Below are 57,126 nucleotides of genomic sequence, written 5' to 3'. Positions count from 1 at the left end.
AGGAAACACAGCAGGTGGCGAAACTTGATGCGGTTGTCGAGATTCATGGCGCTCTACAGGGTGGGCCTGAAAGCAGAGACTACCACCCAGCGGTAGCGGAAAACCCTTGCAGTCAGTCGGGGCTTCCTTTGCTACAGTGCCGCCTTGCCTCCTGGAATCTTCCCATGTCGATTCGTGCCCAGCAGAAGCTGCAAACCCGCCAGGCGCTGCTGGAATCGGCGCGTCTGCTGATGAACAGCGGTCGCGGCTTCGGCAGTCTCAGTCTGCGCGAGGTGAGCCGTCAGGCCGGGATCGTCCCGGCGGGCTTCTATCGCCACTTTCCCGACATGGAAACCTTCGGCCTGGCGCTGGTGGCGGAGGTAGGCGACACCTTCCGCGACGCCTTGCGCCAGGTAAGGCACCACGAGTTGCAGCAACGCGGCATGATCGAGGCCTCGGTGGAGATCTTCCTCAGTGCCGTGCACGACAACCGCGACCAATTCCTCTTTCTCGCCCGCGAGCAATACGGCGGCTCCCTGGCCGTGCGCCAGGCCATCGCCGAGCTGCGGCAGCGCATCACCCAGGATCTGGCGCGGGACCTGCTCGCCCTGGGCCGGCTACCGCATCTGGTGCCCGCGCAGATCGATGTCCTGGCCGACCTGGTAGTGAAGACGGTGTTCGCCACCCTGCCCGAGCTGATCGATTCGCCGCCGGAGCTGACGCCACCGCACCTGTGGCCCGCGGCGAAGATGGTGCAGCAGCTCAAGCTCATTCTCATCGGCAGCAAGCATTGGCGGCGCGCCGAGAACAAGATCGCACCAAAAGAGAGCATAGATCGCCTTGCGAATGCGATGCTGCACCAAATAAAGGCAACCTGATCGTCCGGTCATCTTTCCTTGCCCTTACACCAGGCGAATACGGATATTTGGCAGGCCCCTTGCTGTACTGCCCGACTATAACTGCCAAGAGTTTCGCCATGCTGGTCATCCATAACCGTTGCGCGGCCCGGGATACCTGGGACGCCGAACTCCATCTCACCTTCGATGCCCGCAGCAAGAGTCGCCTCAGAGCGACGAGCAGTGCGGGTGAAGATGTCGGCCTGTTCCTCGAACGCGGTCAGCCTCCGCTGGCCGATGGTGACTTTCTCGAAGCCCGCGATGGCCGCACCGTGCGCGTCGTCGCCCGGCCGGAAAAGCTGCTGCACGTGACCTGCACCAGCGCCTTCGAGTTGACTCGCGCCGCCTACCACCTGGGCAATCGTCACGTCGCCCTGCAGATCGGCGACGGCTGGTTGCGACTGCTGGACGACTATGTGCTCAAGGCCATGCTGGAGCAGTTGGGCGCCCAGGTCAGCGAGATCGAGGCCGGCTTCCAGCCCGAGCACGGCGCCTACGGTGGCGGCCATCACCACTCGCACCACGGCGAGGAAGGCTTCAACTATGCGCCTAAGCTTCATCACTTCGGCGTGCGCACGTGACACCGCCCTTTGCCCTGCTACGCTTGGCCAGCCCCCAGTTGCCCATTGGCGGCTACAGCTATTCCCAGGGCCTGGAGCTGGCCATCGACGGCGGCCTGATCCGCACCGCGGCGGACGCCGAGTCCTGGTTGCGCGACAGCCTCGAACTCAACCTGGCGCGCTTCGAGGCGCCGCTGCTGCTGGCTCATTGCGAAGCCGCGGTGGCAGGCGACTGGCAACGCCTGAGCGAACTGGCCAACCGGCACCGGGCCAGCCGCGAGACGGCGGAATTCCAGCTGGAAAGTCGCCAGACTGGTTATTCCCTGGCGCAACTGCTGCTCGGCCTGCCGGAACTGGATGACCAGAGTCGCGCCCTGCTGGCCGAGCTGGCTCCGACCTTCGCCCTGGGCTGGGCGCTGGCCGCCCGCGCCTGGGGCATAGCGCCGCGCGCGGCGCTGGATGCCTGGCTGTGGACCTGGCTGGAAAACCAATTGGCGGTGCTGATGAAAACCCTGCCGCTGGGCCAGCAAGCCGCCCAGCGCCTCACCTCCACCCTGCTGCCGACCCTGGCCGCCGCTGCCGAGCAGGCCGCCGAGCTGCCCGAAGCGGCCTGGGGTGGCGCGCCCTTCGGCCTCGCCCTCACCAGCATGGCCCACGAGCGGCAGTACAGCCGCCTGTTCCGTTCCTAGGAGATCTCCAGATGACTACCCAACCCCTGCGCGTCGGTATCGGCGGTCCGGTCGGCTCCGGCAAGACCGCCCTCACCCTGGCCCTCTGCCGTGCCCTGCGCGAGCGCTACAACCTGGCGGTGGTGACCAACGACATCTATACCCGCGAAGACGCCGACTTCCTGGTGCGCAACGAGGCCCTGGCGCCCGAGCGCATCCTCGGCGTGGAGACCGGTGGCTGCCCGCACACCGCCATCCGCGAAGACGCCTCCATCAATCTGGAGGCAGTGGACCAGCTCAATCGCCGCTTCCCCGGCCTGGACCTGATCCTGGTGGAATCCGGGGGCGACAACCTCTCCGCCACCTTCAGCCCGGAGCTGTCCGACCTGACCCTCTATGTCATCGACGTCTCGGCCGGCGACAAGCTGCCGCGCAAGGGTGGCCCCGGCATCTGCAAGTCGGATCTGCTGGTGATCAACAAGGTCGACCTGGCCGAGATGGTCGGCGCCTCCCTGGAGGTGATGGATCGCGACACCCGCAAGATGCGCGGCGACAAGCCCTTCGTCTTCAGTAACCAGAAGACTGGCAAGGGCCTGGATGAGATCATCGCCTTCATCGAGCAGCAGGGTCTGCTGACCGCCGCTTGACCCAGGATTTCATCCCTCAAGGAGCCACCATGAAACACGCCAAGATCCTCGCCACCGCCGCCCTGCTGCTCGCCCCGGCCCTGGCCTTCGCCCACCCCGGTCATGCCGAGAACGGCCTGGCCGCCGGGGTGCTGCATCCGCTGACCGGTCTCGACCACCTGCTGGCCATGCTCGCCGTGGGCCTCTGGGCCGCCCAGCAGCAGGGCAAGGCGCGGCTGGCACTGCCCTGCGCCTTCGTCGGTACCATGCTGATCGGCGGCCTGATGGGCTTCGCCGGAATGGAGTTGCCCTTCATGGAGACCGGCATCGCCGCCTCGGTGCTGGCCTTGGGTCTGCTGGTGGCCCTGGCGGCCCGTCCACCGGTGGCCGCCGCCGTTGGCCTGACCGCCGCCTTCGCCCTGTTCCATGGCGTGGCCCATGGCCTGGAGCTGCCGGAGATGAGCAATCCCTGGGCCTATGCCGCCGGTTTCGTCGCCGCCACCGCCGCCCTGCATGGCCTGGGCTATGCCGTGGTGCGCTACCTGCCCCAGGCTGCAGCGCCGCTGGTGCGACTCGCTGGCGTCGCCACGGCCGTGGCCGGGGGCTGGCTGTTAGCCGCCTAAGCCTTTTAAACAGGCTATCAGGTGATCCCCAGCTGCTGGCGCAACCGCGCCAGCACGCCCTCGTCCGCCACCGCCGGCAACTGCGCGGTATAGCCGCCAAAGCCGGCGAAGCGCGTGGCGAAGTCCATTTCCAAGACGAATCGGTTATCGAACTGCGGCGACGCCAGGGGCGCCAGCACCTCGGCGGAATAGGTGTCGCGCGGGTCGCTGCCCAGGCGTACCGGTAGATCACCACTCTGCTGGCGATAGGCGACCCACGGCGAATAGGTGAGGGCTTCCAGCCGCCCCCGCGCCAGGTCCAGCTCCAGCAGGCGCAGCAGGCCGTTACCGCCGGCGTACTCGGTCTGGTAGTTGATCAGCAGGAGATCCACCGGATGGCCGAAGTCGTTGGCCAATCGCAGGTGACCGCTGCCGTGGTTGTGTCCATTGAGCGTGAGGAATATCTGGTCATTGCGGCGGATCAGGCGATTCCACAGACGCACGCCCGTGTCGTTGCGCCGGTTCGAGAGCACTGCCTGGCCATTCACCAGGTCGACGATGTTGTGCGAGGCCAGGATCGTGGGCAGGTGCGGATAGCGATCCAGCACCGACTGGGCCCAGGCCAGTGACTGCTCCGACGGGAACCAGTCCAGGGTCAGCAGCAGGAAGCCCTGGCCGAGGGCCACGAAGCGATGGGCTTCGTTGAGGCCGGTGGCGTCGCGCTCGAGGAAGGTGCTCTGCCGCGCCGCCCGCTCCGGACTGAAGTATTGGGTGAACAGCTCGCTGCCGTCACGCAGGCGATCCTCGGTGTAGAGCGCGATGACATCGTGATCGCCGGTCATGACACTGTAGGGCAGACCGGCTCGCTCCAGACGTGCCATGGCCTGGCTGGCCAGGCGCCATTCACCGTGTTGCTCGGCATCCTCGACCAGGTCACCCAGGTGCACCACGAAGGGCATGTTCAGCGCCCCGGCGTTCTTCGCCAACCAGTGGGTCTGGGCGTGAAAGGCCAGCGCGGGTGGATAGCCGAGTCCTGGATAACGCTCCACTCGCTTGCCGGTGCGCGTCATCTCGAAGTTGTTCTCGCTGTAGTACTGGGTATCGGGCAGCACCCCGAGGACGAAGCTGCTGGCCGACGCCATGGGCGTCACCGGAGTGAACCTATGGTCCTCGAACCAGAGGGACCGGCGCTCCGCCAGGCCGTAACCCTGGGTCGGCTTGCAGGCGACCAGCAGCGGCAGACCGGCCAGGGCCAGGCACAGCCGGCGACGATGGAAATCGGGCGAGTCGGTCATGGCGCGGGCCTCAGGGCAGGTAGTAGGCCTGCCAGCGATTGTCGTTGAAGCGGCCATCCAGCACCGGTTGGCGACCGGCCAGCGGGGTACCGGCCAGGGCCGCCTGGCTGTCGGCGTCGAGCAGCACGTAGGCGGGCCGGGCGACATGCGCCAGTTGCCCGGGCTGGCCAACGTCGATGAACACCGGCATGGGCACGTCGTAGTCGAGATTCATCAGGTAGCGGAAGGCCTTGGTGTCCTGGCCCAGGCCGAAGAACACCAGTTGGCCCGGCTCGCCTTGACGCAGGCTCTCCAGGCGAGTGACGAAGGCGCGGGTGTCGTAGCGCAGCGCCTGCATCGGGTCCAGCGCCAGCACCACCAGCAGCCATTGCGCCAGGGCAGCGGCGGCCAGCGGCATGCCCACCTGGAAGGCGCCGCGCTCGCGCCAAGCCGCCAGCAGGGCGAACAGCGCGAGGATGCCGAAGCCTGCCAGCAACAGCCGCAGGTCCAGCGGCGGCCACCAGCCGGCGGCCTGGAGCTTCGGTTGCTGCAACTTGACCAGCACTCCGAGCACCACCGGGAAGAGCACCAGCAGGGGCAGGAACAGTCGCCGTACCCAGGCCAGCACCCCTTGGCCCTGCAACAACACCCAGGCGCCGAGGGCAGCACAGGCCGGGATCGCCGGCAGGATGTAATAGGGTTTCTTGAAGGTGGGGATCGACAACGCCACCACGATGAGCACGGCGAAACCGGCCAGTTGCACCAGCAGGCGACTCTCCACCTGCTGCTGGCGCAAGAGCCAATGGCGCCTCAGGGTCGGCAAGGCGAGCAGCGCCAGGGGAAAGGCCGGGGCGTAGCGATAGAGGCCCAGTTGCAGGAAGTACCACCAGGGATATCCCGCGCCGTCGGTGTCGTCCAGCCGACCGGACACCTGCATGCGGATCACGTCCTCGACGAAGGGCACCCCGCCCGTGTGCCAGGCCAGGCCGAACAGCACGGCGCAGCACAGCGCCAGCAACAGCGCGCCGACCAGCCCGTAGCCTAAGCTGCGCCGCCAGTCGCCCTGCAGCAGCCAGTAGACGCAGACCACGCCACAGGGCTCGATCAGCCCCAGTGGCCCGCGCACGGCGAAGCCCGCCGCCAGGCACAGGAAGACCAGCGCCCGCCGCCGGGGCAGGCCGCGCTGGTCGGCGCTCCACAGCAGGTAGAAACAGCCCAATGCCGCCAAGGTGACGAACTGGTCGAGGCAGATGGAGCGGGCCTTGGCGAGAAAGCCGTTGGTGAGCAACAGTACCAGCACCGCCAGCAGCGCCCACCGCCGCGAATGGCTGGCCAGCAGCCGATAGAGCAGGCCGACGATAGCGGCCGAGGCCAGAGCGGTGGGGATCACCGTGGCCAGCCGATTGACCTCGCCGAACAGGTGGGCAATGACGTTGATGAATAGTGTCGAGGTGGCGGGATAGTCCGGATAGGGCTGCCCGTAGCTGGTCGGGAAGGCACTGACCCCATGGCGGAACATCTCCTGGGCGAACAGCGCGAAGCGGCCGTCGAAACCGATGAAGGGTTGCTCCCAGAGGCCAAGGGTGAAGAGGGGCACCGCCAGCAGGCACAGCGCCAGGCTTTCGAGGCGCAGGCGCGCCGGGCTCGGGATGGACGACACGCGGCAGGACTCCGGCTGGCTGGGGAAGATGGACACAAGACCCGGCGCCACTATCACCGAACAACCTTAGGGATCGCTGAAACCCGGCTGACGGCAAGCTGACAGGAGCCGCATGGCAGAGCGGTTCAACAGTGAGGCGGTCGCGACTATGCCGATGAATTGAAAATTTTTGATGACAGTTGCATCCAAAGCGCCGGCTGCCGGGTATAGCCGCTACAGTCCTGCCGACTGTGCCCCTTTCAATCCGGAGCAAGCCGCATGAACAACACCTATAGCCGTTGCAGCATCCTGGCCCTGACCGCCCTGCTGAGCACCCCGCTGCTGGCGCAAGGCGAGTTGCCCGAGGCCGTCCGAGTCCCCGCCGGCAACAGCCAGATGCTGGAAACCGTAGGCAAGGGCACCATCGTCTACGAGTGCCGCGACAAGAAGGACATGCCTGGCCAGACCGAATGGTTCTTCGTCGGCCCCAAGGCCGACCTGCATGACCGCCAGGGCAACCTGGTCGGCCGCTACTACGGACCGCCCGCCACCTGGGAGTCCACCGATGGTTCCAAGGTGGTCGGCAAGCAACTGGCCATCGCCCCCGCTGGCGCAGGCAACCTCCCCTATCAACTGGTGGAAGCCGCACCCGCCGACGGCAAGGGCGCCTTCCAGGGCACGACCTACATCCAGCGCACCGCGCTCAAGGGGGGCGTCGCGCCGGCCAAGGCCTGCACCGCGGCCAACAAGGGCGAGCGCGAGACCGTGAATTACCAGGCCGATTATCTGTTCTGGAAGAAGGGCTGAGGCACAGGGGACAGCCAGGAGCGGATCGGCTAGGCTCGGCTGATCCGGTCGCCACCCTGGCGTCCCAAGCCTGGCGCGCCCTAGTGACCGACCGCTCCCCTGATCCAGCCGCCCTGCTCGCCGCCTGTGCCCGGGGCGAGCGCGCCGCCCTGCAGCGGCTCTACCAGACCGAGGCGCCGCTGTTGCTGGGTATCGTCCTACGCCTGGTGCGGGATCGTGGCCTGGCCGAGGACATCCTCCACGATGCCTTTCTGCGCATCTGGCGCGGTGCGGCCGGCTTCGAAGCGGAGCGCGGTTCGGCTCGGGGCTGGATGTGCAGCGTGGCGCGCAACCTGGCGCTCAATGCCCTGCGTGATCGCCAGCGCCTGGTGCCGCTGGCGGAGGAATGGGAACCCCTGGCCGAGCACGCCGATCCGGTGCGACAGGCCGAGGGCAGTCGCCTGGAGGGCTGCCTGCAGAATCTGGAGGCGCCGCGTCGAGAGGCCATCCTGGCCGCCTACCTGGACGGCTGCTCCCATGGTGAGATCGCCCAGCGCCTGCAGGCGCCGCTGGGTACGGTGAAGAGCTGGATCACTCGCGGCCTCAAGGCGCTGAGGGAGTGCATGACATGAACAGCGATGCCACCCTGCCCCCTGACGAGGACCGCGAGCGCCTGGCTGGTGAATACGTGCTCGGTACCCTGGACGCCGAAGAGCGTCGCCGGGTGGAACGCGCGCTGGCAACGGACGCCGCGCTAGCCGCCGCAGTGGCGCGCTGGGAGGTCCGCCTGCAGCCCCTGGCCGAGCGGGTGCCGCCCGTCGAACCCGGAGCGAACCTGTGGCCGCGCATCGAGCGCAGCCTGGGGGAAGCTGACGCCAAGGCCACACCCCGGCGTACGTCGCCGTGGCAACGCCTGGCGCTCTGGCAGGGCCTGAGTGCGGCAGGACTGGCCGCCAGCCTGGTGCTCGCGGTGCTGTTGCTGATGCGCCCGGTACCCACGCCAAGCTACCTGGTGGTCTTGGCCGCGCCGGGTGACCGGACGCCCGGCTGGGTGATCCAGACCGCCAGCGCCCATGACCTGCAGCTGATTCCCCTCGGGCGCGACGCCGTGCCGAGCGGCAAGACCCTGCAATTCTGGACCAAGGCCGATGCCTGGCAGGGCCCGGTATCGCTGGGTCTGGTCCAGCCGGGGCGCACCCTGCAGGTGCCGCTGGACCGGCTCCCACCGCTGGAAGCCAACCAGCTGTTCGAACTCACCCTGGAAAACCAAGGCGGCTCGCCTACCGGCCGACCCACCGGGCCGATCCAGTTCATCGGCCGGGCGGTCAAGGTGCTCTAGTGTGGTGTTTCAGAAGTTCGCGCAAGAATTGGCGATTGATTTTTGTCTCCGGGCCAGGCGCCGCGACGAGTCATAGCAGGGCTATGGCGAGGAGTAGCAACGCCGCCCAGGCCGAAAAAGCGCCGCCAAAATTGTGCAGATAACTTCTGAAACACCACACTAGGTCCTATACGAAAAGTACCTGCGCTCGGCGACTTTTCGGCCAGCGCCGAGCGAGCGCCCTTAGCTCTGGCGGTGGATATTGAAGTTGCTGAACGCCTGGCAGGTCGCCATCAGCTGGATGCGGTTGATATTGACGTGCTTGGGCTGGTTCAGCGTCCAGTGGATGGATTCGGCGATGTCGTCCGGGGTCAGGGGTTCGGTGCCGGCATAGACGGCATCGGCCTTGGCCTTGTCACCCCCGAAGCGCACCACCGAGAACTCGCTTTCCGACAGGCCCGGCTCGATGTTGGTCACCCGCACCCCGGTACCCAGCAGGTCGGATCTCAGGCTCAGGCTGAACTGCTTGAGAAAGGCCTTGGTGGCGCCATAGACATGGCTGCCCGGATAGGGATAGTCGCCCGCTACCGACCCCAGGTTGACGATGCCAGCCCCGGCACCATGGGCGATCAGTCGCGGCAGCAGCAGGCGGGTGCAGTAGAGCATGCCCTTGATGTTGGTATCGACCATGGTGTCCCAGTCGTCCAGGTCGCAACTCTGCGCCGGCGTGTTGCCCAGCGCCAGGCCGGCGTTGTTGACCAGGGCGCGCAGCTGGTTGAATTCCTCCGGCAGACCGGCGACCGCGGCTTCCACGGCAGCGCGATCCTGGACGTCCAGCACCAGCGGTAGCACCTTGGCCTGGCCGGACAGCTCCTCGGCCAGGGCGTGCAGGCGATCCTCGCGGCGCCCGGTGATGACGATCGACCAACCGTCCTTGGCGAAGCGGCGAGCGGTGGCGGCGCCGAAACCGGAAGTGGCGCCGGTGATGAAGATCGAAGACATGAAAGATTCCTTCTGCGAGAGTGGTGGCCAATGCCCACGATAGCCCAGCGTCATTCGCCAGGCGAATACCCAGATCGCTGGGAATCCAAGCGGTTGGCTATAAGGCATTGGAAAGAAAAGGGTTTTCGCATCGCTGGCGATTTTTTGAGCAGTTCTCGCCAGGCCAGGTGGCCTGGGCCTCACGGCCGGCTATGCCGAGCTTATCCACAGGACGATCCACGGATATCCTGTACAGAACTCGGACCTGTCAGCGGGTGGATAAGTCCGCTGGTGCGAGCCAGGCGGGTGGTCCGGCCGGTGCCAGTCCGGTGCAGGCCGCTTCGACACAGGCGGTCAGGCCGGCGAAGCGCAGGTCGCGCCCCGTAAGACCCGGACCGTAGTGGGCGAACTTGCCGGAATTGGTCAGCAGGGTACGCGCCAGGGGCGGCACCAGAGGTTCGCCGAGCATGCACCAGCAGGTGTCTCCCACCAGTTGGACGCCAAAGGCCTCCAGCTCCGCCAAGGCGCCGTTGCGTTCGGCCTTGGCGCGCACTTCACGGCCGAGGGTAATCACCACGGCTACCCCGGGATGCCTGTGCCGTCCCCGGCAGAGCTCGGCTAGTCGCAGGCATTCCTCGGCGGAGAAATGCGGATTGCCCAGAGCCACCAGTTGCACCTCCCGCGCCGCGCCGCTGTCCAGCTCGGCCCAGGCCTGACACAGTTCGGCCAGGCCGATGTCTTCGATTTCAAGCTCAGGCGCCGCGACCGCAGCCAGCGTCGGCGCCTCGGGCGTCACCCCGACCAGATGGAACAACGGCGCCGCCGAAGTGGTGGCGAAGGCGGCACCAAAGGCCTTGAGATCATCGCGACTCGGCCGGGCATGTTCCAGACCTAGCACCGCGGGAATCCGGGTGGGCGAGCGCAAGCCGATCCAGTAGCCAAGCAGCGGGTAGAAGGCATCGTCATGCCCCTTTGGCACCTGCACCCGCAGTACCTTGCTGGCGCGCCGACCACTGTCCAGGTGGCAGCCGGCCAGCGGCGCCCGACCGGTCAGGGCGGTGCAGATATCGAGGAAGTCGGCGTATTTCTGGGTACGCGCGCCCAGCACGCTGTTGGCGAAGACCACGGCATTGGATTCGGCCCAGACCACCTGCTCACCCAGGGCCGGGGCGCTGTCCAGCAGGTAGGGCGCGCAGGTGAAGGTGGGTCGACAGCCCAGCGCCACATAGGCCTCGGCCAGGGCACTGGCCGGCTCACCGAGCGCCGGTGCCACGCCCTGCTCGCGCCAGCGGCGCTGATCCACGGACACCGCATTGAGACTGGTGGGTACCTGCACCCGACCGCCCCACTCCACCAGCCGCCGGGCGAACGCCAGGCTGGCCGGACCGGTGTAGATGCAGCCGTCAATGTGAGCCTGGGTGATATCGAGCAATTCGCTCGCACCCTGCAAACGCGCCATGCGCACCAGGATACCCATGGCCGCCTGTGCCGCCCTGCCGTGGGCACCGTCGAGCAGAGCCTGGTCGGTCACGCTCAGCTGGAGGTCGGCGGCGTCATCCGGTTCCGCCACAGGAAAGACACTTCCCGGTGCCCCGACCCAGCAGTCGTTCACCGCGATCTCATCGTGCTTGGCCAGAGCCGCGAAGGCCTGCGCTCCCAGGCTGACTACCGGCAAGGAGCGATCGAAGAGTTCTTCCGCGACGATGGCACCCAGGCTGAGGATCTCGTCGGGCTCGGCCAGGACCAGTGCGGCTGGCCCACGTCCCGCCAACAGCAGCTCCAGCAGTACGGCGCTGCCGGTGCAGGAGCCGCGACCGCTCGGAATGGCCAGGATGCGCCTGGCCAATTCCAGGCCGTGCAGCGGATGGTGGCGATCGATCACCCGGCCGCTGGCCGGATCGACGCCACCCCAGAAACTCAAGCCCATGGGCGCCCAGGCCAGGCGGCCCTGGGCCCGGCCCGCGACCAGGGAGCGACCGCGGACCACGTCCATAGTCAGTGGCCGCCCAGGTAGGCTTCGCGCACCTGGGGATTGGCCAGCAACTCCTGACCACTGCCGGTCATGCGGATCTCGCCGGTGACCATCACGTAGGCGCGGTCGGACAGGCGCAGCGCATGGTTGGCGTTCTGCTCCACCAGGAAGATAGTCATGCCGCTCTGGGCCAGCTCGCGCAGGATCTGGAAGATCTGCTTCACCACGATGGGCGCCAGGCCAAGGCTCGGCTCGTCGAGCAGGAGCAGCTTGGGCCGGCTCATCAGTGCCCGGGCGATGGCCAGCATCTGCTGCTCGCCGCCGGACATGGTCATGGCGCGCTGGTTGCGGCGCTCCTTGAGGCGCGGGAAGAGCTCGAACATGCGCTGCATGTCTTCATCCACCCAGCGGGTGCCGATGGGGATGGTGCCCATCAGCAGGTTTTCCTCGACCGTCATGTCGGGGAACACGTGGCGCCCCTCCGGCGACTGGGCGATGCCGTTGGAGGCGACGTAGTGGGCGTTCTTGCGGGAGATGTCTTCGCCGCGGTAGAGGATCTGCCCGTTGCGCACCTGGGGCTGGCTGAAGATGGACATCAGCAGGGTGGACTTGCCGGCGCCGTTGGAGCCGATCAGGCTCACCGTCTCGCCTTCGTTGATGGTCAGGGAGACGCTCTTCAGGGCCTGGATGGGGCCGTAGAAGACGTCGACGTTGCGGAATTCCAGGATCGGCGTGGTCATGCCACCTCCTCCTCTTCGGCGCCGAGGTAGGCGGCGATGACCTTGGGATCGTTGCGGATGTCGGCAGGCAGGCCGCGGGCGATGACCTGGCCGTGGTCCAGCACCACGATGTGGTCGGAGATGTTCATCACCATGCCCATGTCGTGCTCGATCAGCACCACGGTGATGCGGTGCTGGTCGCGCAGCAGGCGGATCATCCCGGCCAGGGCCTCGGTCTCGGCCGGGTTGAGGCCGGCGGCGGGTTCGTCCAGGCAGACGATCTCCGGACGGGTGCACATGGCCCGGGCGATCTCCAGGCGGCGTTGTTGACCATAGGAGAGCTCGCCGGCCAGGCGGTTGGCGTGATCGACCAGGTCCACCACTTCGAGCCAATAGAAGGCCGTGTCCAACGCCTTTTCCTCGGCGCGGCGATAGCCGGGCGTATTGAGGATGCCGGTGATCAGGTTGCGGTTGCACTGCATGTGCTGCGCCACCAGCAGGTTCTCCACCACCGACATCTCCTTGAACAGGCGGATGTTCTGGAAGGTGCGGGCGAGCCCGGCGCGGTTCACCAGGTGGGTGCCGCCGAACATCTTGTACCAGAGCCGACTGCCGAATTGCGCCGGATTGACGAAGTCGGTCGCCTGGAAGCGCTCGCCCATGATCTTGCCGACCCGGGTCGAGCGGCCATCGGCGGTATCCAGGCGAATCTCGCCATCGGTGGCCTTGTAGAAGCCGGTCAGGCAGTTGAACACCGTGGTCTTGCCGGCGCCGTTGGGGCCGATCAGGGCGGTGATGGAGTGCCGCTTGATATCGAAGGACACGTCCGACAGCGCCTTGATGCCACCGAATCTCATGCCCAGACCGCTCACGGTCAGAATGTTGTCGCTCACGGCGCCACTCCCTTGCGAATCGCGAAGCCACTACGGGCGATACGGATCAGGCCGCGCGGCCGCCACATCATCATCACCACCATCAGCACGCCGAACACCAGCATGCGGATGTCGCCAAATTCCCGCAGCAGCTCGAACAGCAGGGTCATGACGAAGGCCGAGACCACCACCCCGACGGTGGAGCCCAGGCCGCCCAGCACCACGATGGCCAGCACCAGCACCGATTCGAAGAAGTTGAACGAGGCCGGGTTGATGAAGCCCTGGTAGGTGGCGAAGAACACCCCGGCCAGGCCCGCGGTGGAAGCGCCGATCATGAAGGCGGAGAGTTTCACCAGCACGTGGTTCAGGCCCATGGCGCGGCAGGCGATCTCGTCCTCACGCAGGGCTTCCCAGGCACGGCCGACCGGCATGCGGGTCAGGCGGTGCTTGACGTAGAGCACCAGCAGCACCACCAGGAACAGCACGGTGTAGATGAAGATCATGGTCGCGTTGGGGTTGTAGCTGATGCCCAGCAACTCATGGATGGGCACCCCGCCCTCCTTCGCCCGGCGCCCGAATTCGATACCGAAGAAGGTCGGCGACGGCGCGGCGATGCCGTTGGGGCCCTTGGTCACTTCCAGCCAGTTGTTGAGCACCAGGCGGATGATCTCGCCGAAGCCGAGGGTGACGATGGCCAGGTAGTCCCCGTGCATGCGCAACACCGGGAAGCCCAGTATCGCCCCCGCCACCGCGGCCAGTACCGCGGCGAGCGGCAGCATGGTCCAGAAGCCCAGCCCCAGATACTGGTAACCCAGCGCCAGGCCGTAGGCGCCGATGGCATAGAAGCCGACGTAGCCGAGGTCGAGCAGACCGGCCAGGCCCACCACGATGTTCAGGCCCAGGCCCAGCAGCACGTAGATCAGGCAGAGGATGATCACCGTCAGCCAGTACTTGGTCGCCAGGAAGGGAAAGGCGATGGCCACCAGGATGACGATGGGCAGGATGAATCTGAGATTGGACTTGTGCCCGGGCGGCAGTACGTGAACGCCACCGTCGTTGCGCTTGAAGGACTCGATCCAGTCGCGCCCCTTGGCGGTCTGGCCGAACAGGCTGAGCAGGAAGCGGCCGGCCATGACCACGGCGACCATGATGCCGACCCGGCCGGGCTCGAGGGTGTAGCCGTAGCCATCGAGCACGATGCCGACGATGGGGCCGAACAGGATCAGCGAGACCAGGCCCACCATGAGGGTGTCACGCAGCACGACCTTGAGGTCGAAGGAGGAAGACGTCTGACTCATGGATTACACCTTCGTGACCTGGGGTTTGCCGAGCAGCCCCTGGGGCCGGAAGATCAGGATCGCTACCAACAGCGAGAAGCTGAAGACGTCCTTGTAGTCCGAGTTCACCAGGCTGGCGAACTGGGCTTCGGAGATGCCGAGAATGATGCCGCCGAGCATGGCGCCGGGCAGCGAGCCGATGCCGCCGAGCACCGCCGCGGTGAAGGCCTTGATGCCGATGATGAAGCCGGCATAGAAGTCGAAGGTGCCGTAGTTGAGGGTGATGAGCACCCCGGCCAGCGCCGCCATGGCCGCGCCGATGATGAAGACGTAGGAAATCACCCGGTCGGTGTTGATGCCGAGGATCTGCGCCATCTTGCGATCCTGCTGGGTGGCCCGGCACATGCGGCCGAGGGTGGTCTTCTGGATCACGTAGGTGAGCAGGCCCATGCCAAGGATGGACGCCACGATGATGAAGATCTTGGTGTAGGTGATGATCACGAAGCCATCACCGATGTGCAGGCGCAGCGCACCGTCGAGCAGCGTCGGCACCCCCTGCTGGCGCGCGCCTTGGGCGAGCTGCACGTAGTTCTGCAGGATCAGCGACATGCCGATGGCCGAGATCAGCGGGGCCAGGCGCGTCGAGTTGCGCAGCGGCTTGTAGGCGATCCGCTCGATGGCCCAGCCGTACACGGAGGTGACCACCACGGTAAAGATCAGGGTGCCGAAGATCAGCACCGGGAAGGAATGCAGGCCGAATACGCTCAGCACGGCGATGCCGATGGCGGCGAGATAGGCCGACACCATGTATACGTCGCCATGGGCGAAGTTGATCATGCCGATGATGCCATAGACCATGGTGTAGCCGATGGCGATGAGTCCGTAGACCGAGCCCAGGGTCAGGCCGTTGACCAGTTGTTGCAGGAAGATACCGTCCACGTTTGCAGTCTCGCGCTGGATGGATGACGAGGGCCGCCACCCGCCGCCTCGTCCTGGGGCGGAGACGAGACGGCGGCTGGCGGATTCACGCGAGGATCAGGGCAGCTGGTGGTACTTGCCCTTGTCGTCCCATTCGTACATCACGTAGTCGGAGACCTTGAGGTCGCCCTTGCTGTCCCAGCTCTTCTCACCCAGGACGGTGTTGACGCTGTGGGACTTCAGCCACTCGGCGGCCTTGGCGCCGTCGGTGCCCTTGATGCCGTTGAAGGCAGCGGCCACGGCCTGCAGCGAGGCGTAGGAGTAGAGGGTGTAGCCCTCGGGCTCGTAGCCGGCCTTGCGCAGGGTTTCCACCACGGTCTTGCCCGCCGGGTTCTGCAGCGGGTCGGCACCGAAGGTCATCAGCACGCCCTTGGTGTACTGGGCGCCACCGGCGGTGGTGACCAGGTCGGCGGAAACGATGCCGTCGCCGGAGACGAACTTGGCGGTCACGCCCTGCTCGCGCATCTGGCGGACCAGCGGGCCGGCCTCGGGGTGCAGGCCACCGAAGTAGACCACGTCGGCACCGGAGGCACGGATCTTGGTGACCAGGGAGTTGAAGTCCTTCTCGCCGCGGGTCAGGCCCTCGTAGAGCACCTCTTTCACACCGCGCTTGTTGAGCTGCGCCTTGGTGGCATCGGCCAGGCCCTGACCGTAGGTGTCCTTGTCGTGGATGATGGCGACCTTCTTGGCCTTGAGCACGTCGACGATGTAGTCGCCAGCGACGATGCCCTGCTGGTCGTCACGACCGCACATGCGGAACACGCCCGCCAGGCCACGCTCGGTGATCTTGGGGTTGGTGGACGCCGGGGTGATAGAGATGATGCCGGCTTCGTCGTAGATCTCCGAGGCGGGCATGGTGTTGGAGGAGCAGAAGTGACCGATCACGGCCTTGACCTTCTCGGAGTCCACCAGGCGGTTGGCCACGGCCACGGCCTGCTTGGGCTCGCAGGCGTCGTCGCCCTGCACCAGCTTGATCTTCTCGCCGTTGATGCCACCGGCGGCGTTGATGTCCTCCGCGGCCTGGGTGGCCCCCTTCCAGAACTGCTCGCCGTAGGCGGCGCTGGCCCCGGTGTAGGGACCGGCGACACCGATCACGATATCGGCATGCGCCAGGGACGAGAGAGTGAACGCAGAACCGATAGCGAGAGCCAGAATGCCTTTTCTGTAAATCTTCGACATGGGAGGTTTGCTCCAGAGGGTGGTTGGCTTCTCGGCAGGAGCAAAGCCTGTGCCATCCCCCACCTGTGTGCACCGTGCACAGGCGATTTGCCATCGCTGCAGCGAGCGAAGGGCCCTGCCGGCTGCGGCTGAGGCCGCAGCCAGTGCACCCTGGGCGCCCTTGAGACTTTGGTCGTAGGCCACTGATAAGTCACAGTAAAGCGCCCTGCCGATGACAACCCCCACCGAAAGGCAGCAACGTTTGTTACCTGATCGCAACCCGGTTGCACCTGTTTCGCACCAAAACGTAACACCCTGCGCTCGTCGTGCCACCAAAGTAACCATCGAACACAAGGTACCGCCGACGTCCTTGCGCTGCCCGGTCCGCAAGAAAGGCGCGCCAAGCAAAACGGCCGATTTGCGCAAGGCCGAATGCGCAAATCGGCCGCTCCGGCAATCGTCGCCCGCAAGCACCGCGCGGGATGGCCAGCCTGGCTAGAGCACCACCCGCAGGCACTGCCCGGCGTGATAGAGGGTGAAGCCCGCCTCATACATCAGGCTGCGCCATTGCCCGACCGGATTGGCATCCAGCCCCACCAGCGGCATGGGCAAGTCTTGGCGATCGCCGCTGCACAGATAACGGGCGAAAGCCTGCCCCACGACCGTGCCAGTGGTCACCCCGCGGCCGTTGTAACCCGTCACCGCGAGCAATCCCGGCGCTGGTTCGAACAGGCGCATCAGATGATCCGGCGTGAAGGCGATACGACCGGTCCAGGTGCACTCCCAGTCCACCCGCCCGAGCGCGGGAAAATAGTGCCGCTGGATGCGATCCGCCCAGGCCCGGATGAAGCTCGCGGGGCGCCCGGCCATGTTGCCGAGGCTGCCCAGCAGCAGGCGACCGTCGGCATCGCGGCGGATGCTGCTCAGTACCGTACGGGTATCCCAGGAACCTCGCCCCTGCGGCAGGATGAAATCCGCCTCGGGTCCCAGTGGCTGCGAAGCCACCTGATAGTAGTAGCCGGCGAAGAACTGCTTGCGCAGGGTGGTCCACTCGCCTTCCGTGTAGGCATTGGAGGCGATCACCACCTGGTCGGCGCTGACCCGGCCCCGATCGGTCTCCACCTGCCAGCGCTCGCCGACCCGCTGCAACTGCCGCACCGCGGTCTGCTCGAACAGCTCCCCGCCTTCCTGGCGCAGCGCCTTGGCCAGCCCCTGGGCGTAACCCATGGGTACCAGGGTGCCAGCCCGATGATCGAGCAGGGCGCCGCTGATGTCGCGGGTGCCGCACGCCGTATAGCAGGCCTCGCCTTCCAGCAGCTCGACCCGGGCGCCGCGCCGCTGCCATTGCTCGGCACGGCGCCCCAGATCGGCCAGGCCCTTGGCGCTGTGTGCCATGTGCAGGGTGCCAGCCCGGCGCGGCTGGCAGTCGATGCCATAGCGCTCGACGAGGGCGAACACCTGGCTCGGCGCATCGCCCATCACCGACAACAGGCGCTCACCCACCTCCTGCCCCAGGGTGGTCACCGCCTCGTCGGGCGGAATCCACATACCGGCATTGACCAGCCCGACATTGCGGCCGGAGCCGCCATGACCGACCCCATGGGCCTCCAGCACCGCCACCCGACGCCCGGCCTGGGCCAGGTGTAGGCCGGTGGAGAGACCGGTGAAGCCAGCACCGATGACGCACACCTCGACGTCGATATCACCCCGCAACGGCGCCCCCGGCATTGCCGGATACAGCCGCTCCCACAGGCATTCCTCACGCAACTGCATTCCCGTGCGCTCCTGGCTGGGCGACTCAGTCGAACACGATGCCCTGGGCCAGCGGCAGCTCGCGCGAATAGTTGACGGTGTTGGTCTGCCGGCGCATGTAGGCCTTCCAGGCATCCGAGCCGGACTCGCGACCACCGCCGGTCTCCTTCTCGCCGCCGAAGGCACCACCGATCTCGGCGCCGCTCGGGCCGATATTGACGTTGGCGATGCCGCAGTCACTGCCGGTCGCCGAGATGAAGGCTTCGGCTTCGCGCACGTCGGTGGTGAAGATGCAGGACGACAGCCCCTGGGGCACGGCATTGTTCAGCGCCACCGCTTCGTCGAAGTCATCATAGGTCAGCACATAGAGAATGGGCGCGAAGGTCTCGTGGCGCACCGCCTCGCTCTGCTCCGGCATCTCGACGATGGCTGGTGCCACGTAATAGGCGTTGGGGTACTGCTCAGCCAGCTGGCGTTCGCCGCCGAAGACCACTCCACCCTCGCCACGGGCCTGCTCCAGCGCCCCCTGCATGGCCTGGAAGCTGGCGGCATCGATCAAGGGACCGATCAGATTGCCCTGCAGCGGATGGCCGATGCGGACTTTGGCATAGGCGGTCTTGAGTCGCTCGACGATCTCGGCCTTCACCGAACGGTGGGCGATCAACCGACGCAGGGTGGTACAACGCTGCCCGGCGGTACCGACGGCGCTGAACAGGATGGCACGCACGGCCATGTCCAGATCGGCGCTAGGCGCGAGCACCATGGCGTTGTTGCCGCCCAGCTCCAGAATGCTGCGCCCGAAGCGCGCCGCAACCCGAGGTCCAACCTCACGTCCCATGTGGGTGCTACCCGTGGCACTCACCAGTGCTACCCGCGGATCGTCCACCAGGGCTTCGCCCGCGGCGCGATCACCGATGACCACCTGGCTCAGGTCCGCCGGCGCCTCGCCGAAGCGGGCCAGGGCCTTCTCGAACAGCGCCTGGCAGGCCAGCGCGGTCAGCGGAGTCTTCTCCGACGGCTTCCAGATCACCGGATTGCCGCAGACCAGCGCCAGGGCGGCGTTCCAGGACCAGACCGCCACCGGGAAATTGAAGGCACTGATGATGCCCACTACCCCCAGCGGTTGCCAGGTCTCACGCATATGGTGGCCGGGGCGCTCGGAGGCAATAGTCAGACCATAAAGCTGACGTGACAGGCCCACGGCGAAATCACAGATATCGATCATCTCCTGGACTTCGCCCAGACCTTCCTGGGTGATCTTGCCGGCCTCCCAGGACACCAGCTCGCCGAGGTCGGCCTTGTGTGCCCGCAATTCCTCGCCCAGCAGACGCACCAGCTCGCCGCGTCGCGGCGCCGGTACCGCCCGCCAGGCCTGGAAGGCACGCTCGGCGCGGGAGATCTTCTGCTCCACCTCGGCGGCGCTTTCCAGGGCGACGCTGCCCAACTGGCTGCCGTCGATGGGGGAATGCACCAGATGGTCGCCTTGGGTGTAGTGCTGGGCGGAAACGCCGAGGCGCTCCAACAGGGCCTTGCTCATGCTGAGGTCTCCGAAAAGATCGAAAGAATCGGCCTTGAGTATGGTCAGGGCGACGGTCCCGGACAACCGACCTTTGCTCGGCATATCATTCCCTTTTTTCATGTCACGGATCAGGCCATGCAACGTCGCCATCTGCCCTCCATCACCGCCATGCAGTGCTTCGAAGCCGTCGCCCGCCACCTCAGCTTCACCCGCGCGGCCGACGAGCTGGCCCTGACCCAGAGCGCCGTCAGCAAGCAGGTCGCCCAGCTCGAGGAGCTGCTGCAGCACAGCCTGCTCCGCCGCGTCCGTCGCCGTCTGCAGCTGACGCCCGCCGGTGCGCTGTACCTGGCCGAAGTGGACAAGATCCTCAACCAGCTGGAGATGTCGGCGCGCTACCTCAGATCCTACGGCGGTGAAACCGAGGTGCTGCGCGTGGCCACGCCCCCGACCTTCGGCGAGCGCTGGCTGGTGCCTCGACTGAAGGGCTGGCGCCTGCGCCATCCCAGCATCCACCTGGACGTCTCCAGCGCCCTGGAGCCGGTGGACTTCCGCGATCCGCGCCATGACGTGGCCCTGTTCTACGGCCACGGCAGCTGGCCCGGCGCCGAGTGCGAACTGCTGCTGCACGAGCACATGGTCGCGGTCTGTGCGCCGGATCTGCTCCCTGCCCCAGGCATCGCCGGTCCGGAAGCGCTGGTTGACTTCGTCCTGCTGCAGAACACCACCCGCCCGGAGTCCTGGCACGATTGGTACGCCAGCCTGGGTCGCGAAGAGGTACACAGCCACCACGGCCCGCGCTTCGACACCTTCACCCTCTGCGCCCGCGCTGCCCGGGAAGGTTGCGGCGTGGCCCTGCTGCCGGAATTCCTGGTCGCCGAAGAGCTGGCGTCCGGCCACCTGGTACTCGCCTGGCCGCATCGCCTGGCCAGCCCCCATGCCTATTGGCTGGCCTACCCGGAACAGATGGCGGAGGTGCCCAAGGTGCGCAGCTTCATCGAGTGGATACGCGAGAAGGCGTGATGTAGGCCAATCGCGGCCGCTCCGTCGTGCTTCATCCTATACCTCGCTGATCGCGGCCATGGGCCGCTCCTACGGTTAACTCGAAGTCTGTAGGAGCGGCCCACGGCCGCGATGAAAACTATCCGGCGAACACCGCGTCATCCGCCTAGAAACGAAAAAACCCGGCCAAGGCCGGGTTTTCTCTTACGCGAGGTCGTCTTAGACGCCGGAGGCTTCCGCCGCCGCCACGTCCTTGATCGACAGCTTGATACGGCCGCGGTTGTCCACGTCCAGCACCAGTACCTTCACTTCCTGGCCTTCCTTCAGTACGTCGGTGACCTTCTCGATGCGCTGATCGCTCAGCTGCGAGATGTGCACCAGGCCGTCCTTGCCGGGCAGGATGTTGACGAAGGCACCGAAGTCGACGATGCGCTCCACCTTGCCGACGTAGATCTTGCCGATCTCGGCCTCGGCAGTGATGCCCAGGACGCGCTGCTTGGCAGCTTCAGCGGCTTCGCGGGTCTCGCCGTAGATCTTGATGGTGCCGTCGTCTTCGATGTCGATCGACGCCTTGGTCTCTTCGCAGATACCGCGGATGGTGGCGCCACCCTTGCCGATCACGTCGCGGATCTTGTCCTGGTCGATCTTCATCGCCAGCATGGTCGGGGCGTTTTCCGACAGCTCGGCACGCGACTCGGAGATCACCTGGTTCATCTGGCCGAGGATGTTCAGACGCGCTTCCAGCGCCTGCTCCAGGGCGATCTCCATGATCTCTTCGGTGATGCCGTTGATCTTGATGTCCATCTGCAGGGCGGTCACGCCCTTGGCGGTACCGGCCACCTTGAAGTCCATGTCGCCCAGGTGATCTTCGTCACCCAGGATATCGGTCAGGACGGCGAACTTCTCGCCTTCCTTGACCAGACCCATGGCGATACCGGCAACCGGCGCCTTGACCGGCACACCGGCGTCCATCAGTGCTAGGGAGGCACCGCACACCGACGCCATGGAGCTGGAGCCGTTGGATTCGGTGATCTCGGAGACCACGCGGATGCTGTAGGGGAAGGCTTCCTGGGTCGGCAGCATGGCCTGGATGCCACGACGGGCCAGACGACCATGACCGATCTCGCGACGGCCAGGGCTGCCCATGCGGCCGCACTCGCCGACCGAGAAGGGCGGGAAGTTGTAGTGCAGCATGAAGCTGTCACGACGCTCGCCTTCCAGGGTGTCCAGCAGCTGGGCATCACGAGCGGTCCCCAGGGTCGCGGTGACCAGGGCCTGGGTTTCGCCACGGGTGAACAGCGCCGAACCGTGGGTCTTCTTCAGCGGACCGACTTCGATCTGCAGCGGGCGAACGGTGCGGGTGTCACGACCGTCGATACGCGGCTTGCCGTCGACGATGTTCTGGCGCACGGTGCGGTATTCCAGCAGACCGAAGGTCTCCTTGACCTCGGCTTCGCTGTACTGACCGTGCTCACCGGCCAGCTTGGCGATGGCCTGGTCACGCAGGGCGCCCAGGGCCGCATAGCGATCCTGCTTGACGGTGATGGTGTAGGCGCGGGACACGGCCTCGCCGACCTCGGCCTTGACGGCTTCGATCAGGGCGGTGTTCTCGGCAGGAGCCTGCCAGTTCCAGGTCGGCTTGCCGGCTTCGGCGGCAAACTGGCTGATGGCCTCGATGGCCACCTGGAATTCTTCGTGGGCGAACAGTACGCCACCCAGCATCTGGTCTTCGGTCAGCTCGTCGGCTTCGGATTCCACCATCAGCACGGCGTCACGGGTACCGGCCACGACCATGTCCAGGCTGGAGCTCTGCAGCTGCTCGTAGCTGGGGTTCAGCAGGTAGCCCAGCTCGCTGTGGTAACCCACGCGCGCGGCACCGATGGGACCGGCGAAGGGGATGCCGGAAATGGCCAGGGCGGCGGAAGTGCCGATCATGGCAGCGATGTCCGGATCGGACTTCTTGTTGGTGCTGACCACGGTGCAGACCACCTGGACTTCGTTCAGGAAGCCCTCGGGGAACAGCGGGCGGATCGGGCGATCGATCAGGCGCGAGGTCAGGGTTTCCTTCTCGGAAGGACGGCCTTCACGCTTGAAATAACCACCGGGGATGCGGCCAGCGGCGTAGGTCTTCTCCTGGTAGTGCACGGACAGCGGGAAGAAGTCCTTGCCGACGGCAGGCTGCTTGGCACCGACCACGGTGACCAGCACGCTGACGTCATCGGTGGAGACCAGCACCGCACCGGAAGCCTGGCGCGCGATGCGACCGGTTTCCAGGGTGAAGGTCTGCTCACCGAACTTGAATTGCTTGATTACTGGATTCACAGTCTTTCCTTCTCTTTATTGCCTTGGGGGAAACAGTGGCGACCAGAGGGATTCGGACCCTCGTTGATCTCCGGGGTGACGCAGGCCGATTCTGTCGGCCACTCAAGCAAAAAAGCTGGAGGCCGGCGCGAGCCGACCTCCAGCTTCAGACTGCTTGCAGCAGGTCTGCATCGTATTAACGACGCAGGCCCAGGCGAGCGATCAGTGCGCTGTAACGAGAGGTGTCTTTGGACTTCAGGTAGTCCAGCAGCTTACGACGCTGGTTGACCATGCGGATCAGACCACGACGGCTGTGGTGATCTTTGCCGTTGGCCTTGAAGTGACCTTGCAGCTTGTCGATGTTGGCGGACAGCAGGGCAACCTGCACTTCCGGGGAACCGGTGTCGCCTTCGCTCTGCTTGAACTCGTTTACGATCTGGGCTTTATCTTCGACGCTCAGTGCCATGATTAGGGCTCCTCTGAGGTAACAGGCCGGGAAAATTCCCGTGCTTAGGAAAAGAGGAATGACCGTGCCTGCTGACAGCCATCCTCGGTATCGGTCTAGGACCGAATCAGTCTACGCGGGGCAACCTGCCCCTCGTCGTCAATCTCGCCGATGCCGATGAAACGACCCTGGTCGTCCTGCACCCGCATCAAGCCGAATTTCGGCGCATTGGCCGCCCGAACGGGCTGACCGTGCAACCAGTAGTAGGCGCTGTGCTGCGTCAATTGCACCAGCGGCCAGTGCTCCAGGCCGCTGTCGACCGGCAACAGGAAGCGATCCAGCGCCTCGGAACCGCCTTCGGCGTGAGCGGCCTCCAGCTCGTCCAGGCTGATCGCTTGCGTCAGGCCAAAGGGACCGGCCTGGGTACGCCGCAGCTCCGCGACATGGGCACCACAGCCGAGACGGGCGCCGAGGTCTTCGACCAGGGTGCGCACATAGGTCCCCTTGCTGCAGGCCACTTCCAATGTCGCACGATCTTCCTGCAACGCCAGAAGTTCCAGCCGGGCAATAGTAACAGAACGCGGCTCGCGCTCCACTACTTCGCCGGCACGGGCCAGCTTGTAAAGCGGCTGGCCGTCGCGCTTCAGGGCCGAATACATCGGCGGAATCTGCTCTATCTCGCCGCGAAAAGCCGGCAAGGCTGCCAGGATGGCCGCCTCGTCGACAGCGACCGCCCGTCGCTCCAGCACTTCACCCTCGGCATCGCCGGTGGTGGTGGTGATGCCGAGCTGCGCCACGGTGCGGTAGCCCTTGTCGGCATCCAGCAGGTACTGGGAAAACTTGGTCGCCTCGCCGAAGCACAGCGGCAGCACGCCGGTGGCCAGCGGATCGAGGCTACCGGTATGCCCGGCCTTCTCGGCATTGAGCAGCCAGCGGACCTTCTGCAGCGCGGCATTGGAGGAAAAGCCGCGGGGCTTGTCCAGCACCAGCACGCCATGCACCTGCCGGCGAATACGCTTGACCTGGGCCACCCTCACTCCTCCCCGTCGTGGCGACGGTCTTCGGCGACAGCCCGCTCGATCAGGGCCGACAACTGGGCGCCGCGACGGATGCTCTCGTCGTACTGGAAGCTCAGCTGGGGGATGGTCCGCAGCTTCATCACCCGGCCCAGTTGCTGGCGCAGGAAACCGGCGGCATCCTTGAGGATGCCGATATTCTGCTTGATCGCCTCGGCATCATCGTCCTTGCCCAGGACCGTGATGTGCACCTTGGCATGGGACAGGTCGCGGGCGACGTCCACACCGGTGATGGTCACCATGCCCAGTCGCGGATCCTTGATCTCGCGCTGGATCAGCAGTGCCAGTTCACGCTGCATCTGATCGCCGATGCGCTGGGTACGGCTGAATTCTTTGGCCATGTCGAAACTCTCGTACGAAAGGCCGCAGACGCTCGGCCTGCCAGCCATGAATCTTGGAAACGCGAACGGCAAGTCCGGACCTGGCAATCCTCTGCCAGGTCCGCGACCTGCCGTCCTGAGGCGGAGTCGCCGTTACAGCGAACGGGCGACCTGGACCTTCTCGAATACCTCGATCTTGTCCCCGACGCGCACGTCGTTGTAGCTCTTCACGCCAATACCGCACTCCATGCCGGCACGCACTTCAGCGACGTCATCCTTGAAGCGACGCAGGGATTCCAGCTCGCCTTCGAAGATGACCACGTCCTCGCGCAGTACGCGGATCGGCCGGTTGCGGTGCACCATGCCCTCGGTGACCATGCAGCCGGCGACGGCGCCGAACTTGGGCGAACGGAAGACGTCGCGTACTTCGGCGATACCCAGGATGTTCTCCCGGACGTCACTGCCCAGCATACCGGTCAGCGCCTTCTTCACATCTTCGATGATGTCGTAGATGACGTTGTAGTAGCGCATGTCGAGGCCTTCCTGCTCGACGATCTTCCGCGCCCCGGCATCGGCCCGGACGTTGAAGCCGAACAGCACGGCATTGGAGGCCAGTGCCAGGTTGGCATCGCTCTCGGTGATACCACCGACGCCACCGCCGACCACCCGCACCTGGACTTCGTCGTTGCCCAGGCCCGACAGCGAGCCCTGCAGCGCCTCGAGCGAACCGCGCACATCGGCCTTGAGCACGATGTTGAGGGTCTTCTTCTCGTCCTGGCCCATGTTCTCGAAGATGTTCTCGAGCTTGCCGGCATGGGCACGCGCTAGCTTGACCTCGCGGAACTTGCCCTGACGGAAAAGAGCCACTTCGCGGGCCTTCTTCTCGTCGGTCAGCACGGTGAGTTCGTCACCGGCATCCGGGGTGCCGTCCAGGCCGAGGATCTCGACCGGGATGGACGGACCGGCTTCCTTGATCGGCTTGCCGTTCTCGTCGAGCATGGCGCGGACGCGGCCATAGTTGACGCCGACCAGGGCCATGTCGCCCTGACGCAGGGTACCGTTCTGTACCAGTACGGTAGCGACCGGGCCACGGCCCTTGTCCAGGCGGGACTCGATGACCACACCGCGACCGGGCGCTTCCGGCGTAGCGGTCAATTCGAGCACCTCGGCCTGCAGCAGGATGGCTTCGAGCAGTTCGTCGACGCCGGTACCGGCCTTGGCCGAGACGTGCACGAACTGGGTATCGCCGCCCCACTCTTCCGGGATGACCTGACGGCCAGCCAGATCGTGCTTGACGCGATCCGGATCGGCGTCGGGCTTGTCGACCTTGTTGACCGCCACGACGATGGGCACACCCGCCGCCTTGGCGTGCTGGATGGCTTCTTCGGTCTGGGGCATCACGCCATCGTCGGCCGCCACCACCAGGATGACGATGTCGGTGGCCTGGGCACCACGGGCACGCATGGCGGTGAACGCCGCGTGACCGGGGGTATCCAGGAAGGTGACCATGCCACGCTCGGTTTCCACATGGTAGGCACCGATGTGCTGGGTGATGCCGCCGGCTTCGCCCGAGGCGACCTTGGCGCGACGGATGTAGTCCAGCAGCGAGGTCTTGCCGTGGTCGACGTGACCCATGACGGTCACCACCGGCGCGCGGTGGGTCGCCTTGCCACCCTCGAACTTGAGGGATTCGGCCAGTTGGTCTTCCAGGGCGTTCTCGTTGACCAGCTTGACCTTGTGGCCCAGCTCTTCGGCCACCAGCTGCGCCGTTTCACGGTCGAGCACCTGATTGATGGTGGCGGGAGACCCCATCTTGAACATGAACTTGATGACTTCAGCGGCCTTCACCGACATCTGCTGAGCAAGCTCAGCGACCGTGATGGTCTCGCCTAGATTGACTTCGCGCACTACAGGTCCTGTCGGGCTCTGGAACCCGTGTTGATTTCGCTTCTTGAGTCGCGACTTGCCACCGCGACCGCCGCGCCGGCCAAAGCCTTCTTCCTCGTCGTCGCCACTGCGTACGGCACGGGGAGCTGCGACCTTGTCCTTGATCGACGGACGATGCTGGGCGTTCTTGCGCTCACGACGCTCGTCTTCATCGCGCTTGCTGCTCGGCGCAGGATGCACGGGACGACGCGGCTCTTCGCGCTTGCGCTCGCCAGCGGGATCCGCTTTCGGCGCCTCGGCGACGGGCTCGGCAGCCACAGGCTGCTCGGCTACCGGGGCGGGCGCTGCAGCCGGTGCCGCGGCTTCGGCGGCGATCACCTGCGGCTCGGCCTGGGCCGTGGCCTCGGCCTGCTGCTGCGCAGCCGCTTCGGCGGCGCGCTGGGCTTCTTCCTCGGCGCGCGCCTGGGCAGCCGCTTCTTCGGCGGCCCGCTGGGCTTCCTGCTCGCGGCGCTGCTCGGCCTCGAGTTCGGCGGGGCTGCGCTTGACGAAGGTCTTCTTCTTGCGCACCTCGACACTTACCGTCTTGCTACCGGCCACTTTCAGCGTGGTCTGGGTTTTGCGCTGCAGGGTGATCTTGCTCGGTTCATCGAGCTTCGCCGTCCCCTTCAGGTGGGTCAGCAGCGCCTGCTTCTCCGCATCGCTCACCAGCTGCTCCGCACTGTCATGAGTCAGGCCTGCCTCGCGCATCTGCTGCAGCAGACGTTCCACCGGCGTATTGACCGTCTGGGCCAGTTCTTTCACCGTGACTTGCGTCATGCACTTCTCTCCTCAGACTGCGCCGCTTACTCGAACCAATGGGCACGGGCAGCCATGATCAGCTTGCCGGCACGCTCTTCAGTCATGCCGTTGATGTCGAGCAGGTCGTCGATCGACTGCTCGGCGAGCTCTTCGCGATTCACCACACCACGTTGGGCCAGCGCGCTGGCGAGCTGGGGGTCCATGCCGTCGAGGGTCAGCAGATCTTCGCTGGGGCTCTTCTGTTCTTCTGTCGCGATGGCTCGGGTCAGCAAACGATCCTTGGCCCGGGTACGCAGCTCGTTGACGATGTCTTCGTCGAAGCCATCGATGTTGAGCATCTCTTCCATGGGCACGTAGGCGACTTCCTCGAGGGAGGTGAAACCTTCCTCCACCAGCACCTGCGCCAGCTCCTCGTCGACGTCCAGCTCATCGATGAAGCGCTGGATGATGTCGCCGGTCTCGGCCTGCTGCTTGGCATTGATGTCCGCCTCGGTCATCACGTTCAGCGTCCAGCCGGTCAACTGGCTGGCCAGGCGCACGTTCTGGCCGCCACGGCCGATCGCCTGGGCCAGGTTGTCCTCGGCCACGGCGATATCCATGGTGCGGCTGTCTTCGTCGACGATGATCGACGCGACTTCGGCCGGGGCCATGGCATTGATGACGAACTGCGCGGGGTTGTCGTCCCACAGGACGATGTCGACCCGCTCGCCACCCAATTCACCGGATACCGCCTGGACGCGCGAACCGCGCATGCCGATGCAGGCCCCCTGGGGATCGATGCGCTTGTCCTTGGAGCGTACGGCGATCTTGGCGCGCGAACCCGGGTCCCGGGCTGCAGCCATGACGTCGATCAGTTGCTCGGAGATTTCCGGCACCTCGATGCGGAACAGCTCGATCAGCATTTGCGGATCGGTGCGCGACAGCATCAGCTGCGGACCGCGGTTCTCGGTACGGATCTCCTTGAGCAGCGCACGCAGACGCACGCCCATGCGGAAGGTTTCGCGCGGAATGATGTGCTCGCGCGGCAGCAGCGCCTCGGCATTGTTGCCCAGGTCGACGATCACGCTGTCACGGGTGACCTTCTTCACGGTACCCGAGATGATCTCGCCGACCTTCTCGCGATAGGCATCCACCACCTGGGCCCGTTCGGCCTCGCGCACCTTCTGCACGATCACCTGCTTGGCGGTCTGGGCGGCGATGCGACCGAACTCGATGGACTCGATCTTCTCTTCGATCACGTCACCGGCCTTGGCGCCGGGATGTTCTTCCTGCGCGTCTTCCACCGTCAGGTGCGAATCGGGCAGTTGATAGTCCTGGTCCTCCACCACGGTCCAGCGGCGGAAGGTTTCGTAGCTGCCGTTGTGTCTGTTGATCGACACCCGCAGATCCACATCTTCTTCGTAGCGCTTCTTGGTCGCCGTGGCGAGTGCCAATTCCAGTGCCTCGAAGATGACGCCGGGTGGAACACCCTTCTCGTTCGAAACAGATTCCACTACCAGCAGAACTTCTTTGCTCATCTTACGCCTCGTATTCGCAATCCTTGGGATCCGCGGTCTCGCGCTCAAATCACTCGAAACGGGGAACGACGTTGGCCTTGTCGATCATCTCGATGGGCAGCAGGTACTCATGCTCGTCCACCTGCACCACGACGTCCTGGTCTTCCACACCGCGCAGCAAACCCTGGAAATTACGTCGCCCCTCGAAGGGCGACCGAAGTTTGACCTTCACCTGCTCACCGACATGGGCAGCGAATTGCTCCAGGGTGAACAGGGGTCTATCCATACCGGGGGAAGACACCTCGAGGGTGTATTCATTGGTGATGGGGTCTTCCACATCGAGTACGCCGCTGACTTGGCGACTGACCTTCTCGCAGTCCTCGACGAGGATGCCGTTGGGATGATCGATGTAGACGCGCAATAGCGAATGCCGGCCTTGGGAAATGTACTCGACACCCCAGCAGACGTAGCCAAGCGCCTCGACGACGGGGGCCAGCAAGGCCTGCAACTGTTCTAGCTTGCTCGACACCTGATTGCCTCGCGTTTTTTGAGAATAAAAAATGGGCATTACGCCCATCCCTAAGAGGTCTGCGCAAGAAAGCGCGACCCGAACTGTCCAGCCAACAAAAAGCCCCTATAAAGGGGCTTTAAAAAACTGGTTGCGGGGGCTGGATTTGAACCAACGACCTTCGGGTTATGAGCCCGACGAGCTACCAGACTGCTCCACCCCGCGTCAAAGCTGGAGCGAGAGTATATTCAACTGAACTCCAGGAGTCAACCAACTCTCTCGCCGCGTCCTGCTGGACGTCTTTGCTATTTGGTGCCGAAGATGGGACTCGAACCCATACAGCCTGTGGCCACTACCCCCTCAAGATAGCGTGTCTACCAATTCCACCACTTCGGCATGAAACCTGTGAAACTTACTTGGACTCCTGGGGCACGTCCCCGGAAGTACCGCCCTGCGAAGCCTTCGGCTGCGTCAGAGGAACATCGTTACCATCCTGCTTAGGCTGAGGAGCCTGCTGGACCGGCTGAGTGGGCAACCCCACCTCACGCAGACCCAGCGCACGGTCTTTGGCGTAATACCCAAGACCCAGACTAGTCGCGAAAAAAACCGCGGCCAGTATAGCAGTAAAACGACTCAGAAAGGTAGCGGAACCTTGACTACCGAAAACGGTACCCGAGGCACCCGAACCAAAGGACGCACCCGCTTCAGCGCCCTTGCCCTGCTGCATCAGCACTAGCACGATCAAGCCCAGCGCCATCAGCAAGTGGATCACTACAACTGCAGTTTCCAACATTATCCACGTCCCGCAGCGCGGCAAATCGCACTGAACTCTTCAGCATTCAGGGAGGCACCACCTACCAGCCCCCCATCGATATCCGGCATACCGAACAATTCGGCAGCATTGGCGGCCTTGACACTGCCGCCATACAACAACTGAAGCCCGTCAGCGACTCCAGCATCGGCTTCGCGCACCAGGGCGCGAATCGCCGCATGAACCTCTTGCGCCTGCTCAGGCGTTGCCGTGAGCCCCGTGCCTATCGCCCAAACCGGCTCGTAGGCCACGACGGCATTGGCGAAGGCTGCCACTCCGACGGCATCGATGACCGCCTTCAGCTGGCCACCCACCACCTCCAGAGTGCGCCCGGCCTCCCGCTCTCCGCGAGTTTCGCCGACGCAGAGCACGGGACGCATCCCGCCCTGCTGGATGGCCGCGAATTTCTTCGCCACCACCTCGTCATCCTCTCCCAGCAGGGCGCGCCGCTCGGAGTGCCCCACCAGCACGTAACGGCAACCGAACTCCGCCAACTGGGTAGAGGACACCTCACCCGTCAGGGCCTTCTCGCCTGCGACGGAAGCACAGGTCTGAGCCCCCACCACCAGCGACGTCGCCGTCAACTCCTCGACCACCTTCGGCAGATGCACCAACGTCGGGATCACCACGACCTCGACGCCCGCAACACCATCCAACCCTTTCAAGCCTGCGACCAATGCCGAAACGCTCTGCAGCGAGCCGTGCATTTTCCAGTTACCGGCAACCAGGGGACGACGCATGCGTTTTGCCTCAGGGAGCGAAGTGGGCGCAGATGTTACTCAATCGAAAACAGGCATGCAAGCAAATCAAGCACATACCTCGGCTATCAGTTGCGCCAAGGCCTCGGCATGGGCACGCACCTCGCGCTCGTTCTCGCCTTCGACCATGACGCGCAGCAACGGCTCGGTACCGGACTTGCGCAGCAGAACGCGTCCCTTGCCGGCCATCTTCTCGGTGACCTCGGCACTGGCCTGCTTGACCCGTGGATTCTCCAGCGGATCCTGGCCGCCCCCGAAGCGCACGTTGATCAGCACCTGCGGGCACTTGCGTAGGGCCATGCGCGCCTGTGCCAGGGTCTGGCCAGCATTGCGCAGGGCGATCAGCACCTGCAGGGCAGCGATGGTGGCATCGCCCGTAGTGGTGTACTGGCAGCACACCACGTGCCCGGAGTTCTCGCCACCCAGCACCCAGTTGCGCTCCAGCAGCTCGGCCATCACATAGCGATCGCCGACCTTGGCACGCACGAAGGGGATGTCCAGCTCGGCCAAGCCCAACTCGAGCCCCAGATTGCTCATCAGGGTACCGACCACGCCACCCTCGAGACGACCACGGCGCTTGAGGTCGCGAGCGATCAGATAGAGCAGTTCGTCGCCGTCCACCGCGGCGCCCGTGTGATCCACCATCAGCACCCGATCGCCATCGCCGTCGAAGGCGATACCGATGTCGGCGTGCTGGTCGAGCACCGCCTGCTGCAACCCTTCGAGATGGGTGGAGCCGCAATCCTTGTTGATATTGAGTCCGTCCGGCTGGGCGCCCAGCACACTGACGTCCGCGCCCAGCTCGCGGAACACGCTGGGGGCGATCTTGTAGGTAGCGCCATTGGCGCAATCCAGCACGATCTTCATGCCAGCGAAGCTGGTCCCGGTAGGCACGCTACTCTTGCAGAACTCGATATAGCGACCCGCGGCATCGTTGATGCGCGAGACCTTGCCGATGCGGGCCGAGTCGACCACGGTCATGGGCGTATCGAGCAGTTCCTCGATCATGGTCTCGAGCTCATCGGGCAGCTTGGTGCCGGCGCCGGAAAAGAACTTGATGCCATTGTCATAGTAGGGATTGTGCGAAGCACTGATGACGATGCCGGCGCTGGCCTGGAAGGTCCGCGTCAGGTACGCGATACCAGGAGTGGGCATCGGGCCGAGCAGCATGACGTCAGCGCCCGCAGCGGACAAGCCGGCTTCCAGTGCCGATTCGAACATGTAGCCCGAGTTGCGCGTGTCCTTGCCCACCAACACCCGGCAGCCGCCGCGACTGCGAAAGGCGATGCCCGCCGCCCAACCCAGCTTGAGCATGAAGTCCGGGGTAATGGGGTACTGCCCGACCTTGCCGCGAATGCCATCGGTTCCGAAATACTTTCTTGCCATCAGTTCTGTTCCTGCCTGAAGCCTTCGACCGCGGCGATCATCTTCACCACGTCCACCGTTTCCGCCACATCATGGACCCTGAGGATCTGGGCGCCCTTGGCCAGCGCCAGGGCCGCCAGAGCCAGTCCGCCCGCCAGGCGCTCGGCGACCGGCCGACCGGTGACAGCACCGATCATGCTCTTGCGCGAAACCCCTACCAGCAAGGGTAGCCCAAAGCCGAGCAGCTCGGACTGTCGCTGGAACAGTTCGAGATTGTGCTCCAGGGTCTTGGCGAAGCCATAGCCGGGATCCAGCACCAGGCGTTCGCGGGCGATGCCTGCCGCCTCGCAGCGAACGATCTGCTCGTCGAGGAATTCGCCAACCTCGCCTGCCACGTCGCCATAGGACGGGGCTTGCTGCATGGTGCTCGGCTCACCGCGCATGTGCATCAGGCAGATCGCCAGATCGGTCGCAGCCGCCGCCTCAAGGGCGCCTGGCCGACGCAGCGAACGGACGTCGTTGATCAGGCCAGCACCCGCCAGGGCCCCTTCGCGCATGACCGCAGGCGTGGAGGTATCCATGGAGATGACGACATCCAGCTCTCGGGCGATCGCCTCGATCACCGGTACGACACGATCAAGTTCTTCCGCTTCGGATACCGGCGGTGCCCCGGGCCGCGTGGACTCCCCGCCGACGTCGATGATGGCCGCACCGGCCGCCACCATACCTTCGGCATGGCGCAGGGCGCTTTCGACCACCGTGTAACGACCACCATCGGAGAAGGAGTCGGGAGTGACATTGAGGATGCCCATCACCTTGGGCACGTCAAAAACAAGAACCCGATTGCCGCAAGGCAATCGGGTCGAAGGGAACGGATTGAACATGGGTGTTTCAGTGTTCTCCGGCAGGACCGCCGATGGGTGTTTCAGGACGATCGCTACCACTCTGGGGCGAGGCAGGTGCATCCCCGGTCGGGCCGCCACGGTCGTGCCAGTCACGCGGCTCACGCGGAACCTTACCGGCCATGATGTCGTCGATCTGATCGGAATCGATGGTCTCGTACTTCATCAGCGCATCGGCCATGAGTTCGAGCTTGTCCCGATTTTCGTCCAACAGGCGCTTGGCGGTGTTGTAGCAATCATCGATGATGCGGCGAATTTCCAGGTCGATCAGCTTGGCGGTCTCACCGGACATGTTACCGTTGCCACCCCCACCAGAACGACCCAGGTAGCCTTCGTTCTCTTCCTCACCGTAGAGCAGCGGGCCAAGCTTTTCCGACAGGCCCCACTTGGTCACCATGTTCCGCGCCAGGGAAGTGGCTCTCATGATGTCGTTCGAAGCACCAGTGGTAACCCCCTCGAAGCCCAGGGTCATCTCTTCGGCGATACGGCCACCGAACAGCGAGCAGATCTGGCTCTCCAGCGCCCGCTTGGACAGGCTGTAGCGATCTTCCTCGGGCAAGAACATGGTCACGCCTAGGGCGCGGCCACGGGGGATGATGGAGACCTTGTAGACCGGATCGTGCTCCGGCACCAGCCGACCGACGATGGCATGACCGGCCTCGTGGTAGGCAGTGTTGCGCTTCTCCTTCTCGGACATGACCATGGTCTTGCGCTCGGCGCCCATCATGATCTTGTCCTTGGCCAGCTCGAACTCGCGCATGTCGACGACGCGCTTGTTGGCACGCGCGGCGAACAACGAGGCTTCGTTAACCAGGTTGGCCAGGTCAGCACCGGAGAAACCAGGGGTGCCCCGGGCGATGACACCCGCGTCGACGCGCTCGCCGATCGGCACCTTGCGCATGTGCACCTTCAGGATCTGCTCGCGGCCGCGGATATCCGGCAGGCCAACCACGACCTGGCGGTCGAAACGACCGGGACGCAGCAGCGCAGGGTCAAGGACGTCGGGACGGTTGGTGGCGGCAATGACGATGATGCCGTCATTCATCTCGAAGCCATCCATCTCGACCAGCAGTTGGTTGAGGGTCTGCTCGCGTTCGTCGTGACCACCGCCCATGCCGTTGCCACGATGGCGACCGACCGCATCGATCTCGTCGATGAAGATGATGCAAGGCGCGTGTTTCTTGGCCTGGTCGAACATATCGCGAACCCGGCTGGCACCGACACCCACGAACATCTCGACGAAGTCCGAACCGGAAATGGTGAAGAACGGAACCTTGGCCTCACCGGCCACTGCCTTGGCCAGCAGCGTCTTACCGGTACCAGGCGAGCCAACCATCAGTACGCCACGGGGAATACGGCCGCCCAGGCGCTGGAACTTGCCCGGATCACGCAGGAACTCCACCAGCTCAGTAACCTCTTCCTTGGCCTCGTCGCAACCGGCGACGTCAGCAAAGGTGGTCTTGACCTGGTCTTCCGACAGCAAGCGTGCCTTGCTCTTGCCGAAGCTCATCGGGCCGCCGCGACCGCCGGCCCCTCCCTGCATCTGGCGCATGAAGAACATGAAGACGGCGATGATCACCAGGATCGGGAAGCTGGCGACCAGCAGTTGGGTCCAGATGCTCTGCTGCTCGGGCTGCTTACCGGTGATGGTGACGCTGTTGTTGACCAGGTCACCGATCAGGCCATTGTCCTGGATAGCCGGACGGATGGTCTTGAAGGGATCGCCATCCCGGTGCTTGCCGGTGATGACGTAGCCATCCACGGTGACGCTCTCGATCTGCCCGTCCTTCACCTGCTGGATGAAGTCGGAGTAGTTGAGCGTCTGGGGTTCGTTGGGGCTGGAGAAGTTGTTCATCACGGTGACGAGCACCGCGGCGATGATCAGCCACAGGATCAGATTCTTTGCCATGTCGTTCAATTGACTACCCTCTGCGCCGGTTTCGTGGGTAAACCGTTCGAAGCGAAACCGGCAGTGACCGGTAAGTTACTACACAAAGCCTGGCCCACGGCAGACATCGTCTGTAACGCTATATGAGTCTTCTGCCTTTGACTCTAGGGCAAGGCAGACGTTGCGACCATCAATTCTCTCAATTGGCCATTGAAACCGCGACCCAATAGATACTGCACACGCGATCCGTCCCGCGAAGCGAACGGCTTGCGCATCAACCCCTGGCGAACTCATCGTGCACCTGCCTTGAGGTAGGCGTCGAGACTTTCGCCATGGAAGATCCTGTTGGGAGGTCCCGCCTGGAGGAGGCCTGTCGTGCACCAGCCTCTTGGCTGGCTCGCACGAAAGAGCAGGCACCAGGCTGGTCCACCGCATTCAGGCGAATCATATGGGGGGCCAGCCAGCAAAAAACAAGGCCCGCCGACCGGCGCCGATCGCCTCGAGCAGCGCGTGGCAGGCCCGGGAGCGATGGCCGGGCTTCCGCGCCGGCTTGACGCAAGAATCTTCGGGGGTGTTCCTTGAGCCAGCGATGGCCGCTTTTTGGCACTCGCCAAGGTAAGTTTTCTCGTATCGCTGGGCGGCATCGGACGGCTGCGATAAACTGTTCGGCTTTTATCCGGGGTGAATTATGGCGCTCAACAACGAGCATAAAAAGCGGTTCAAGGCGATCGGTCATCAACTCAAGCCGGTGGTCACCATCAGCGAGAATGGCTTGAGCGAGGGCGTGCTGGGTGAGCTCGACCGCGCCCTGAACGATCACGAACTGATCAAGATCAAGCTGGCCGTCACCGAGCGGGAAGACCGTCGGGCGCTGATCGAGGAACTGTGCGCTTCGAGCAAGGCAGAGCTGGTGCAGGTGATCGGCAAGATGGCGCTGATCTATCGCAAGGCCCGCGAGCAGAATCGCAACCTGTCCAACGTGGTGCGCTACACCGCCTGATTCGGGCGCGGGCGCCCCGGGACGGGCTGCAGCACCAGGATCAGTCCGCAGAGCAGCAATATCACGTAGCCGGCCAGAGCGGTCGGCCCGCTCCACAGGCGTGCGAGCTCATTCTGCAACAGCACGGCCGCCGCACTCGCCAGCAGCAACTGGCCACGCAGGTCGCGCCACAGGGCGTGAACGCCTGCCCACCAGACCAGCACCACGATCTGCGTGAAGACGCCGCCGGCCGCGGCGCTGAGCATCATGCGCAGCAATTCCTCGCGACCGGACTGGATCAGCAGCGGCGCCCAGCCCGCCTGGGCGAGCGCCACGGGAATGCAGAGGTGCAGGGCAACCAGCGGGCCGACCCAGAACACCTGAGCCAGCTGCCAGGCTGCAGCGAGCAGCGTGGCGAGCCAGCCGCGGGCGCGGCGGTCAGACGTGACGGACGGCGACAATTTCGTATTCGACATTGCCACCCGGGGTCTTCACCAGCACCACGTCCCCTTCTTCCTTGCCGATCAGGGCACGGGCAATGGGCGAACCCACCGATAGCTTGCCCTGCTTGATGTCCGCCTCGTCGTCGCCGACGATCTGGTAGGTCACCGCCTCATCGGTCTCGGTGTTGGCGATCTCCACGGTGGTACCGAAGATCACCTTGCCGGTATGCGGCAAGGCGGTCACGTCGATCACCTGGGCGTTCTGCAGACGGCCTTCGATGTCGCGGATGCGCGCCTCCACCATGCCCTGCTGTTCGCGGGCGGCGTGGTATTCGGCGTTCTCCTTGAGGTCACCCAGCTCACGCGCTTCGGCGATGGCCTGGGTGATCTGCGGGCGCAGCTCAGTCTTGAGGTGCTTGAGCTCCTCTTCCAGGGCGCGCGCACCCTGGACGGTCATGGGGTACTTGGTCATGCCTTAACTCCTGCATGCAGATCTTGCAGCCGGCGCACGGTCTTCTCGGCGCCGAATTTCAAAGCTTCGCAAATGGCCTGGCCGCCGGCAATGGTGGTAGTGCAGCACAGCTTGTGCTGCAGGGCATTGCGACGGATCGAATAGGAGTCAGCGATGGACTGCCGGCCTTCGGTGGTGTTGATGATCAGGGTGACTTCGTCGTTCTTGATCATGTCGACCACATGCGGGCGGCCTTCGGTCACCTTGTTCACGCGACGCACCGGCAAACCAGCCGCCTCGATCACTCGCGCGGTGCCAGCGGTGGCGACGACTTCGAAGCCGAGGCCGACCAGATCGCGAGCGACCTGCACGGCTTCAGGCTTGTCGTCGTCACGGACGCTGATGAAGGCGCAACCGGAGTTCGGCAGGATCTCGTTGGCGCCCAGTTGGGCCTTGGCAAAGGCCTCGCCGAAGCTGTCGCCGACACCCATGACCTCACCGGTGGACTTCATTTCCGGGCCGAGGATGGGGTCCACGCCGGGGAACTTGTTGAAGGGGAACACCGCTTCCTTGACGCTGAAGAACGGCGGAATGATCTCCTCGGTGAAGCCCACCTCGGCCAGGGTCTTGCCGGCCATGACGCGGGCGGCCACCTTGGCCAGGGATTCACCGATGCACTTGGAGACGAAGGGCACGGTCCGGGAGGCCCGCGGGTTGACCTCGATGACGTAGATGTCCTCGCCCTGCACGGCCATCTGCACGTTCATCAGACCGACCACGCCAAGCTCCAGGGCCATCTTCTTGACCTGCTCGCGGATCTCGTCCTGGATGTGCTTGGGCAGCGAATAGGGCGGCAGCGAGCAGGCGGAGTCACCGGAGTGCACGCCGGCCTGTTCGATGTGCTGCATGATGGCGCCGATCACCACGGTCTGGCCGTCGCACACCGCATCCACGTCCACCTCGATGGCGCAGTTGAGGAAGTGGTCGAGCAGCACCGGGCTGTCGTTGGACACCTTCACCGCTTCGCGCATGTAGCGCTTGAGTTCTTCTTCCTGGTAGACGATTTCCATCGCCCGACCGCCCAGCACGTAGGAGGGACGCACCACCATCGGATAGCCGATGTTCTTCGACAGGGCCAGGGCTTCGTCTTCGCTGCGCGCGGTGGCGTTGGCCGGCTGGCGCAGGTTCAGGCGCTGGACCATCTGCTGGAAGCGCTCGCGGTCTTCGGCGCGGTCGATGGCATCGGGGCTGGTGCCGATGATGGGCACGCCGGCTTCTTCCAGGGCGCGGCAGAGCTTGAGCGGGGTCTGGCCGCCATACTGGACGATGACGCCCTTGGGCTGCTCGACGCGGACGATCTCCAGCACGTCCTCCAGGGTCACCGGCTCGAAGAACAGGCGGTCGGAGGTGTCGTAGTCGGTGGAGACGGTCTCCGGGTTGCAGTTGACCATGATGGTCTCGTAGCCGTCTTCACGCATGGCCAGGGCCGCATGCACACAGCAGTAGTCGAACTCGATGCCCTGGCCGATGCGGTTGGGACCACCACCGAGGATCATGATCTTGTCGCGCCCGCTGGGCTTGGCCTCGCACTCTTCCTCGTAGGTGGAGTAGAGGTAGGCGGTGTCGGTGGCGAATTCGGCGGCGCAGGTGTCCACCCGCTTGTACACCGGCAGCACCTTGAGCTTGTGGCGATGGGCCCGCAGGTTCTTCTCGGTGACGCCGAGCAGCTTGGCCAGGCGCGCATCGGAGAAGCCCTTGCGCTTGAGCTTGCGCATCAGGTCGTAGTCGAGGTCGGCCAGACCCAGGGTCTTGATGCGCTCCTCGTCCTTGATCAGGTCTTCGATCTGCACCAGGAACCAGGGATCGATGCGGGTCAGCTCGAAGACCTTGTCCAGGCTGTAGCCCTGGCGGAAGGCGTCGCCGATGTACCAGATGCGATCAGCGCCCGGCACGGTGAGCTCGCGCTTGAGGGTGCCGTCGGCCTCGGGATCGGCCGGGTCCAGCTTGGGATCGAAGCCCACCACGCCGACTTCCAGGCCGCGCAGGGCTTTCTGCAGGGATTCCTGGAAGGTGCGACCGATGGACATGACCTCGCCAACGGACTTCATCTGGGTGGTCAGGCGGGCGTCGGCCTTGGGGAATTTCTCGAAGGCGAAGCGCGGGATCTTGGTGACCACGTAGTCGATGGCCGGCTCGAAGGACGCCGGGGTACGACCGCCGGTGATGTCGTTCTGCAGCTCGTCCAGGGTGTAGCCGACCGCCAGCTTGGCGGCGATCTTGGCGATCGGGAAGCCGGTGGCCTTGGAGGCCAGCGCCGAGGACCGCGATACCCGCGGGTTCATCTCGATCACCACCATGCGCCCGGTGTTGGGGCAGATGCCGAACTGGACGTTGGAACCGCCGGTCTCGACGCCGATCTCGCGCAGCACCGCCAGGGAGGCGTTGCGCATGATCTGGTATTCCTTGTCGGTCAGCGTCTGGGCCGGGGCCACGGTGATGGAGTCACCGGTGTGCACGCCCATGGGATCGAAGTTCTCGATGGAGCAGACGATGATGCAGTTGTCCTTCTTGTCGCGGACCACCTCCATCTCGTATTCCTTCCAGCCGATCAGGGATTCGTCGATCAGCAGCTCGTTGGTCGGCGACAGGTCCAGACCGCGGGTGCAGATCTCTTCGAACTCCTCACGGTTGTAGGCGATGCCGCCACCGGTACCGCCCATGGTGAAGCTCGGCCGGATGATGCAGGGGAAGCCGACCTTTTCCAGCACGCCGTAGGCTTCTTCCATGGTATGGGCGATACCCGAGACCGGGCAGGCCAGGCCGATGTCCTTCATGGCCTTGTCGAAGCGCGAGCGATCCTCGGCCTTGTCGATGGTGTCGGCATTGGCACCGATCATCTCGACGCCAAATTTGGCCAGCACGCCATGACGCTCCAGGTCCAGGGCACAGTTCAGTGCAGTCTGGCCACCCATGGTCGGCAGCAGGGCGTCGGGACGCTCCTTCTCGATGATCTTGGCCACGGTGGCCCACTTGATCGGCTCGATGTAGGTGGCGTCGGCCATGGCCGGGTCGGTCATGATGGTGGCCGGGTTGGAGTTCACCAGGATGACGCGGAAGCCTTCCTCGCGCAGGGCCTTGCAGGCCTGGGCGCCGGAATAGTCGAACTCGCAGGCCTGGCCGATGACGATGGGGCCGGCCCCGAGGATCAGGATGCTCTTGATGTCTGTACGCTTAGGCATGGGCTTCTCGAATGCAGGTAATCAGGTCAGGGTCGCGGTGGCCAACTTCACACCGAACCCCACGAACAGGGCGCCAACGCCACCGGTGGCGCTTGCGCTGAGGCGACGCCGCTGACGGAACCAGGCCGCCAGGCGGACACCACAGAAAATCAGGAACGACAGGTAGCAGAAGCTGATGGCTTCCAATACCGCGCCCAACACCAGGAAGGACAGCGCCGGATGGGCGTAACCGGGGTCCACGAACTGGATGAAGAAGGAGACGAAGAACAGGATCGCCTTCGGATTCGACAGGCTCAGCAGCAGCGCCTTGCGGAACGGCTGATGCACGTCTTCGCGCAGGGTCGCCTCGGCCTGGCCCTGGGTCGGGCTGCGCCAGGACTTGAGTCCGCCGCGCAACATGCCCCAACCAAGGTAGAACAGGTAGACCGCGCCCAGGTACTTGAGCGCCTGGAAGAACAGCGGCTCGGCCTTGAGCAGCGACGCCACCCCCAGGGCCGAGAGCAGCATCAATACGGCATCGCCGAGAAACACGGCGGAGGCCGCCTGGTAGCCGCTGCGAATGCCGCGCTGGGCGCTGGTGGCGAGCACGAAGAAGGAATTGGGGCCGGGCAGCAGGATGACGAACAGGGTCCCGACCACGTAGGTCCAGAAGTCGATGACACCCAGATTCGCCAGCATGAGCCTTATCCTCCTCCCGTCTTAGCGGCGCGCCGCCATGGCCTGGATGAACTTGTCGAACAGCGGCGCCACGTCGTGTGGGCCGGGGCTCGCCTCGGGATGACCCTGGAAGCTGAAGGCGACCTTGTCGGTCCGCTCGATGCCCTGCAGGGTGCCATCGAACAACGACTTGTGGGTGGCGCGTACGTTGGCCGGCAAGCTGGCCTCGTCCACAGCGAAACCGTGGTTCTGGCTGGTGATCATCACCACGCCGCTGTCGAGATCCTGCACCGGATGGTTGGCGCCGTGGTGACCGTTGGGCATCTTCACCGTCTTGGCGCCAGAGGCCAAGGCCAGCAGCTGATGACCCAGGCAGATGCCGAAGACCGGGATTTCGGTTTCCAGCACATCCTGGATCGCCTTGATGGCGTAATCGCAGGGCTCGGGATCGCCCGGGCCGTTGGCCAGGAAGATACCGTCGGGCTGTAGCGCCAGGGCTTCGCTGGCCGGGGTCTGGGCCGGCAGCACGGTGATGCGGCAGCCGCGAGCCACCAGCATGCGCAGGATGTTCAGCTTGACGCCGTAGTCGAAGGCCACCACGTGGTAGGGCAACTGCTCGGCCGGGATTTCGGCATGGCTATCGGTTTCCAGCGACCAGACGCTGGAGCGCCACTCGTAGCGCTCCTTGACGCTGACTTCCTTGGCCAGGTCCATGCCCTTGAGGCCAGGGAAGGCACGGGCCAGCTCCAGGGCGCGCTCTTCAGTGGCGTCTTCACCCGTGAGGATGCAGCCGTCCTGGGCACCCTTCTCGCGGAGGATGCGGGTCAGCCGACGGGTGTCGATGCCGGCAATGGCGATGGTGCCGTTTTCCTTGAGGTAGTCCGACAGCGACTGCTTGTTGCGCCAGTTGCTGGCCAGCAGCGGCAGGTCGCGGATGATCAGCCCGGCGGCCCACACCTGGGCGGCCTCGCCATCCTGCGGCGTGGTGCCGGTGTTGCCGATGTGCGGATAGGTCAGGGTGACGATCTGCTTCGCGTAGGAAGGATCGGTCAGGATTTCCTGGTAGCCGGTCATGGCGGTGTTGAACACCACTTCGCCGACCGTATGCCCGTCGGCACCGATGGATTCACCGCGAAAGATGCTGCCATCGGCAAGTGCGAGTATGGCTGGCTTAGTCAAGAAGACCTCCGAAAATCAAGCCTTGGCGGGCAAACGCAGGGTGCAAAAAAACGGGATGACCTCTCGAAGAGTCATCCCGTTTTAATGTTGTGATTTCATTCTGCGCTAGCTTTTAGTGGATACACTAAAGCTGCATTGTACAGGAATTGAGCGCTGCTGGCACCCTCATGTACGCATCAGCGCAACTCCAGCACGTCCTGCATGTCGTATAGCGCTGGCTGTTTGTCCTTGAGCCACAGTGCTGCACGCACAGCCCCTTTGGCGAAGGTCATGCGGCTGGACGCCTTGTGGGTGATTTCCACGCGCTCGCCTTCGCTGGCGAACAGCACCGTGTGATCACCCACCACGTCGCCGGCGCGCACGGTGGCGAAGCCGATGGTCTGGCGATCGCGGGCACCGGTCTGGCCCTCGCGGCCGTAGACGGCCACCTCCTCCAGATCGCGACCCAAGGCCTGGGCGACGACCTCGCCCATACGCAGCGCGGTACCCGAGGGGGCATCCACCTTGTGCCTGTGGTGGGCCTCGATGATCTCGATGTCCACCTCGTCGCCCAGCACTCGGGCAGCGGTGTCCAGCAGCTTGAGGCAGAGATTGACGCCGACGCTGAAATTGGCAGCGAAGACGATGGGGATTTCCTTGCTCGCCTCCAGCAGGGTCAGCTTCTGCTCGGCGGTGAAACCGGTGGTACCGATCACCATGGCCTTGCCGGCCTTGCGGCACAGCGCCAGGTTCTGCAGGGTGACGCTGGGCTGGGTGAAATCGATCAGGACGTCGAAGTCATCCAGCACCCGACTCAACTCGCCCGACAGCATCACGCCATTGCGGCCGATACCGGCGAGCTCGCCCGCGTCGGCGCCGACCAGGCTGCTCTCCGGACGATGCACTGCGGCAGTCAGGCCAGCGGCGCCCTGGGTCTGCTGGACCGCTTCGATCAGGGTCTTGCCCATGCGCCCGGCGGCGCCCATTACAGCTATACGTCGCATCATCAGCTCCAGGCTGCTGGCCGGGCGCCGCCCTTCGACGACGCCCAGGCCGGGTTAGAGGTCGTCGAAGAAGCGCTTCATGCCGTCGAACCAGCCACTGGCGCGAGGCGAATGGGAGCTGTCGCTCTGCAGGGTGTTGCGGAACTCCTCGAGCAGCTCGCGTTGGCGGCGACTCAGGTTGACCGGTGTCTCCACCACCACCTTGCACATCAGGTCGCCGGCACCACCGCCACGCACGGGCGTCACGCCCTTGCCACGCAGGCGGAACATCTTGCCGGTCTGGGTACCTTCGGGGATCTTCAGCTTGACGCGGCCATCCAGGGTCGGCACTTCCAGCTCGCCACCCAGGGCAGCGTCGGTGAAGTTGATCGGCACCTCGCAATAGAGATGCTTGCCGTCACGCTGGAAGATCGAGTGCTCGCGCACGTTGACCACGACGTAAAGGTCGCCGCTAGGTCCGCCCAGGGTCCCAGCCTCGCCCTCGCCGCTCAGGCGAATACGATCACCGGTATCGACGCCCGCCGGCACCTTGACCGAGAGGGTCTTCTGCTCTTCCACGCGACCCTGGCCGTGGCAGGCCGTGCAGGGCTCGGGAATGATCTTGCCGCTACCGTGGCAGCGCGGGCAGGTCTGCTGCACCGAGAAGAAGCCCTGCTGCATGCGCACCTGACCGATGCCACCGCAGGTGGGGCAGGTGGAAGCCGAGGTACCCGGCTTGGCGCCATTGCCGTCGCAGACCTTGCACTCGACGAGGGTGGGCACGCGAATGGTGACCGTAGTCCCCCGCACCGCCTCTTCCAGGTCCAGATCCAGGGTGTAGCGCAGATCGGCACCGCGCTGCGGACCGCCCCGGCCACCGGCGCCACCGCGCCCGCCGAAGAAGTCGCTGAAGACGTCGCCGAAGATGTCGGAAAAGCTCGCACCACCGGCCGCACCGCCGAAACCACCGCCACCCATGCTCGGATCGACGCCAGCATGGCCGTACTGGTCATAGGCCGAGCGCTTGCCCGCGTCGGACAGCACTTCGTAGGCCTCGGCGGCCTCCTTGAATTGCTCTTCGGCAGCCGCATCACCAGGATTGCGATCCGGGTGGTACTTCATCGCCAGGCGCCGGTAGGCCTTCTTCAGCTCGACTTCGCTCGCGCCGCGCTCGACCCCGAGCACCTCATAGTAATCACGTTTGGCCATAGACTTTCTGCACCTTAAAGTTTCTCACCCTCCAGACACGCCAACGCGGGAGCAGGCTCCCGCGTTGGCAGATCCGACGGGCCGAAGCCCGCCAGGCACGGTAAGCACGGGGCTTACTTGTTGTCCTTCACTTCCTCGAACTCGGCATCGACCACGTCGTCGCCGGGCTTCTTGGCATCGCCGTCCGCCTTGGCCGAAGCACCTTCGGCACCGGCAGCACCCTGCTCGGAGTAGAGCTTCTGGGCCAGCGGCGCGGAAGCCTGGGACAAGGCGTTCATCTTGGCTTCGATGGCATCCTTGTCGTCGCCGCGTACGGCGGTTTCCAGCTCGCCGATGGCCTTCTCGATGGTGCTCTTCTCTTCGGCCGTGGCCTTGTCGCCAGCCTCGGTCAGCATCTTGCGGGTACCGTGCACCAGAGCATCACCCTGGTTGCGGGCCGCCGCCAGCTCTTCGAACTTGCGATCCTCGTCGGCATTGGCCTCGGCGTCACGCACCATCTGCTGAATCTCCTCCTCGGACAGACCGGAGGACGCCTTGATGACGATGGACTGCTGCTTGCCGGTGGCCTTGTCCTTGGCGGACACGTTGAGGATACCGTTGGCATCGATGTCGAAGGTCACCTCGATCTGCGGCACGCCACGCGGCGCCGGCGGGATCTCGGCCAGGTCGAACTTGCCCAGCGACTTGTTCTGCGCGGCCTGCTTGCGCTCGCCCTGCAGCACATGGATGGTCACCGCGCCCTGGTTGTCGTCGGCGGTGGAAAACACCTGCGACTTCTTGGTCGGGATGGTGGTGTTCTTCTCGATCAGCGCGGTCATCACGCCACCCATGGTCTCGATACCCAGGGTCAGCGGGGTGACGTCCAGCAGCAGGACGTCCTTGACGTCACCGGCCAGCACGGCGCCCTGGATGGCGGCACCGATGGCGACGGCTTCGTCCGGGTTGACGTCCTTGCGCGCCTCCTTGCCGAAGAAATCGGCCACACGCTTCTGCACCAGCGGCATACGGGTCTGACCGCCCACCAGAATGACCTCGTGGATGTCGGAGACATCCAGACCGGAGTCCTTCAGCGCAATACGGCACGGCTCGATGGTGCGCTCGACCAGCTCTTCCACCAGGGATTCCAGCTTGGCGCGGGAGACCTTGACGTTCAGGTGCTTGGGACCGCTGGCATCGGCCGTGATGTACGGCAGGTTGACGTCGGTCTGGGTGGCCGACGACAGCTCGATCTTGGCCTTCTCGGCAGCTTCCTTCAGGCGCTGCATGGCCAGCGGGTCACCCTTGAGGTTCATGCCGCTTTCTTTCTTGAATTCCTCGACGAGGTAGTCGATCAGACGGATGTCGAAGTCTTCGCCGCCCAGGAAGGTGTCACCGTTGGTGGCCAGCACCTCGAACTGATGCTCACCGTCGACCTCGGCGATCTCGATGACCGAGACGTCGAAGGTACCGCCGCCCAGGTCATAGACGATCACGGTGTGATCACCCTTGGCCTTGTCCAGGCCGTAGGCCAGGGCCGCAGCGGTCGGCTCGTTGATGATGCGCTTGACGTCCAGCCCGGCGATGCGACCGGCATCCTTGGTGGCCTGACGCTGGCTGTCGTTGAAATAGGCCGGAACGGTGATGACCGCTTCGGTCACCGGCTCACCCAGGTAGTCCTCGGCGGTCTTCTTCATCTTCTTCAAGACTTCAGCGGAGACCTGCGGCGGTGCCATCTTCTGGCCCTTGGCCTCGACCCAGGCGTCACCATTGTCCGCCTTGACGATCTTGTAGGGGACCATCTGGATATCTTTCTGCACGACGTTTTCTTCGTAACGCCGGCCGATCAGTCGCTTGACTGCATAAAGGGTGTTCTGCGGGTTGGTCACCGCCTGGCGCTTGGCCGGCTGGCCGACCAAGGTCTCGCCATCGTTGGTGTAGGCGATGATGGACGGCGTGGTACGGGTGCCTTCGGCGTTTTCCAGGACCTTGACGTTGCCGTTTTCGAGGATCGCGACGCAGGAGTTGGTTGTCCCCAGGTCGATACCGATAATCTTGCCCATGTAATCTTCTCCAGAAATCTCAGATTCCGCGCGGCCCACTCAGGGGGCCTTTGATGTTCGCTTGCCTACCAGATGGGGCCGAGCGACAGAATTTCAAGCCTTTTCGTCGATGCTCGGCTGCTGTGCCGCGGGCGCCTTGCTCACGACCACCATCGCCGGCCGCAGCAGGCGACCATTGAGGAGATAGCCCTTCTGAAACACCTTGAGCACGCTGCCCGGCTCGGCAGTGGCGCTCTCCTCCATGGCCATGGCCTGGTGGTGTTCGGGATTGAAGGGAGCACCGTGGGGGTCGACGGCCTCGACCTGATAGCGCTTGAGGGTGTCCTGCAGCATCTTCAGGGTCAGTTCCATGCCTTCGCGCATGGGCTTCAAGGTCTCGTCGGCAGCGTTGGACAGCTCCAGGCCACGCTCCAGGCTATCCAGCACCGGCAGCAGATCGCCCGCGAATTTCTCCAGGGCGAACTTGTGCGCCTTCTCGACATCCTGCTCGGCGCGACGACGCACGTTCTGCAGTTCGGCGACGCTGCGCAGCGATTGATCCTGGGCGGCAGCGAGCTGCTCTTCGAGCGTGGCGACCCGTGCGGTGAGATCCTCATGCTGGACGTCGCCCTGGGCCGCGGCCTCGTGCTCGGGAGTCGGGGAGTTCTGTTCGTCGGCCATGGAGTCCTCCTGTGATAATGCCGGTGGGCGCGCCCTCTAATGAGCGACACCTTGATCTATGGCGCCTATATGGGGCCGCCGGCCGGCGCTTCAAGAGCTGTATGGATTGCCAGTGCTCGACAGGCACTGTATAAACAACCAGAAACCGCTTTCGGAGATCGTCGCATGCTGGTGCATCTGTCCGTCCGCAACTACGCCATCGTTGAACACCTCGACCTCGACCTCGAGCGCGGCATGACCGTGATCACCGGCGAAACTGGCGCCGGCAAATCCATCATGCTCGACGCCCTCGGCCTCACCCTGGGTGATCGCGCCGACAGCGATGCCGTGCGCCCGGGCGCGGACGAAGCCGACGTCCTGGCCAGCTTCGACATCACCGACATCCCCGAGGCCCGCCAGTGGCTGGCCGAGCGCGACCTGGAGCAGGACGGTCCCTGCCTGTTGCGTCGTGTCATCACCCGCGAAGGCCGCTCGCGTGGCTACATCAATGGCTCGCCCTGCCCGCTGGTGGATCTCAAGACCCTCGGCGGCCTGCTGATCGACATCCACAGCCAGCACGAGCACCAGTCGCTGCTCGGCCTGGACACCCATCGCCGCCTGCTGGACGAATATGCCGGCGCGGGCGAACTGGTGCGCCAGGTGCAACTCGCCGCCCAGCGCTGGCGCCAAGTGCGCCAGACCCTGGAGCGCCTGACCCGCAATGGCGACGAGCAACGCGCCCGCCATCAACTGCTCAGCTATCAGCTCGAAGAGCTCGACAACCTCGCCCTGGCCGAAGGCGAGCTGCAGGCACTGGAGCAGGAGCAGAGCGACCTGGCGAGCGCCGAGCACATCCTCTTGGCCTGCCGCCAGGCCATGGACCTCTGTACCGAAAACGAGCAAGGCAATGCGCTCTCCGCCCTCAACGCCAGCATGGCCCGGCTGACCGTCTTCGATCGACCGCCCGCGCAGATCGAGGAAGCCAGCAACCTGCTCGCCTCCGCCCAGATCCAGATCGAGGAGGCGATGAACGAACTCAACCGCTTCGTCGATCATTTCGAAGCCGATCCGGAGCGCCAGCAGGCCGTGCAAGAACGCCTGGACAGCGTCTACAGCCTGGCCCGCAAGCATCGGGTCCAGCCCGAGGGACTGCTTGAGCTGCACGAGCAGCTGCATAATGAACTGCAGTCCCTGGATGCCGACGACGTCGCTCTTGAGCGCCTGCAGGAAGAGCTGGCCGCTTTCGAGCGCCACTACCAGGAGAAGGCCGGCGAACTGAGCCGCCTACGCGAACAGCGCGCCCCGGAGCTCGCCGCCGCGGTGGAAACCGAAATGCAGCGCCTGGGCATGCCGGGTGGCCGCTTCAGCATTACCCTGACCCCCGGTGCCAGCGGTGAGCCCCAGCCGCTGGGCAACGAAGGCATCGAGTTTCGTGTCAGCGCCAACCCTGGCCAGCCGTTACGCCCGCTGGCCAAGGTGGCATCCGGCGGAGAGCTGTCACGTATCAGCCTGGCGATACAGGTCATCACGGCCCAGACCTCGCGCACCCCGACCCTGGTGTTCGACGAGGTGGACGTCGGCATCGGCGGCCCGACTGCCGAGGTGGTCGGCCAGTTGCTGCGGCAACTGGGCGAGCGCGGCCAGGTATTGACCGTCACCCACCTACCCCAGGTCGCCGCCCAAGGACACCAACATCTCTTCGTGCACAAGGAGCGCGGCACCGATGAAACCCGCACCGCGGTCGCCAAGCTGGATCGCGCACGCCGCGTGGAAGAGGTGGCGCGCATGCTGGGCGGTGTCGACCTTACCCGCGAATCCCTCGCCCATGCGCGCAAGCTGGTGGTCAGTCGCTAAGGGTAGGCGAGCGGACATGAAAAAGGCGACCTGAAGGTCGCCTTTTTCATGGATGATCCATCACTTGCGCTGGCGGATGTACAGCACCAGGTTGTGATCGACCAGCTCGAAACCATGCTCTTCGACGATCTCACGCTGACGCTTCTCGATGGATGCGTCGGTGAACTCGATGACCTCGCCGGTATCCACATCCACCATGTGATCGTGGTGGCCGGTGTCGGCCAGCTCGAACACGGCATGGCCGCCATCGAAGTTGTGGCGCACCACCAGACCAGCGGCCTCGAACTGGGTGAGGACCCGATAGACCGTTGCCAGTCCCACGTCCTCGCCAGCCTCCATCAGCGCCTTGTAAACATCTTCGGCGCTCATGTGGCGCTGCTCGGTGGTGTCCAGCATCTGCAATATCTTGACGCGCGGCAGGGTCACTTTCAGACCCGCTTTGCGGAGTTCGTTGTTCTCTACCATGCTCTTTCTCGGTGCCGAGTGCTTTCGCAGCTCTCGGGAATACGGGTATGATCGGTGCCTCGTTGCCCAGCAAGATAGTGGAAGTCTCCCACCGATGCAAAACCTCAAGCAAACGCTGACCGGGCTCTCTCTGCTGAGCCTAGCCATGCTCGCCGGCTGCTCTCTGCCGGGGGTTTACAAGATCGACATCCAGCAGGGCAACGTCGTCACCCAGGACATGATAGACCAGTTGCGCCCCGGAATGACCCGGCAGCAGGTCCGGTTTATCATGGGTTCGCCACTGATCCAGGACACCTTCCATCCCAATCGCTGGGATTACCTCTACAGCCTGCAGGCCGCCGGTGGCCAGCGCAAGCAGGAACGGGTCAGCCTGGTGTTCAATGGCAGCAACCAGCTGAGCGGACTGTCCGGCGACTTCATGCCCGGCACCAGTCGTGAACAGCAGATCATGGGTACCGATAGTGGCACCAGCGTGGACTCCACTGCACCTGCCCAGCCCACTACGACGCCCGCGGTAGTCCCGGAGATGCCAGCCATTCCCGGCTCGACCGAAGACACCATCCAGAAAGAAATCGACAGCGCCCGCCCGGCTGCCGTGCCGACCCCCGAGCGCATCCGCACCGACGGTCAATAAGCCGTCGGTCAGCGACTGACCTTGAGTCTGGCCTGTTCGGCGCGCCGCTTGCGACTCTCCTTGGGATCTGCAAGCAGCGGCCGATAGATTTCCACCCGATCTCCCTGCACCAGCTTACGCTCCGCCGGCTTCGCGACCAGCTTACCGAAGATACCGACACGGTAATGTGCACGCTGCACAGGCTCCAGTTGCTCGAGCAGACCTGAAGACAGCACTGCCTGCTCGACGGTGGTGCCCTCCTCCAATTGCAGATTCAGCAACCACTGCCGTTCTGGCAGGGCTAGGGCCACTTCGATAGCGAGGCGTTCAGCCATAGAGGGCTCGCGCGCGCTGGCAGAAGGCATCCACCATGGTATTGGCCGCCTGGTTGAACAGTGGCCCCAGGGTCGCCCGGACGATGGCGCTGTCGTACTCGAAGGAGAGATCGAGCGATATCTTGCAGGCCTTGTCACCCAACGCCTTGAAGGACCAGACGCCATGCAGCTGCTTGAAGGGTCCCTTCTCCAGATCCATGGTGATGGACTCGTCGGGCACCAGGGTATTGCGCGTCGTGAATTGCTGGCTGAGCCCGCCCTTGGCCACGGTGAGACCGGCGCGCATCTGAGCTTCGTCCTGCTCCAGGATCTGCGCGGATGAGCACCACGGCAGGAATTCCGGATAACGGGCCACGTCGTTGACCAGTGCATAGAGCGCCGAAGCGGGATAGGGCAGCAACGCCGAACGTTGGATGTGCGTGCTCATCGGAACCTCGTAGAATAGCGAATTCGGTGTCGGACCTTGAATTTGAGGGCGGCGCACGCAATTTACTCCCGCACCAGCCTGCCGCGGCCCAGAACCGCGGTATTGTCCGTGTTTGCTCATACCCGCTCAAGCGCGTGGCGACATTTCCCCCGACTCGCTGTACCCTGGAATCATGGCCAAGCAAAAGAAAGTTTCTCCCGGCAGCATCGCGCAGAACAAAAAGGCGCTCCACGAATACTTCGTCGACACCCGCTTCGAAGCGGGTGTTTCCCTGGCAGGCTGGGAGGTGAAGAGCCTAAGAGCCGGCAAGGCGCAGCTGACCGACAGCTACGTGCTGCTCAAGGACGGCGAGGCCTGGCTGCTCGGTAGCCATATCACCCCGCTGCAAACCGCCAGTACCCACGTCATCGCCGATCCGACCCGCACCCGCAAGCTGCTGCTGAACAAGCGCGAGCTGGGCAAGCTGTTCGGCGCCGTGCAACAGAAAGGCTATGCCTGCGTCGCCTTGTCGCTCTACTGGAAGAAGCACCTGGTCAAGTGCGAGATCGCCTTGGCCAAGGGCAAGAAGGAATTCGACAAGCGCGCCACCGAGCGCGAGCGCGACTCCGACCGTGAGATCCAGCGCGCCATCCGCAAGGACGCCAAGTGACCGAAAAACGTTTCGTCGACAATGACTTGCGCAGAACGGCCGGAGTTTCTATAGTGAACGACCAACAAGTTTTGGGGGCGATTAGGATTCGACGCCGGTAACGAAACTTGAGGGGCATGCCGAGCTGGTAGCAGAACTCGTAAATTCGCTGCTGCAAACTTATAGTTGCCAACGACGACAACTACGCTCTAGCTGCTTAATGCGGCTAGCAGTCGCTAGGGGATGCCTGTAAACCCAAAACGACTGTCAGATAGAACAGGATCGCCGCCAAGTTCGCTGTAGACGTAACGGCTAAAACTTATACAGCTCGCCCAAAGCACCCTGCCCGTCGGGCCGCAATGGGTTAACTCAGTAGACAGGGCTAAGCATGTAGAACCGATAGCGGAGAGCTGGCGGACGGGGGTTCAAATCCCCCCGCCTCCACCAAAAAGAAAGGGCAGCCAATGGCTGCCCTTTTTCTTTGCCCGTCGTTTAGAACGGAATGTCGTCGTCGAAGCTGTCGTAGTCCTGCTGAGCCGGCTGCTGTTGCGGCTTGGGCTGCTGCTGGGGACGACTATTGCCATTGCCGCCGCTGTCGTACTGCGGCGCCGCCTGCTGCGGACGGGGCGCACGCTGCTGCTGGGGCGCAGGTGCGCTCTGGTTGTATTCGTCATTGCCGCCGGCATTACCACCACGACCACCCAGCAACTGCATGTTGCCGTTGATGTCGACCACGATCTCCGTGGTGTAGCGATCCTGACCATCTTGGCCCTGCCACTTGCGTGTACGCAGCGAGCCTTCGACATAGACCTGGGAGCCCTTGCGGATGTACTCGCCAGCGATCTCGGCCAGGCGACCGAAGAACACCACACGGTGCCACTCGGTACGGTCCTGCTGCTGGCCGGTCTGCTTGTCCTTCCAGCTCTCACTGGTGGCGAGGGTGACGTTGGTCACCGCGTTGCCGTTGGGCATGTAACGGGTTTCGGGATCGGCGCCGGCATTGCCGACGAGAATGACTTTATTGACGCCACGGGCCATATGAATCTCCTGATGAGGCTGTCGATCAAGCGGCGACTGGCGTTTGGCTTACCAGTCGCTCCAATTGCGCTCGATCAACGATTTTAGTGTCGATCTTGATGTAGACGGCTTGCTCTTCTGCCACCACCACCGCGTCGGTCACCCCGGCCAGGGCCAACAGGCGCCCGACCAATCCCTGGTCGTTGACTAGCTCAGGGGCGACGGACAAACGCAGGCTGGTGACATAGGGCGGTTCACGCATCGTACCAGCAATCACCGCCCAGCCCAGGCAAAGCGCAGCACAGCCCAGGAAGACGGTGGACAGGCCACCATGCTGGAACAGCCAGCCACCGAGGATACCGCCGAGCGCCGAGCCGAGAAACTGGCTGGTGGAATAGATCCCCATGGCCGTGCCCTTGCCCCCCGCCGGTGCTACCTTGCTCACCAGCGAAGGCAGCGAGGCTTCCAGCAGGTTGAAGGCGGTGAAGAACACCACGATGCCGATGACCAGGGCCACCAGGCTGCTGCTGAAGAAAAAGAAGTACAGCTCGCACAGCACTAACACACTGATGGCACCCACCAGCACGCGCTTCATGCGCCGCTTCTTTTCACCATAGATGATGAAAGGAACCATGGCGAAGAAGCCGACCACCAGTGCCGTCAGGTACACCCACCAGTGCTCTTCCTTGGGCAGACCGGCGTGTTCGGCGAGGGCCAGCGGCAAAACGACGAAGCTGGCCATCAGCACGGCATGAAGCGCCAGGATACCGAAATCCAGGCGCAGCAGGTCGCGGTTACGCAAGGTAGTCCCCAACGCCTGGCGGGCCAGATTGGATTCGCGGTGGGCGAAGGGGGACGCGTTCCGCGGGACCAGCAACAGCACGATGAGCAGGCCGACCAGCGCCAGTCCGCAGGTGGCCCAGAACAGTCCAGCCAAGCCATAGGCGCGCGTCAGCAGCGGCCCGGCGACCATGGCCACGGCGAAGGACACGCCGATGCTCATGCCGATGGTGGCCATGGCCTTGGTGCGGTGCTGCTCCCGGGTCAGATCCGACAACAGCGCCATGATGGCGGCCGAAATGGCACCGCCACCCTGTACGATGCGACCGGCGATTACGCCCCAGATGGAGTGGGCATTGGCGGCAATGGCTGCGCCGAGGGCGAACACCAGTAGCCCGCCGATGATGATGGGACGCCGGCCGATACGATCCGATAAGGTCCCGAGGGGAATTTGCAGGACCGCTTGGGTCAAACCATAGGCACCTATGGCGAGGCCGATGAGTGCCGGAGTGGCATCCGCCAGCTCCTGACCATAGGTTGCCAGGACCGGGAGCACCATGAACATACCGAGCATACGAAAGGCGAAGACCAGAGCCAGCCCCAGGGCGGCACGGCGTTCGACGCCGCTCATGGTTTCGCTGCGCTTGTCGAGCATTGATAACCCTCTCGTCGGCGACAGACTTTTACGTCGCCGCACAGCTTTAAAACAGTCGTGACAATGACCATTTAGGGAGGAAGCGGTGAAGATAGCCGAGCGCTCGTCCGAACGTTCCCGACCGCCAGCATCACGAACGCCCGATCACCGCTGTCGGGCCATTAATTTTACCAGCCTTGACCTCTCTCTCACAGGCGCGGCAGATAGCCGCAGCCAGGGACGAGACTCCACTCCGATTGACGCGCCGCCAACACGAGGCAGAAGTTTACGTGGATAAGATCCTCATCCGTGGGGCCCGTACCCATAACCTGAAGAACATCGACCTGACCCTTCCCCGGGACAAGCTCATCGTCATCACCGGGCTGTCCGGCTCCGGCAAATCCTCCCTGGCCTTCGATACCCTTTATGCCGAAGGCCAGCGTCGTTACGTGGAATCCTTGTCGGCCTACGCTCGTCAGTTCCTGTCGATGATGGAAAAGCCCGATGTGGACACCATCGAAGGCCTGTCGCCGGCCATTTCCATCGAGCAGAAATCCACCTCGCACAACCCACGCTCGACGGTCGGTACCATCACCGAGATCTACGACTACCTGCGTCTGCTCTATGCGCGGGTCGGTACGCCCCGCTGCCCCGAGCACGACGTCCCCCTCGAAGCCCAGACGGTCAGCCAGATGGTCGATCAGGTGCTGGCCATGCCGGAAGGCCAGCGGCTGATGCTGCTCGCCCCCATCGTGCGCGAGCGCAAGGGCGAGCATCTGTCGGTATTCGAGGAGTTGCGGGCCCAGGGTTTCGTCCGCGTACGCGTAAATGGTCGCCTGCATGAAATGGATGAGCTACCCAAGCTCGACAAGCAGAAGAAGCACACCATCGAAGTGGTGGTGGATAGATTCAAGGTGCGCGAGGACCTCCAGCAGCGCCTGGCGGAATCCTTCGAGACGGCGCTGAAGCTGGCCGACGACATCGCCATCATCGCCCCCATGGAGGGTGAGAGCGGCGAAGAGATCGTCTTCTCCGCGCGTTTCGCCTGCCCGATCTGTGGCTTTTCCATCGGCGAGCTGGAGCCGAAGCTGTTTTCCTTCAATAACCCGGCCGGCGCCTGCCCTACGTGCGATGGCCTGGGGGTGAAGCAGTTCTTCGATGCCCGGCGCGTGGTCAACGAAGAACTCAGCCTCAGCGAGGGTGCCATCCGCGGCTGGGATAGGCGCAACGTCTATTACTTCCAGATGCTGGGTTCGCTCGCGAGTCACTATGGCTTCAGCCTGGACGAACCCTTCAAGAGCCTCGACGACAAGCACCGCAGGGCCGTGTTGAGTGGCTCGGGACGCGAGAGCGTCAACTTCCGCTACCTCAACGACCGGGGTGACATCGTCAAACGCGCTCACCCGTTCGAGGGCATCCTCCCCAATCTCGAGCGCCGCTATCGCGAGACCGAATCCCAAAGCGTGCGTGAAGAGCTTGCCAAGTACCTGAGCACCCAGCATTGCCCTGACTGCAACGGCACGCGCCTACGTCGCGAGGCTCGCCATGTATGGGTCGGTGACAAGACCCTGCCAGCAGTCACCCGCCTGCCGGTCGGCGATGCTACCCAATACTTCCAGGACCTTACCCTGAAGGGCCAGCGGCAACAGATCGCCGACAAGATTCTCAAGGAGATCCGTGAACGCCTGCAGTTCCTGGTCAACGTCGGCCTGGACTACCTGACCCTGGATCGCAGTGCCGATACCCTCTCCGGCGGCGAGGCCCAGCGCATCCGCCTGGCCAGCCAGATAGGTGCGGGCCTGGTGGGCGTCATGTACATCCTCGACGAGCCTTCCATCGGCCTGCACCAGCGCGACAACGAGCGGCTGCTGGGCACCCTGACTCACCTGCGCGACCTGGGCAATACGGTGATCGTCGTCGAGCACGACGAGGACGCCATCCGCCTGGCGGACTACGTCATCGACATCGGCCCCGGAGCGGGCGTGCATGGTGGCCAGATCATCGCGGAAGGCACTCCGGACCAGGTCATGAAGCATCCGGACTCGGTCACCGGCCAGTACCTGTCGGGTCGCAAGAAGATCGCGGTACCCGCCAAGCGCACCCCGCGGGACAAGAAAAAGCTGCTCAAGCTGAAAGGTGCGCGGGGCAACAACCTGCAGAACGTGAACCTAGAGATTCCGGTGGGCCTGCTGACCTGCGTGACCGGCGTATCCGGATCGGGCAAGTCGACGCTGATCAACAACACCCTCTTTCCGCTCACTGCCACAGCTCTCAATGGCGCGACGACCCTGGAAGTCGCCGCCCATGACAGCTTCGACGGCATGCAGCACCTGGACAAGGTGGTGGACATCGACCAGAGCCCCATCGGTCGTACACCCCGCTCCAATCCGGCGACCTATACCGGCCTCTTCACGCCGATCCGCGAGCTGTTCTCCGGTGTTCCGGAATCACGCTCCCGCGGCTATACCCCTGGGCGCTTCTCCTTCAACGTCAAGGGCGGCCGCTGCGAAGCTTGCCAGGGCGATGGGGTGATCAAGGTGGAGATGCACTTCTTGCCAGACGTCTACGTTGCTTGTGACGTCTGCAAGGGCAAGAGGTACAACCGCGAAACCCTGGAGGTGAAGTACAAGGGCAAGACCATCACCGAGGTCTTGGACATGACCATCGAAGAGGCCCATGCCTTCTTCGAGTCCATTCCAGCCCTGGCGCGCAAGCTGCAGACGCTGATGGATGTCGGTCTTTCCTACATCCGCCTGGGTCAGAGCGCTACGACACTGTCCGGGGGCGAGGCCCAACGGGTGAAGCTGGCACGGGAGCTTTCCAAGCGGGACACCGGCAAGACCCTCTATATCCTGGACGAACCCACTACCGGCCTGCACTTCGCAGATATCCAACAATTGCTGGACGTGCTGCACCGGTTGAGAGATCACGGCAATACCGTGGTGGTAATCGAGCACAACCTCGACGTCATCAAGACTGCCGACTGGCTGGTGGACCTTGGCCCTGAGGGCGGCTCCAAGGGTGGTCAGATCATCGCTACGGGTACGCCCGAGGAGGTCGCGGCGAATAAGAAGTCCTATACCGGCCACTTTCTCAAGCCTCTCCTGGAGCGGGATCGAGAGTAAGGTTGGCGCCGTCCAGAAACTCAAAAGCCCGGCGCATGCCGGGCTTTTTTATGAGTGATTGCGTGCGTGATACAACACCGCGACGGCAGCAGTTGCTCTATCGCGGCCATGGGCCGCTCCTACAGGCGTCATGTTGTGCATCGGCGGACCGCCATGGCCGCGATAGCCCGGTGCAGCCGGGCTGTTTTTTGCTCTTGGCAGGCTCCCAGGCAACTTCCGTCCGGCAGCCCCCTGCTACCAGCCCTTCGCCAATCCGCTCTAGCCCCCTACCCCCAGGGAGAGGGCCCGGGAGAGGGCAACCCCAGGCACGGGCTTAACTTT

52 protein-coding genes, 2 tRNA genes and 1 other RNA gene (1 of these 55 only partly in view) are annotated in these 57,126 nt (G+C 64.3%); 15 read left to right on the top strand and 40 right to left on the bottom strand.

Annotated elements, in window-relative coordinates; all coding sequences use genetic code 11:
- Window positions 1-47, bottom strand: the start of a protein-coding gene (gene pcaQ / locus RND78_RS24160; protein WP_312732535.1) for a pca operon transcription factor PcaQ. The gene continues 877 nt to the left of window position 1, outside the view; 47 of the gene's 924 nt are visible here — the first part of the coding sequence; it begins with the start codon at window positions 45-47; the stop codon falls past the left edge of the window.
- Window positions 48-164: 117 nt separating this feature from the next.
- Between pcaQ and RND78_RS24155 the strand changes: the two genes are divergently transcribed.
- The 5 genes from RND78_RS24155 (at window position 165) to RND78_RS24135 (ending at window position 3,352) form a co-directional block, all read left to right on the top strand.
- Window positions 165-857: a TetR family transcriptional regulator gene (locus RND78_RS24155; RefSeq protein WP_312732534.1), complete on the top strand. Its 693-nt coding sequence runs from the start codon at window positions 165-167 to the stop codon at window positions 855-857.
- 98 nt (window positions 858-955) lie between these two features.
- Window positions 956-1,456: an urease accessory protein UreE gene (gene ureE, locus RND78_RS24150; protein ID WP_312732533.1), complete on the top strand. Its 501-nt coding sequence runs from the start codon at window positions 956-958 to the stop codon at window positions 1,454-1,456.
- Window positions 1,453-2,124 carry an urease accessory UreF family protein gene (locus RND78_RS24145; protein WP_312732532.1) on the top strand — a complete coding sequence of 224 codons (672 nt, stop codon included), beginning with the start codon at window positions 1,453-1,455 and terminating at the stop codon, window positions 2,122-2,124. Before ureE ends, RND78_RS24145 begins: the two co-directional genes overlap by 4 nt.
- A gap of 11 nt (window positions 2,125-2,135) precedes the next feature.
- Entirely contained in the window at window positions 2,136-2,750 is a 615-nt protein-coding gene (ureG, locus tag RND78_RS24140) for an urease accessory protein UreG (RefSeq protein ID WP_312732531.1), read from the top strand.
- 29 nt (window positions 2,751-2,779) lie between these two features.
- Window positions 2,780-3,352, top strand: a complete 573-nt coding sequence (locus tag RND78_RS24135; protein ID WP_312732530.1) for a HupE/UreJ family protein — start codon at window positions 2,780-2,782, stop codon at window positions 3,350-3,352.
- Between the two features lie 17 nt (window positions 3,353-3,369).
- Here the strand turns inward: RND78_RS24135 and RND78_RS24130 are convergent, their stop codons facing one another.
- Together RND78_RS24130 and RND78_RS24125 are read right to left on the bottom strand one after the other, a co-directional pair.
- Window positions 3,370-4,626: a metallophosphoesterase gene (locus RND78_RS24130; RefSeq protein WP_312732529.1), complete on the bottom strand. Its 1,257-nt coding sequence runs from the start codon at window positions 4,624-4,626 to the stop codon at window positions 3,370-3,372.
- 10 nt (window positions 4,627-4,636) lie between these two features.
- Window positions 4,637-6,265 carry an ArnT family glycosyltransferase gene (locus tag RND78_RS24125; protein ID WP_312732528.1) on the bottom strand — a complete coding sequence of 543 codons (1,629 nt, stop codon included), beginning with the start codon at window positions 6,263-6,265 and terminating at the stop codon, window positions 4,637-4,639.
- 258 nt (window positions 6,266-6,523) lie between these two features.
- Here RND78_RS24125 and RND78_RS24120 point away from each other — a divergent pair, with 258 nt between their 5' ends.
- The 3 genes from RND78_RS24120 to RND78_RS24110 all read left to right on the top strand — a co-directional run bounded on the left by RND78_RS24120 (window position 6,524) and on the right by RND78_RS24110 (window position 8,369).
- A complete protein-coding gene (locus tag RND78_RS24120) occupies window positions 6,524-7,051 on the top strand; it encodes a DUF3455 domain-containing protein (protein WP_312732527.1) in 528 nt (175 codons plus the stop codon).
- Between the two features lie 83 nt (window positions 7,052-7,134).
- The gene (locus tag RND78_RS24115) at window positions 7,135-7,662 is read left to right on the top strand and encodes a sigma-70 family RNA polymerase sigma factor (protein WP_312732526.1); all 528 of its coding nucleotides are present in this window, start codon (window positions 7,135-7,137) and stop codon (window positions 7,660-7,662) included.
- On the top strand, window positions 7,659-8,369 hold the full coding sequence (locus RND78_RS24110) for an anti-sigma factor domain-containing protein (RefSeq protein WP_312732525.1): 711 nt from the start codon (window positions 7,659-7,661) through the stop codon (window positions 8,367-8,369). Before RND78_RS24115 ends, RND78_RS24110 begins: the two co-directional genes overlap by 4 nt.
- A gap of 222 nt (window positions 8,370-8,591) precedes the next feature.
- Here the strand turns inward: RND78_RS24110 and RND78_RS24105 are convergent, their stop codons facing one another.
- From RND78_RS24105 to RND78_RS24065, 9 genes are all read right to left on the bottom strand, one after another.
- Window positions 8,592-9,350, bottom strand: a complete 759-nt coding sequence (locus tag RND78_RS24105; RefSeq protein ID WP_093257140.1) for an SDR family oxidoreductase — start codon at window positions 9,348-9,350, stop codon at window positions 8,592-8,594.
- A gap of 247 nt (window positions 9,351-9,597) precedes the next feature.
- Window positions 9,598-11,322 (bottom strand): aconitase family protein, encoded by a 1,725-nt coding sequence (locus tag RND78_RS24100; protein ID WP_312732524.1) that lies wholly within the window; start codon window positions 11,320-11,322, stop codon window positions 9,598-9,600.
- Between the two features lie 2 nt (window positions 11,323-11,324).
- Window positions 11,325-12,041, bottom strand: coding sequence for an ABC transporter ATP-binding protein (locus RND78_RS24095; protein ID WP_312732523.1), 717 nt, complete (start codon window positions 12,039-12,041; stop codon window positions 11,325-11,327).
- A complete protein-coding gene (locus tag RND78_RS24090) occupies window positions 12,038-12,913 on the bottom strand; it encodes an ATP-binding cassette domain-containing protein (RefSeq protein WP_312732522.1) in 876 nt (291 codons plus the stop codon). Before RND78_RS24090 ends, RND78_RS24095 begins: the two co-directional genes overlap by 4 nt.
- Window positions 12,910-14,190, bottom strand: a complete 1,281-nt coding sequence (gene livM / locus RND78_RS24085; protein ID WP_312732521.1) for a high-affinity branched-chain amino acid ABC transporter permease LivM — start codon at window positions 14,188-14,190, stop codon at window positions 12,910-12,912. Before livM ends, RND78_RS24090 begins: the two co-directional genes overlap by 4 nt.
- 3 nt (window positions 14,191-14,193) lie before the next feature.
- Window positions 14,194-15,108, bottom strand: a complete 915-nt coding sequence (locus tag RND78_RS24080) for an ABC transporter permease subunit (protein ID WP_312732520.1) — start codon at window positions 15,106-15,108, stop codon at window positions 14,194-14,196.
- 96 nt (window positions 15,109-15,204) lie between these two features.
- Window positions 15,205-16,326: a branched-chain amino acid ABC transporter substrate-binding protein gene (locus tag RND78_RS24075; protein ID WP_312732519.1), complete on the bottom strand. Its 1,122-nt coding sequence runs from the start codon at window positions 16,324-16,326 to the stop codon at window positions 15,205-15,207.
- A 474-nt stretch (window positions 16,327-16,800) separates the two neighbouring features.
- The gene (locus tag RND78_RS24070; protein ID WP_312732518.1) at window positions 16,801-18,078 is read right to left on the bottom strand and encodes an FAD-binding oxidoreductase; all 1,278 of its coding nucleotides are present in this window, start codon (window positions 18,076-18,078) and stop codon (window positions 16,801-16,803) included.
- Window positions 18,079-18,103: 25 nt separating this feature from the next.
- Window positions 18,104-19,594 (bottom strand): aldehyde dehydrogenase family protein, encoded by a 1,491-nt coding sequence (locus RND78_RS24065; protein ID WP_312732517.1) that lies wholly within the window; start codon window positions 19,592-19,594, stop codon window positions 18,104-18,106.
- Window positions 19,595-19,711: 117 nt separating this feature from the next.
- Here RND78_RS24065 and RND78_RS24060 point away from each other — a divergent pair, with 117 nt between their 5' ends.
- Complete coding sequence (locus tag RND78_RS24060) at window positions 19,712-20,596, top strand: LysR substrate-binding domain-containing protein (RefSeq protein WP_312732516.1); 885 nt, start codon at window positions 19,712-19,714, stop codon at window positions 20,594-20,596.
- Window positions 20,597-20,794: 198 nt separating this feature from the next.
- Here the strand turns inward: RND78_RS24060 and pnp are convergent, their stop codons facing one another.
- From pnp to ftsH, 14 genes are all read right to left on the bottom strand, one after another.
- A complete protein-coding gene (gene pnp / locus RND78_RS24055; protein ID WP_312732515.1) occupies window positions 20,795-22,897 on the bottom strand; it encodes a polyribonucleotide nucleotidyltransferase in 2,103 nt (700 codons plus the stop codon).
- 175 nt (window positions 22,898-23,072) lie between these two features.
- A complete protein-coding gene (rpsO, locus tag RND78_RS24050; RefSeq protein WP_007162645.1) occupies window positions 23,073-23,342 on the bottom strand; it encodes a 30S ribosomal protein S15 in 270 nt (89 codons plus the stop codon).
- Between the two features lie 95 nt (window positions 23,343-23,437).
- Window positions 23,438-24,352 (bottom strand): tRNA pseudouridine(55) synthase TruB, encoded by a 915-nt coding sequence (gene truB / locus RND78_RS24045; RefSeq protein ID WP_312732514.1) that lies wholly within the window; start codon window positions 24,350-24,352, stop codon window positions 23,438-23,440.
- A 2-nt stretch (window positions 24,353-24,354) separates the two neighbouring features.
- Window positions 24,355-24,738 carry a 30S ribosome-binding factor RbfA gene (gene rbfA, locus RND78_RS24040; protein WP_059231841.1) on the bottom strand — a complete coding sequence of 128 codons (384 nt, stop codon included), beginning with the start codon at window positions 24,736-24,738 and terminating at the stop codon, window positions 24,355-24,357.
- Window positions 24,739-24,870: 132 nt separating this feature from the next.
- On the bottom strand, window positions 24,871-27,420 hold the full coding sequence (gene infB / locus RND78_RS24035; RefSeq protein ID WP_312732513.1) for a translation initiation factor IF-2: 2,550 nt from the start codon (window positions 27,418-27,420) through the stop codon (window positions 24,871-24,873).
- Window positions 27,421-27,446: 26 nt separating this feature from the next.
- Complete coding sequence (nusA, locus tag RND78_RS24030) at window positions 27,447-28,919, bottom strand: transcription termination factor NusA (protein ID WP_295462756.1); 1,473 nt, start codon at window positions 28,917-28,919, stop codon at window positions 27,447-27,449.
- A 49-nt stretch (window positions 28,920-28,968) separates the two neighbouring features.
- On the bottom strand, window positions 28,969-29,427 hold the full coding sequence (gene rimP / locus RND78_RS24025) for a ribosome maturation factor RimP (protein ID WP_295462754.1): 459 nt from the start codon (window positions 29,425-29,427) through the stop codon (window positions 28,969-28,971).
- A 127-nt stretch (window positions 29,428-29,554) separates the two neighbouring features.
- Window positions 29,555-29,631: transfer RNA gene (locus RND78_RS24020), tRNA-Met, on the bottom strand.
- Window positions 29,632-29,716: 85 nt separating this feature from the next.
- A tRNA-Leu gene (locus tag RND78_RS24015) sits at window positions 29,717-29,802 on the bottom strand.
- A gap of 16 nt (window positions 29,803-29,818) precedes the next feature.
- Window positions 29,819-30,199 (bottom strand): preprotein translocase subunit SecG, encoded by a 381-nt coding sequence (gene secG, locus RND78_RS24010; protein ID WP_312732512.1) that lies wholly within the window; start codon window positions 30,197-30,199, stop codon window positions 29,819-29,821.
- Window positions 30,199-30,957: a triose-phosphate isomerase gene (gene tpiA, locus RND78_RS24005; protein WP_312732511.1), complete on the bottom strand. Its 759-nt coding sequence runs from the start codon at window positions 30,955-30,957 to the stop codon at window positions 30,199-30,201. The genes secG and tpiA overlap by 1 nt, the downstream gene beginning before the upstream one ends.
- A gap of 66 nt (window positions 30,958-31,023) precedes the next feature.
- Window positions 31,024-32,361 (bottom strand): phosphoglucosamine mutase, encoded by a 1,338-nt coding sequence (gene glmM / locus RND78_RS24000; RefSeq protein ID WP_312732510.1) that lies wholly within the window; start codon window positions 32,359-32,361, stop codon window positions 31,024-31,026.
- A complete protein-coding gene (gene folP, locus RND78_RS23995) occupies window positions 32,361-33,224 on the bottom strand; it encodes a dihydropteroate synthase (protein WP_312732509.1) in 864 nt (287 codons plus the stop codon). The genes glmM and folP overlap by 1 nt, the downstream gene beginning before the upstream one ends.
- Window positions 33,225-33,231: 7 nt before the next feature.
- Entirely contained in the window at window positions 33,232-35,151 is a 1,920-nt protein-coding gene (gene ftsH / locus RND78_RS23990; RefSeq protein WP_312732508.1) for an ATP-dependent zinc metalloprotease FtsH, read from the bottom strand.
- 667 nt (window positions 35,152-35,818) lie between these two features.
- On the opposite strand from ftsH, the gene yhbY reads away from it, so the two are divergent.
- Window positions 35,819-36,130, top strand: coding sequence for a ribosome assembly RNA-binding protein YhbY (gene yhbY / locus RND78_RS23985; RefSeq protein ID WP_059231826.1), 312 nt, complete (start codon window positions 35,819-35,821; stop codon window positions 36,128-36,130).
- Here yhbY and RND78_RS23980 read toward each other — a convergent pair.
- The 9 genes from RND78_RS23980 to grpE all read right to left on the bottom strand — a co-directional run bounded on the left by RND78_RS23980 (window position 36,118) and on the right by grpE (window position 46,948).
- Window positions 36,118-36,570, bottom strand: a complete 453-nt coding sequence (locus tag RND78_RS23980) for a hypothetical protein (RefSeq protein WP_312732507.1) — start codon at window positions 36,568-36,570, stop codon at window positions 36,118-36,120. The genes yhbY and RND78_RS23980 overlap by 13 nt on opposite strands.
- On the bottom strand, window positions 36,548-37,024 hold the full coding sequence (gene greA, locus RND78_RS23975; protein WP_312732506.1) for a transcription elongation factor GreA: 477 nt from the start codon (window positions 37,022-37,024) through the stop codon (window positions 36,548-36,550). The genes RND78_RS23980 and greA overlap by 23 nt, the downstream gene beginning before the upstream one ends.
- A complete protein-coding gene (gene carB / locus RND78_RS23970) occupies window positions 37,021-40,242 on the bottom strand; it encodes a carbamoyl-phosphate synthase large subunit (RefSeq protein WP_312732505.1) in 3,222 nt (1,073 codons plus the stop codon). The genes greA and carB overlap by 4 nt, the downstream gene beginning before the upstream one ends.
- A 21-nt stretch (window positions 40,243-40,263) precedes the next feature.
- A complete protein-coding gene (gene leuE, locus RND78_RS23965; RefSeq protein ID WP_409457113.1) occupies window positions 40,264-40,920 on the bottom strand; it encodes a leucine efflux protein LeuE in 657 nt (218 codons plus the stop codon).
- A gap of 21 nt (window positions 40,921-40,941) precedes the next feature.
- Window positions 40,942-42,078 (bottom strand): glutamine-hydrolyzing carbamoyl-phosphate synthase small subunit, encoded by a 1,137-nt coding sequence (gene carA / locus RND78_RS23960; RefSeq protein ID WP_312732504.1) that lies wholly within the window; start codon window positions 42,076-42,078, stop codon window positions 40,942-40,944.
- Between the two features lie 176 nt (window positions 42,079-42,254).
- A complete protein-coding gene (dapB, locus tag RND78_RS23955; RefSeq protein ID WP_312732503.1) occupies window positions 42,255-43,061 on the bottom strand; it encodes a 4-hydroxy-tetrahydrodipicolinate reductase in 807 nt (268 codons plus the stop codon).
- Window positions 43,062-43,115: 54 nt separating this feature from the next.
- Window positions 43,116-44,249, bottom strand: coding sequence for a molecular chaperone DnaJ (dnaJ, locus tag RND78_RS23950; protein ID WP_312732502.1), 1,134 nt, complete (start codon window positions 44,247-44,249; stop codon window positions 43,116-43,118).
- Between the two features lie 113 nt (window positions 44,250-44,362).
- Entirely contained in the window at window positions 44,363-46,288 is a 1,926-nt protein-coding gene (gene dnaK / locus RND78_RS23945; protein WP_312732501.1) for a molecular chaperone DnaK, read from the bottom strand.
- A 93-nt stretch (window positions 46,289-46,381) separates the two neighbouring features.
- Entirely contained in the window at window positions 46,382-46,948 is a 567-nt protein-coding gene (grpE, locus tag RND78_RS23940; protein ID WP_059231811.1) for a nucleotide exchange factor GrpE, read from the bottom strand.
- 165 nt (window positions 46,949-47,113) lie between these two features.
- On the opposite strand from grpE, the gene recN reads away from it, so the two are divergent.
- Window positions 47,114-48,781 (top strand): DNA repair protein RecN, encoded by a 1,668-nt coding sequence (gene recN / locus RND78_RS23935; RefSeq protein WP_312732500.1) that lies wholly within the window; start codon window positions 47,114-47,116, stop codon window positions 48,779-48,781.
- A gap of 60 nt (window positions 48,782-48,841) precedes the next feature.
- Here the strand turns inward: recN and fur are convergent, their stop codons facing one another.
- A complete protein-coding gene (gene fur, locus RND78_RS23930; RefSeq protein ID WP_007162667.1) occupies window positions 48,842-49,246 on the bottom strand; it encodes a ferric iron uptake transcriptional regulator in 405 nt (134 codons plus the stop codon).
- Window positions 49,247-49,340: 94 nt separating this feature from the next.
- Between fur and RND78_RS23925 the strand changes: the two genes are divergently transcribed.
- A complete protein-coding gene (locus RND78_RS23925; RefSeq protein WP_312732499.1) occupies window positions 49,341-49,880 on the top strand; it encodes an outer membrane protein assembly factor BamE in 540 nt (179 codons plus the stop codon).
- An 8-nt stretch (window positions 49,881-49,888) separates the two neighbouring features.
- Here RND78_RS23925 and RND78_RS23920 read toward each other — a convergent pair whose 3' ends face one another.
- Together RND78_RS23920 and RND78_RS23915 are read right to left on the bottom strand one after the other, a co-directional pair.
- Complete coding sequence (locus RND78_RS23920; protein WP_312732498.1) at window positions 49,889-50,194, bottom strand: RnfH family protein; 306 nt, start codon at window positions 50,192-50,194, stop codon at window positions 49,889-49,891.
- Window positions 50,187-50,621 (bottom strand): type II toxin-antitoxin system RatA family toxin, encoded by a 435-nt coding sequence (locus tag RND78_RS23915; RefSeq protein ID WP_312732497.1) that lies wholly within the window; start codon window positions 50,619-50,621, stop codon window positions 50,187-50,189. The genes RND78_RS23920 and RND78_RS23915 overlap by 8 nt, the downstream gene beginning before the upstream one ends.
- A gap of 172 nt (window positions 50,622-50,793) precedes the next feature.
- On the opposite strand from RND78_RS23915, the gene smpB reads away from it, so the two are divergent.
- Window positions 50,794-51,270 carry an SsrA-binding protein SmpB gene (smpB, locus tag RND78_RS23910; protein ID WP_007162671.1) on the top strand — a complete coding sequence of 159 codons (477 nt, stop codon included), beginning with the start codon at window positions 50,794-50,796 and terminating at the stop codon, window positions 51,268-51,270.
- A 73-nt stretch (window positions 51,271-51,343) separates the two neighbouring features.
- Window positions 51,344-51,696, top strand: a transfer-messenger RNA (tmRNA) gene (gene ssrA, locus RND78_RS23905).
- Window positions 51,697-51,741: 45 nt separating this feature from the next.
- Here ssrA and ssb read toward each other — a convergent pair.
- Together ssb and RND78_RS23895 are read right to left on the bottom strand one after the other, a co-directional pair.
- Entirely contained in the window at window positions 51,742-52,287 is a 546-nt protein-coding gene (ssb, locus tag RND78_RS23900; protein WP_312732496.1) for a single-stranded DNA-binding protein, read from the bottom strand.
- Between the two features lie 25 nt (window positions 52,288-52,312).
- Window positions 52,313-53,701, bottom strand: a complete 1,389-nt coding sequence (locus RND78_RS23895; RefSeq protein WP_312732495.1) for an MFS transporter — start codon at window positions 53,699-53,701, stop codon at window positions 52,313-52,315.
- Window positions 53,702-53,970: 269 nt separating this feature from the next.
- Between RND78_RS23895 and uvrA the strand changes: the two genes are divergently transcribed.
- Complete coding sequence (gene uvrA, locus RND78_RS23890) at window positions 53,971-56,805, top strand: excinuclease ABC subunit UvrA (protein WP_312732494.1); 2,835 nt, start codon at window positions 53,971-53,973, stop codon at window positions 56,803-56,805.
- Window positions 56,806-57,126 lie beyond the last annotated feature (321 nt).

Source organism: Pseudomonas oryzihabitans (assembly GCF_032027545.1).
Taxonomy (GTDB): domain Bacteria; phylum Pseudomonadota; class Gammaproteobacteria; order Pseudomonadales; family Pseudomonadaceae; genus Chryseomonas; species Chryseomonas oryzihabitans_F.
The sequence above is the reverse complement of the archived record's forward strand: the minus strand, read 5'-3'. Positions and strand labels throughout refer to the sequence as shown.

What these genes read in the sequence shown, in the direction of transcription:
- RND78_RS24155 (WP_312732534.1), top strand. Translation starts at nt 165, where the DNA reads ATGTCGATTCGTGCCCAGCAGAAGCTGCAAACCCGCCAGGCGCTGCTG.
- ureE (WP_312732533.1), top strand. Translation starts at nt 956, where the DNA reads ATGCTGGTCATCCATAACCGTTGCGCGGCCCGGGATACCTGGGACGCC.
- ureG (WP_312732531.1), top strand. Translation starts at nt 2,136, where the DNA reads ATGACTACCCAACCCCTGCGCGTCGGTATCGGCGGTCCGGTCGGCTCC.
- RND78_RS24135 (WP_312732530.1), top strand. Translation starts at nt 2,780, where the DNA reads ATGAAACACGCCAAGATCCTCGCCACCGCCGCCCTGCTGCTCGCCCCG.
- RND78_RS24130 (WP_312732529.1), bottom strand. Translation starts at nt 4,626, where the DNA reads ATGACCGACTCGCCCGATTTCCATCGTCGCCGGCTGTGCCTGGCCCTG.
- RND78_RS24120 (WP_312732527.1), top strand. Translation starts at nt 6,524, where the DNA reads ATGAACAACACCTATAGCCGTTGCAGCATCCTGGCCCTGACCGCCCTG.
- RND78_RS24110 (WP_312732525.1), top strand. Translation starts at nt 7,659, where the DNA reads ATGAACAGCGATGCCACCCTGCCCCCTGACGAGGACCGCGAGCGCCTG.
- RND78_RS24105 (WP_093257140.1), bottom strand. Translation starts at nt 9,350, where the DNA reads ATGTCTTCGATCTTCATCACCGGCGCCACTTCCGGTTTCGGCGCCGCC.
- RND78_RS24100 (WP_312732524.1), bottom strand. Translation starts at nt 11,322, where the DNA reads ATGGACGTGGTCCGCGGTCGCTCCCTGGTCGCGGGCCGGGCCCAGGGC.
- RND78_RS24095 (WP_312732523.1), bottom strand. Translation starts at nt 12,041, where the DNA reads ATGACCACGCCGATCCTGGAATTCCGCAACGTCGACGTCTTCTACGGC.
- livM (WP_312732521.1), bottom strand. Translation starts at nt 14,190, where the DNA reads ATGAGTCAGACGTCTTCCTCCTTCGACCTCAAGGTCGTGCTGCGTGAC.
- RND78_RS24075 (WP_312732519.1), bottom strand. Translation starts at nt 16,326, where the DNA reads ATGTCGAAGATTTACAGAAAAGGCATTCTGGCTCTCGCTATCGGTTCT.
- RND78_RS24070 (WP_312732518.1), bottom strand. Translation starts at nt 18,078, where the DNA reads ATGCAGTTGCGTGAGGAATGCCTGTGGGAGCGGCTGTATCCGGCAATG.
- RND78_RS24065 (WP_312732517.1), bottom strand. Translation starts at nt 19,594, where the DNA reads ATGAGCAAGGCCCTGTTGGAGCGCCTCGGCGTTTCCGCCCAGCACTAC.
- RND78_RS24060 (WP_312732516.1), top strand. Translation starts at nt 19,712, where the DNA reads ATGCAACGTCGCCATCTGCCCTCCATCACCGCCATGCAGTGCTTCGAA.
- rpsO (WP_007162645.1), bottom strand. Translation starts at nt 23,342, where the DNA reads ATGGCACTGAGCGTCGAAGATAAAGCCCAGATCGTAAACGAGTTCAAG.
- rbfA (WP_059231841.1), bottom strand. Translation starts at nt 24,738, where the DNA reads ATGGCCAAAGAATTCAGCCGTACCCAGCGCATCGGCGATCAGATGCAG.
- infB (WP_312732513.1), bottom strand. Translation starts at nt 27,420, where the DNA reads ATGACGCAAGTCACGGTGAAAGAACTGGCCCAGACGGTCAATACGCCG.
- nusA (WP_295462756.1), bottom strand. Translation starts at nt 28,919, where the DNA reads ATGAGCAAAGAAGTTCTGCTGGTAGTGGAATCTGTTTCGAACGAGAAG.
- secG (WP_312732512.1), bottom strand. Translation starts at nt 30,199, where the DNA reads ATGTTGGAAACTGCAGTTGTAGTGATCCACTTGCTGATGGCGCTGGGC.
- tpiA (WP_312732511.1), bottom strand. Translation starts at nt 30,957, where the DNA reads ATGCGTCGTCCCCTGGTTGCCGGTAACTGGAAAATGCACGGCTCGCTG.
- glmM (WP_312732510.1), bottom strand. Translation starts at nt 32,361, where the DNA reads ATGGCAAGAAAGTATTTCGGAACCGATGGCATTCGCGGCAAGGTCGGG.
- folP (WP_312732509.1), bottom strand. Translation starts at nt 33,224, where the DNA reads ATGTTCAATCCGTTCCCTTCGACCCGATTGCCTTGCGGCAATCGGGTT.
- ftsH (WP_312732508.1), bottom strand. Translation starts at nt 35,151, where the DNA reads ATGGCAAAGAATCTGATCCTGTGGCTGATCATCGCCGCGGTGCTCGTC.
- yhbY (WP_059231826.1), top strand. Translation starts at nt 35,819, where the DNA reads ATGGCGCTCAACAACGAGCATAAAAAGCGGTTCAAGGCGATCGGTCAT.
- greA (WP_312732506.1), bottom strand. Translation starts at nt 37,024, where the DNA reads ATGACCAAGTACCCCATGACCGTCCAGGGTGCGCGCGCCCTGGAAGAG.
- carB (WP_312732505.1), bottom strand. Translation starts at nt 40,242, where the DNA reads ATGCCTAAGCGTACAGACATCAAGAGCATCCTGATCCTCGGGGCCGGC.
- leuE (WP_409457113.1), bottom strand. Translation starts at nt 40,920, where the DNA reads ATGCTGGCGAATCTGGGTGTCATCGACTTCTGGACCTACGTGGTCGGG.
- dapB (WP_312732503.1), bottom strand. Translation starts at nt 43,061, where the DNA reads ATGCGACGTATAGCTGTAATGGGCGCCGCCGGGCGCATGGGCAAGACC.
- dnaJ (WP_312732502.1), bottom strand. Translation starts at nt 44,249, where the DNA reads ATGGCCAAACGTGATTACTATGAGGTGCTCGGGGTCGAGCGCGGCGCG.
- dnaK (WP_312732501.1), bottom strand. Translation starts at nt 46,288, where the DNA reads ATGGGCAAGATTATCGGTATCGACCTGGGGACAACCAACTCCTGCGTC.
- grpE (WP_059231811.1), bottom strand. Translation starts at nt 46,948, where the DNA reads ATGGCCGACGAACAGAACTCCCCGACTCCCGAGCACGAGGCCGCGGCC.
- recN (WP_312732500.1), top strand. Translation starts at nt 47,114, where the DNA reads ATGCTGGTGCATCTGTCCGTCCGCAACTACGCCATCGTTGAACACCTC.
- fur (WP_007162667.1), bottom strand. Translation starts at nt 49,246, where the DNA reads ATGGTAGAGAACAACGAACTCCGCAAAGCGGGTCTGAAAGTGACCCTG.
- RND78_RS23925 (WP_312732499.1), top strand. Translation starts at nt 49,341, where the DNA reads ATGCAAAACCTCAAGCAAACGCTGACCGGGCTCTCTCTGCTGAGCCTA.
- RND78_RS23920 (WP_312732498.1), bottom strand. Translation starts at nt 50,194, where the DNA reads ATGGCTGAACGCCTCGCTATCGAAGTGGCCCTAGCCCTGCCAGAACGG.
- RND78_RS23915 (WP_312732497.1), bottom strand. Translation starts at nt 50,621, where the DNA reads ATGAGCACGCACATCCAACGTTCGGCGTTGCTGCCCTATCCCGCTTCG.
- smpB (WP_007162671.1), top strand. Translation starts at nt 50,794, where the DNA reads ATGGCCAAGCAAAAGAAAGTTTCTCCCGGCAGCATCGCGCAGAACAAA.
- ssb (WP_312732496.1), bottom strand. Translation starts at nt 52,287, where the DNA reads ATGGCCCGTGGCGTCAATAAAGTCATTCTCGTCGGCAATGCCGGCGCC.
- RND78_RS23895 (WP_312732495.1), bottom strand. Translation starts at nt 53,701, where the DNA reads ATGCTCGACAAGCGCAGCGAAACCATGAGCGGCGTCGAACGCCGTGCC.